The organism is Micromonospora sp. NPDC048947 (genome assembly GCF_040649495.1).
In the GTDB taxonomy this organism is placed as follows: domain Bacteria; phylum Actinomycetota; class Actinomycetes; order Mycobacteriales; family Micromonosporaceae; genus Micromonospora; species Micromonospora alfalfae.
In genome coordinates this window covers 285739-341252 of sequence record NZ_JBEZFO010000002.1, presented here as the reverse complement: position 1 = coordinate 341252, position 55514 = coordinate 285739, and the positions used below count along the sequence as shown (strand labels likewise).

Here is a 55514-nt window from a genome sequence, read left to right as displayed (position 1 = left end):
GCGCGGCCCCTGGCGGGCGGACGGCGGTGCTTGTCGGCTACGGCCCGCGTACCACCGCCGCGAAGCGTCGCCCCCGCAAGGGCGCGGTCCCGGCGCAGGCCGTGACGGCGCCCGCCGCCCCCGCTGGGGTCGATCAAGGAGTTGTGGTGGGTGACACAACAGCCGCGACCGCCACGATTCCGGCACCACAAGTGCATGATCGACGCGGTGAGGCGGTGGCGAGCCGCGGGGCGACCGGCGGGGTGCTGGCCAAGCCGCCGGTGCGCAAGCTCGCCAAGGACCTCGGGGTCGACCTCGCCACGTTGACCGGGTCGGGGCCGCTCGGCTCGATCACCCGGGAGGACGTGCAGCAGGCGGCGAGCGGCGCGAGCGTGGTGGTCGCCGAGCCGATCGCGGCCACGACCGCGCCCAGCTTCGGCGCGGACCGGGAGCAACGCATCCCGGTCAAGGGCGTCCGCAAGCTGACCGCCGAGAACATGTCCCGCTCGGCGTTCACCGCCCCGCACGTGACGGAGTTCCTGACCGTCGACGTCACCCGGGCGATGAAGGCCCTGGACCGGCTGCGCGGCCGACGGGAGTGGCGCGACGTACGGGTCTCGCCACTGCTGCTGGTGGCGAAGGCGGTGCTGCTGGCGGTGCAACGGCACCCGATGGTCAACTCGACCTGGGCGGGCGACGAGATCGTGGTGAAGGAGTACGTCAACCTCGGCATCGCGGCGGCCACCGAGCGCGGTCTGATCGTGCCCAACGTCAAGGACGCCGGCCGACTCTCGCTGCGGGAGTTGGCGGACGCGCTGACCGACCTGGTGCAGACGGCGAAGTCCGGCCGCACCTCGCCGGCTGCCATGTCCGGCGGCACCCTGACCATCACCAACGTCGGCGTGTTCGGGGTGGACACCGGCACACCGATCCTGCCGCCGGGAGAGTCCGCGATCCTGGCCTTCGGCGCGGTGCGGGAGATGCCCTGGGTGCACAAGGGCAAGGTCAAGGTTCGCCAGGTCACCACGCTGGGGCTGAGCTTCGACCACCGGATCATCGACGGTGAGCTGGGCTCGAGGTTCCTGCGGGACATCGGCGACTTCCTCACGGATCCGGAGGCGGCGCTGCTCGCCTGGACCTGATCGTTTCGAACGCCAGCCACGGCCGGTGTGCCACGGGTTAACGCCCGGCACACCGGCCGTGTCCGTTGGGCGACGAAACCGTCGGCCGGATGGCCTGTTGACCTTTGATTGTTAGGCAGGTGTCTCAGCTCACCTAATAATCGATGGAATTTCCCCGGCTTCTCCTGTTGAATAGATGCATCAGGGGCTGACAACCGAATAGCTAGGGGGACCCACCAATGAGCATGATCGAGCGAATCCGCAACCACCGCGACGCGACCCGCCGCGCCCGTGCCATCGAGCACGCGCTGCGCTCGGCGAACTCGCCGGCGGTTCGCGAGGAAATCCTCGTCATCGCCCAGCGTCACATGAGCTGACGCTCCACTACATTCCTCACCTCCTCCAGATCGATGGCCCACCCGGCCCACCGGGTGGGCCATCGGCGTTTCCCAACCACCACCACCGGGATTCCGCCCTGCCGCAGCGCCCGGTACGGTGGGCTTCGGTCGCCGCCCGCCGACCCGGCAGAGGCCGAGCCGACAGAACTGCTCGACATCAACCGGCAACGGTGAGTGACGGCCAGTGCTCCTTGGACGTGTCGTGCCACCACCCGATACCGTGCGGGGAGCCGGCACAGCGGTACGCCGGTGACGGCGGCAGCCGCGCCGAGGAGACCGATCGGCACCGGCGAGCCGACATGTGATGGAGGAGGCGCACCCATGACGTCCGAGGGCCCGCACCGACCCGGCCAAGAGCCGGACGAGGTGTCACCGGGCGCCGGCGGACCGGCGCCGTACGGCGACCGCCCGGCGCAGCCGGACAACGGCCAGAACGCCGCCGGCCCCGACCTGGGCTGGGCGCCCCCGCCCCCGACGCGGCCAAACCCGTCGGCGCCGGCATGGGCGACCCAGTCCGAGCAGCCCACAGCCCCCGCCTGGGGTGCCGCCGCTGCGCAGCCCAACGACCCGGCGCAGCCCGCCTGGGCCGCCGGTGGTGGCGCGAGCGAGCCGCCGCAGCAGCAGCCCGCCGGGTGGTCCGGCAACGACGGCGCGCAGGCTCCGGCACAGCCCGACCCCTGGGCCGCGCAGCAGCAGGGCTGGACCCCGAACGCCCCCGCCGAGCAGCCGGACTGGGCGCAGGCCCAGCCAGCCGCACGGGGCGCCGCGCAGGTTCCCCCGGCCACCGCCGCCTGGCCCGCCCAGGAGGACCCGGCCAACGGCTGGGGCGGCGCGGCGCAGGCCAACCCGCCCGCAGCTGACTGGCGGGCGACCGAATCTCCGCAAGCCGACGCGCCGCAGGCCGCCGGCTGGTCCGGCGGTGCCCAGCAGGACCAGGCCACCGGCAACGGCGGCTGGCCCGCCGGCGGCGCCGCCCGCGACGACCAGCCGGTGTGGACGCCGGCTGAGCAGTCGCCACCGACCTGGGGCCAGCCCGCCGAAGCGACCGAGCAGCCCGCCCCCGGCTGGGGTCAGGCCGCCCAGCCGAGCCCGGCCCGTGGTGCCGCCCAGGTCCCGGCCCCGACGACGAACTGGCCAGCGCAGGACGATCCGGCCAACTCCGGCGGGTGGGCCGCGCAGCAGCAGCAGGCGCAGCCCGCACAGTGGAACGACGGCGGCGACGCACGTCAGGACCAGCCCGTGCAGCCGGCCGCCTGGGGCGAGGCCGAGGGCCGTCCGCAGCAGCCCGACTGGGTGCTCTCCCAACCGGAGCAGCCGACCGAGCGGCCGGAGCAGGCAGGGTGGACCCCGGCGGAGCCGAGCAACCTCCCCGCCCGGGCCAGCGCCAGCGTGCCCACCAGCGGCGGCGCGCCCAACTGGGCCGCCGGGCCGGACAACGCCGCCCAGGGCAACTCCGGCGGCGTGCCGGAGGCCGAGCCGTGGGCCCCCGGTGAGGTGTGGGGTCGCGCGGAGGCCGAGGCTTCCGCCCAGTCCCGTGGAGGCTGGGAGGCGGACCGGGCCGACGAGGCACCGGCCTACCAGCCCGGGCCCGCGCCGGGCATCTCGCCGGCGAACGCGGTGCCGCTGCCTCCGCAGGAGCAGCGCGTCCCGGGCGCCAGCCTGGCTGCCGCCCCACCGTCCGACTACGCGCCCCAGGCCCAGTTCGCTCCGATCCCCGAGCAGCCCGCCTACGCCGAGCGGGAGACTCCGGACGCCCCCGCGCAGTACGGTGGCCGCCCCGACGACGTCTCCGCGAGCGGCGCTGTGGTGCCCGCCCCGCGTACCTCTCCGGAGTCCGGAGCGGGCCGCGCGGTCGTACCGGTGGCGGACGCCGAGTCGGCAGCTGGTGCAGCGGCCCGGGCCACGGCGAGCGCTTCGGTGCCGCTGGCCAGCCGGGTCATGCCCCCGACCGACCAGGCCATCCGACCGACCGGCACCGCCAACCCGCAACCCCGGGTGTACGGCCGTCCGGCACGACCGGAGCCGGAGGCCGAGCCGGAGCCGGAGGCGTTCCAGGGCGACTCGGGCACCGACCGCCAGGGTGCTCCGGAGTGGCAGAACGACGCGCCCCGGCAGGCCACGCCCGACTGGCAGCACGAGGGGCAGCGGCAGATCGCTCCCGACTGGCAGAACGACGCGCAGCGGCAGCAGTCCGCACCCGACTGGCAGAACGACGCGCAGCGGCAGGCTGGGCCCGGCTGGGGCGGCGAGTCCCCGGCCGATCCGCGCTTCGACGACCGGCAGCCCGCACCGAACGCGTTCAACGAGGCCCCGTCCGCGCCGCCGGCGTTCCCGCCAGGTGTGCCGTCGTTCGTCGACGCCCCGGGCAACAACAGGCCGATGAACGGCACCCGCCCGCACTCCGGTGCTGAGCCGCCGGCGGACCAGTTCGGCGGCCCCGGGGCGCCTGCCGCCGGCACCGCGAACGCAACGGCTACCTTCGGTGCGCCAAACTTCGGTGGCCCGGGCTCCGGCGCGCCGGGCTTCGGCGGGCCGGCGACCGAACCAGTGCCGGGCGGCGGCTTCCCGCCGTCGTTCCCGCCACCGACGCAGCCCGCGCCGTCCTGGGGCCAGGAGGCCGGCCAGAATGACCGGGGCCGATTCGACGCGTTCAAGCCGGACGCCGACGAACCGAAGGTGGAGCCACCGACGCCGAAGGTCCGCAACGGTCGGGTGCTGGCCGCGGTGCTGATCGCCGCGATGCTCATCCTGGCGGTGCCGCTCGGCCTGCTGCTGCTGCTCGGCAAGGTCGGCGGAGACGACACGCCGTCCTTCGACCCGGCGGTCGGCACCTGCGTGAAGCAGTCCGGGCAGGGCGGCGCCTCGGCAGCGGACTGCGGCGAGGCGGGCGCGTTCACGATCGTCTCGAAGGTGGACGCCAAGGAGAAGTGCACCGACACGACGCAGCCGCACGTGGTGCTGCCGGGTGAGGGCACCAACCGGGTGCTCTGCCTGAAGCCGGCCACGAAGTAGCTGCACCGACGGCGGGGTCACGGGCAACCGTGACCCCGCCGTCGTCGTACCAGCAGGTGGTACCGAATCTCGCCCCCTCCGGCCGGACGCGGGCCGATGGTCAGGCACGATGGGTGCATGAGCGCACGAGTACGGGCTCCCGAACTGCGCGGTCGGGGCTGGCTGAACACCGGTGGACGCGACCTCAAGCTCGCCGACCTTCGCGGCAAGATCATAATCGCGGATTTTTGGACGTTCTGCTGTATCAACTGCCTGCACGTGCTCGACGAGCTGCGCCCGCTGGAGGAGAAGTACGGCGACGTGCTCGTCGTGATCGGCGTGCACTCGCCGAAGTTCGAGCACGAGAAGGACGCCGACGCGCTCGCCGCCGCGGTGGAGCGGTACGGGGTGCACCACCCCGTCCTCGACGATCCTGAGCTGGACATGTGGCAGCAGTACGCGGCCCGGGCCTGGCCGACCCTGTCGGTGATCGACCCCGAGGGTTACGTGGTGGCCACCATGGCCGGCGAGGGGCATGCCGAGGGGCTGGCCCGACTGATCGACGAGTTGATCGCCACTCACGAGGCCAAGGGCACCCTGCACCGGGGGAACGGCCCGTACGTTCCCCCGCCGGCACCGGAGACCGCGCTGCGCTTCCCGGGTAAGGCGGTGCAGCTGCCCAACGGCAACCTGCTGGTCTCGGACTCGGCCCGGCACTCACTGGTCGAGATCGACCCGGACGGCGAGACGCCGGTGCGTCGGATCGGCTCGGGCGAGCGCGGACGGGCGGACGGGCCGGCCGCCGCGGCGACGTTCTCCGAGCCACAGGGGGTGTGTCTGCTGCCCACGCACGTCGCCGAGGTGGCCGGCTACGACCTGGTGGTGGCCGACACTGTCAACCACCTGCTGCGCGGCGTACGGCTGGAGTCCGGCGAGGTGGTCACGGTGGCCGGCAGTGGGCGGCAGTGGCGCGCCGAGGTCGACGACCACGCCCATGACGCGTTCGCCGTCGACCTGTCCTCCCCGTGGGACCTGGCCTGGTACGACGACAAGCTGATCATCGCGATGGCCGGGATCCACCAGCTCTGGTGGTTCGACCCGATCAAGCGGACCGCCGGCATGTACGCCGGCACCACGGTGGAGGCGTTGCGCGACGGCCCGCTGGCCGAGGCGTGGATGGCCCAGCCGTCGGGGCTCTCGACCTCCGCCGACGGCACCCGACTCTGGGTGGCCGACAGCGAGACCAGTTCCGTCCGGTTCGTCGAGAACGGTGTGCTGAGCACCGCCGTCGGGCAGGGCCTGTTCGACTTCGGGCACGTGGACGGTCCGGCGGAGTCTGCTCTGCTCCAGCATCCGCTGGGCGTGTGCGCGCTGCCGGACGGCTCGGTGCTGATCGCGGACACGTACAACGGCGCGGTGCGCCGCTTCGACCCGGCCAGCAACCAGGTCTCCACCGTCGCCGACGGGTTGGCGGAACCGAGCGACCTGGTGCTCACCCCGTCCGGTGAGGTGCTGGTGGTGGAGTCCGCCGCGCACCGGTTGACCCGGCTCGCCCCCGGTGCCCTGTCGGCGGCGGGTGCCAGCACTGTGGACGGGCCTCGGCACCGCACCGAGCGCAAGCCGACCGACGTCGCCGCGGGCGAGGTCACCCTGGACATCGTCTTCACCCCGGCGCCGGGGCAGAAGCTTGACGAGACGTACGGGCCGTCGACCCGGCTGGTGGTCTCCGCGTCCCCGCCGGAGCTGCTGGTGGACGGTGCCGGCACGGGCACCGAGCTGTCCCGCCGGCTGGTGCTCAACGGCGAGGTCACCGCGGGGGTGCTCCAGGTGACAGCGCAGGCGGCGACCTGTGACGCGGACGTCGAGCACGCAGCGTGCCACCTGACCCGGCAGGACTGGGGAGTACCGGTCCGGGTGGTCGACGGCGCGGTGACCCGGCTGCCGCTGGTGCTTCGCGGCCTGGACGCCTGACCCGATCGGAGGGGCCTGCTGGGCCCCTCCGATCAGGCGAAGGGGGCCAGTGTGATGTCGGCGTCGATCAGGGTGGCGCGGACGAGTTCGGCGGCGGAGACCGCGCCAGGGGTGTCGCCGTGCAGGCAGATCGAGTCGACCGAGCACGGGATGACGGTGCCGTCGACCGCCACCACGCTGCGTTCGGTGGCCATGCGCGCCGCCCGTTCGGCGATCTGCTCGGGGTCGGTGATCACCGCGCCGGGGGTGCCGCGCGGCACCAGCGCCCCGTTGGGCAGGTAGGCGCGGTCGGCGAACGCCTCGGCAACCACCGGCAGGCCCGCGCCCACTGCGAGTTGGGCGAGCGTCGAGCCGGGAAGGCAGAGTACGGGCAACTCGGCGTCGTAACCGCTGACGGCGGCGACCACGGCCGCCGCCTGGGACTCGTCGGTGCTGGCCGCGTGGTAGAGCGCGCCGTGCGGCTTGAGGTAGCGGACCCGGGTGCGGAACAACCGGCAGAACGCGTCCAGCGCCCCCAACTGGTAGGTCACCTCGTCGCGTAGCTCGGCGAAGTCGTACGCGATGTGCCGCCGGCCGAAGCCGGCCAGGTCCCGGTAGCCGACCTGCGCGCCCACCGCGACCCCCCGTCGCGCGGCGCCCTCGACGACCCGCCGCATGGTGGACGGGTCGCCGCCGTGGAAGCCGCAGGCGACGTTGGCGGAGGTGACGAGGCTCAGCAGCGCCTCGTCGTCGCCGAGTCGCCAGATGCCGAATCCCTCGCCCAGGTCAGCGTTGAGGTCCATGGAATCTGACGGTAGTACCTGGCCGGGCCTGCGCGAGCGGGGTCACGTCGGTGACCACCCCGATGACTGGGTATCCACCGGTGGTCGGATGGTCCGCGAGGAAGATCAGGGGTTGCCCGTCCGCCGGCACCTGCACCGCGCCGAGCACGATGCCCTCGCTGGGGAGTTCGCCGGCGACCGCGCGGGGCAGCGCCGCGCCGGCGAGCCGCGCGCCGACCCGGTTGCTCACCGGGCTGATGGTGTACGCGCTGCCGAAGAGCTTGTCGAACGCTGTCGGCGTGAACCAGTCCTCGCGAGGACCGGGGCCCAGCGTCAGGTGCAGCTCTTCAGGCGGCGTGGGGCACACGGTCAGGTCCACCGGTGCGGGGGTGCCGACCTGATCACCGACCGGCAGCAGGTCGCCGTCCCGCAACGGAGGTGGGCCGAGCCCGGAGAGGGTGTCGGTGGCCCGGCTACCGAGCACCGGTGACACCTCGATGCCGCCCGCCACCGCCAGCCAACTCCGTACGCCCCGCCGGGCAGGACCGATCCGCAGCACCGTTCCGGCCGGCACGCTGAGCGGGCGTCCGGTGTCACCGGGCCGGACACCCGCCTGGACGGGGACCTCGGCGCCGGTGACCGCCACCGTGGCGGCCCGGGTCAACCGTAGGGTGCAGCCGGTCAGGGTGATCTCCAGGCCGGCCGCGTGCTCCGGATTGCCGACCAGCCGGTTGGCCAACCGCAGGGCAGCCGGGTCGAGGGCGCCGGACCGGGGCACTCCCAGGTGCGCCCAGCCGGGCCGGCCCAGGTCCTGCACTGTGGTGAGCGCACCGGCGCGGAGCACCTCGATGGCGGCCGGGTGGGTCACGCCGCCACCATCCGCACAGTGGTGCCCGGGCCGAGTCGGGTCGGCGGGTCGGCTGCCACGTCGAACAGCACCAGGTCGGTCCGACCGACCAGCAGCCAGCCGCCGGGGGAAGCGCCCGGGTAGATGCCGGCGTACGGGCCGGCCAACGCGACCGAGCCGGCCGGAACCCGGGGACGGGGTGTGGCCAGCCGGGGCAGCGCCAACTCGGCGGGCAGCCCGGTCAGGTAGGGGAATCCGGGGGCAAATCCGCAGAAGGCGACCCGGAACCGGGTGCTGGTCAACCGGTGTCGCACTGCCGGCACGTCCACGCCCCAGTGTTCCGCCACCGCCGGCAGGTCCGGCCCGTCGAAGGTGACAGGCACCAACACGCCCGCCGCGTCGTCGGCTTCGTCTTCGGCTGTGGCGTTGTGGTCTTGATCTTGGGCGTCGGCGTCGGCGTGGGCGTCGGCCTGGTTGGAGCGGGTGGTCGCGGCGGTGACGGCTGCCGCCCATCGGGTCAGCTGCTCGGCCGTTGTGGTCGGGTCGGGCAGGCCGTCGAGCAGCACGGTCCGGGCCGCTGGCACGATCTCCACGGCGATCAGGTCGCCCCGCTCCCGACGCCGCCACAGCTCGGCCCGCCACGCTTCGACTAACGCGGCCTCCGGGACGTCGGCGACGGCCTCGGGGGTGTCGGCGGGGGCGGTGCAGTCGAGTAGCAGGGCGTGCGCCCCGACGGGCCGGATCCGCATCCGCTCATCCTCGCCGATGTCGTGCCGATCCGGTGTTCACGTTGACGGTGCCGGGTGTCACCAACGCCACTACTTACAAGTAACCTACGGTGCCGTAACCTGACTGGGTGACCACCTCCGCCCCGCTTCGCCTGAAGCCGGTCGACATCGGTAAGCCCCGGATGCGCGGCTGGCTGCACACGTACGCCTTCTTCGTCGCAGTGGTCTGCGGCATCGTGCTCTGCTCGATCGCCGCGACCCGGCCGGGGTGGGCACCGCTGGTGAGCTGCCTCATCTACAGCCTGACGGTCTGCGGGCTCTTCGGCACGAGCGCGCTGTACCACCGTCGTGTGTGGTCAGAGCGCGGCTACCAGGTGATGCGCCGGATGGACCACTGCATGATCTTCGTGTTCATCGCCGGCACGTACACACCGCTCTGCGCGATGCTGCTCGCGCCCCGGCCGGCCACCGTGATGCTGGCCCTGGTCTGGGGCGGCGCGCTGGCCGGCGTGGCGATCAAGGTGGTCTGGCCGCACGCGCCGCGCTGGGTGTCCGCGCCGCTCTACCTGGCGCTGGGCTGGGTGGCGGTGGCCATGCTGCCGGAGATCCTGCACGGGGGCGGCGTCGCCGCATTGGTGCTGCTGATCGTCGGTGGCGCGATTTACAGCGTCGGCGCGGTCTTCTACGCGTTGCGCCGACCCAATCCGTGGCCGACCGTCTTCGGCCACCACGAGTTCTTCCACGCCTGCACGCTGCTGGCGGCGCTCTGCCATCACATCGCGATCTACTTCGCGCTGTTCGCCTGACCCAGCGGTCCGGGGCGCACGGGCGCGGCCCACACCCGTCCATGCCGAGCTCCATGATCGTGCTCGATCCAGGATGTAGTGGCCTCGTTCGCCCCCGAGAGCCCTGTTTCCTTGATCGAGCACGATCATCGGGATCGGGCACCCACCTCAAGATCCGCGAGGGCGCGCGGCACCGAGGCCCGGCCCGGACGCAAGCCGGGGCCCCGCGACGCTGCGGGACCCCGGAGTGTGTGGGCGAGGATCAGACCGGCCGGCCCGGCCGACGCACCTCGCGGTACTCCTGCACGACCTGGTCGTTCTGGACCGGAACGACCCGGTCGGCCACCACGCGCTCCTCGCGCACCGGCGCGGCGACCACCGCGCGGCGGCGGTTGCTCCAGAAGTAGAGGGTGGCGAGCAGGCCGGCGACGCCGGCGAGCATCAGCACCCAGCCGACGACTGACAGGTCCAGCCAGCCAAGGTCGGCTTCCACTGCGAACGCGAAGATCGCGCCTAGCGCGATCAAGAAGATGCTGCCACCAATGCCCATGTCTCGCTCCTCGGCTCTAACCTGGCGTACGTCGCGCCGCGGCCGTCGGTAGGGGTGCGGCATCCATCGACTTACCCAGGCACGGAGATCGCCAATCGGGCAAGCTGGGGGCATGACGGACGCCGACCCCGACACACGGACTCTGGTGTTGCTGCGGCACGCGAAGGCCGAGCAGGGCAGCGACGCGGCGGACGACGCGGAACGGCCGCTGAGCGCACGCGGGAACGCCGACGCGGCTGCGGCTGGGGCGTGGTTGGCGCACCAGGGGCTGCTGCCCGACGTGGTGATCTGCTCGACGGCCCGACGCACCCGCCAGACCTGGCACGGGGTGGCGATGGGGATGACCGGTTCACCGCCGGAGGGTGGCCCGACCGGTCCTCGCCCGACCGTCCGTTATGAGCCGGGTGCGTACGACGCGCATCCCGAGGAGTTGTTGTCGCTGGTCCGCACTGTGGATCCGGCGGCCCGCACGGCGTTGCTCATTGCCCACAATCCGGGCATCTCCCTGCTCTCCGCGTTCCTCGATCCCGAGGGAGTGGGCGACGAGGGTTTGCGCACCGCCGAGCTGGCGGTGCACCGCTGCCCGCCTGGCTGGGTGGAGTTGAGCAGGGCGGGAGCACCGCTCGCGGCTCGACACACCGCACGCGACTGAGCCACCCGCCGATCGACGGGTGGCTCAGGGGTACGCGTTGCGCGGGGATCAGGACGGCGGCGCTGTTGGTGGCGGCGGATCCGGCGGCGGTGGCATCATCGCCGTCGGATGAGACAGCCGGTTCTCCTCCACGATGAGGGTTCGAGCCCGCTTGCGCCGGTCCTGCCAGAACCAGACAGTGGTCAGCAGTACGGCCAGCCCGGCCAGGATGAACACCCAGCCGACGGCGCGTACGTCGATCCACCAGACGTTGGCTCTCAGCGCGAAGGTCAGGATCGCGCCGATCGCGATGAGAAAAATACCGCTTCCTACACCCATGTGCGCTGCACTCCCCCGTGCGGTGGCTCTGGGCGTTCCCTTTCGAGGTCACGCGACGGTTACCCGCCACGCCAGCGGCATACCCGACCGGGCTCGGCCAATACGTGCCGCCGCCGGGCGGAGACGGCGACGGCCGGCGGGGCAGAAGCCCCACCGGCCGTCGCGCGGTGCCGGGTGGTGCGACCCGGAACCGTCAAACGTGCCGTGGCCTGCTCAGAAGGCCTCCTCCGGGAGGTCCATGATGTCGAGGTCGGTGCCCTCGATGATCCGCCGGTCGGCGCCGATGCGGGGCAGCACCTCACGGGCGAAGAAGCGGGCAGCGGCCACCTTGCCGGTGTAGAACGCCTTGTCGCTGGCGGACACCTCGCCGGCCAGGGCCTTCAGCGCCACCTCGGCCTGCTTCTGGAGCAGCCAGCCGACCACCAGGTCGCCGATCGCCAGCAGGAACCGCCGGCTGCTCAGCCCGACCTTGTAGAGGGCGCGGGTGTCGCCGCCCTGCGCCTCGCCCAGCCAGCCGGTCATCACACCGAGGATGTTCTGCACCTCGCCGAGCGCCTTGCCGAGCGCCTGCCGCTCCTCCTTGAGCTGGCCGTTGCCCGCCTCGGAGGAGATGAACTCCTGGATCTCGCCGGCGACCGCCATGAGTGCCTTGCCGTTGTCCCGCACGATCTTGCGGAAGATCAGGTCGAGGCTCTGGATGGCGGTGGTGCCCTCGTACAGGGTGTCGATCTTGGCGTCGCGGACGTACTGCTCCAGCGGGTAGTCCTGGAGGAACCCGGAGCCGCCGAAGGTCTGCAGGGCCTCGTGCCCGAGCATCTCGTACGCCCGCTCCGAACCGACGCCCTTCACCAGCGGCAGCAGCAGGTCGTTGACCCGCTTGGCCAGCTTGGTGGCCTTCTCGTCGCCGGCCGCCTCGGCGATGGCGACCTTGTCCTGCCAGGTGGCGGTGTAGAGAACAAGGGCACGAAGCCCCTCGGCGTACGACTTCTGCAGCAGCAGCGAGCGGCGTACGTCCGGGTGGTGGGTGATGGTGACCCGGGGGGCGGTCTTGTCCGCCTGCTGGATCAGGTCGGCGCCCTGCACCCGGTTCTTCGCGTACTCCAGGGCGTTGAGGTAGCCGGTGGAGAGGGTGGCGATGGCCTTGGTGCCGACCAGCATCCGGGCGTACTCGATGATCATGAACATCTGCCGGATGCCGTCGTGCTTGTCGCCCAGCAGCCAACCCTTGGCCGGTACGCCGTGCTCGCCGAAGGTCAGCTCGCAGGTGTTGGAGACCTTCAGGCCCATCTTGTGCTCGACGTTGGTGGTGTAGACGCCGTTGCGCTCAGCCAGCTCGCCGGTGGTCTCGTCGAAGTGGAACTTCGGCACCACGAAGAGCGACAGGCCCTTGGTGCCGGGGCCACCGACGCCCTCCACGCCCACCGGGCGGGCCAGCACGTAGTGCACGATGTTGTCGCTCAGGTCGTGCTCGCCCGAGGTGATGAAGCGCTTCACGCCCTCGATGTGCCACGAGCCGTCCGGCTGCTGGATGGCGCGGGCGCGGCCGGCGCCGACGTCCGAGCCGGCGTCCGGCTCGGTGAGCACCATGGTGGAGCCCCACTGCTTGTCGATGAAGAGCTTGGCCCACGCCTTCTGCCGCTCGGTGCCCTCGACGTGCAGCACGTGCGCGAAGGACGGGCCGGAGGCGTACATCCAGATGGGGGCGTTCGAGCCGAGCACCAGCTCGGCGAGGGCCCACCAGAGGGCGCGGGGGGCGTTGGTGCCGCCCAGCGCCGGCGGGAGGTCCAGGCGCCAGAACTCGGAGTCCATGAACGCCTGGTAGGACTTCTTGAACGACTCCGGCAGCGGCGCGGTGTGCGTGGCCGGGTCGAAGACCGGCGGGTTGCGGTCGCTGTCCGTGTAGCTGGCGGCCAGGTCCTCGCGAGCGAGGCGGTCAAGCTCGGAGAGGAAACTGCGGGCGGTGTCGGCGTCGAGTTCGGAGTACGGTTCCTGGCCGAACGCCTGGTCCGCCCCGAAGACCTCGAACAGGTTGAACTCGAGATCCCGGAGGTTGCTCTTGTAGTGGGTCATGCTCGCTGGCCCCGCTTCCGGACAGGTGTTACCGATCAGTAACCCCGACTGTATTACTCGCGGGTAGGCAGCGACAAGCGGATCACCCAAGTGACGGCGATTACACACCCGCGGGCGAGGTCGGCCGCTCAGCTCTCGGCGGCGCCGACCTCCCAGCTCGGGACGGCGACGGCAGCGCCGGTACGGGCACCCACATACTCCATCAGGACCAGCGCGATGTCGTCGTCGAGTCGACCGTGCACCCACTCGACCAGGGCGGTCTCCAGCGATGCCAGCCCGTCGGCGACAGTGCCATGGCCCAGCAGTCGCCAGGCCCGGTCGGCGGTCGGGAAGAACTCGCCGTCGCGCCGCGCCTCGCCGAGTCCATCGGTGAACAGCAGCAGCCGGTCCCCGGGCTCCAGGCGTTCGACCCGGGGGCGGACCACCGGCATGAACCCGAGCGGAGGCGCCGGGGCCGGCGGTTCCAGCGGGATCACCGCACCCCGGCGCAGCAGCAGCGGTGGCGGGTGCCCGCAGTTCACGATCGTGAGGGTGCCACCACGCTCCTCGACCAGTGCCGCCGTGACGAAGTCCTCGTCGCCGACGTTGCGGGCGACAGCGCGGTCCAGGTCGGCGACGACGGCCCGCAGGTCGGCCCGCTCGTACGCCACGTGCCGATAGGAACCGAGGACGATGCTGGCCAGCCGGACCGCGTCCAGACCCTTGCCCCGCACGTCACCGATGATCATGCGGACGCCGTAGGGCGTGTCGATCGCCTCGTACAGGTCGCCGCCGATCTCCGCCGTCGCTGTGGAGGAGATGTAGCGTCCCGCTACCGAGAGCGTGCCGACCTGCGGCCCGAGCGGGCGCAACACCGCCTGCTGGGCCACCGCGGCGAGCTTGGTCAGCTCGACGATCCGCTCGGCCTGCCGCTGGCGAACCCACGCCACCGCCACTGCCATGCCGGTGGCGAGCGCGACCGCGACAACGTTGACCGAGGTGACCAACGAGACCTTCGGCGCGACCAGCGCGAAGCCGGCGCCGATCACCGTCGCCGCGACGCCCACCCCCAGGACCACCAGCCAGGACGCCAGGGCGGCGGCGAGAACCGGCGCGGCCGCCAGGAGCGCGACGTAGTGCACCTTGCGGCCGTCCGCCGCCTCCACCGCCGACACGATCGCGAGCAGAGCGAGGGCCGCGCCGAGGCCGGCGCGGGATCCGGGGCTCAGCGGGCGACGGCCCGACTGGAGGAGTCGCGTGGATACGACTGACAGTTTGCCTGATCCACGTGAACCGGTGAATGAACCTGACCCGTCGTCCGAGGAGGTTCTGTCCGGCCGGCCCAGTCGGCCGGCCGAATCGGCGTCGCCGGTCCCGCTCAGCCGAGGACCTCGTAGCGGACGGTGAGCGCACCGACGTCGACCGAGGCGATGCTGGCGAAGGCGGCCCGGGAGAGGTCCAGGCAGCGGCCGTCGATGAACGGGCCGCGGTCGTTGATCCGTACCGTCACCGACTTGCCGTTGGCCGGGTTGGTCACCCGGACCTTGGTGTTGAACGGCAGCGTCTTGTGCGCGGCGGTCAGCGCGTTCGGGTTGAACGACTCGCCGTTGGCGGTGAGCTGCCCGTCGGAGTAGAACGAGGCGCCGCACGAACCGCTGTCCAGGACCTTCGCCGCGGCGGTGGTCTTCTTGACTGTCGGCTTCGGCTTCGGCTTCGGCGACGAGGTGCGCTCCCTGCCCCGGGAGGCGGCCTGCTGCGACCGGGTCGCCGACGGGCTGGCGGTGACGCTGGGCGAGGCGCTGGCGCTCGGGGTGACGGCCGGGGAGCTGGGGGTGAGGCTGCTCGCGGCGGTGGTCGGGGTGAGGTCGAGAGCAACCTGCCCCGACTGGTCGGAGCCGGAAACCAACTGCACGGCACCTACGGTGCCTCCGACGGCGAGGGCGACGCCGACCGCCGCGGTGGCCACGATGCCCGCCGGGGAGGAGAAGATGCGGGTACGAGAGTGCTTGCCTACCACCGGCCCGGTCCTTTCGTCGTCTGAACAAACCGGGTCGGACCGTAACGAGAGAAGTACTTCCGACGTCAACGTGATCATGATGGTATGCCCGCATTTGCACAGGTACGTGTAGCCGATCATCCGACCCCGGGTGGGCCGGGTGGCCCGGGTGCCACCGCGCCCGCCGCCCGTGCCGCAGGATGAGCGGATGCCCGCCGATCTGACCGAACGCCTGGCCGCCCTGTTCCAGTGGATCGACCCCGGCCCGGGCACCAGTCACCTGGTCAGCGACATCTCCGGTTGGTGGCGGGATCCGGCGGTGCTGGCCGAGCTGGGGCCGGCCCTGGTGGCCCCGTACCGGGCCGCCCGGCCGACCGTGGTGCTCGCGCCGGCCGTCACCGGGCTGCTCCTCGGGCCGTTGGCCGCCACCGCCCTCGGCGTCGGCTTCGTGGCCGCCCACAAGGCCGGTGACGGACGACTGCCGGCCGGGCCGCTCACCTGGGCGCAGAGCCCACCGGACTACCGGGGTCGACGGGTGGACCTCGCCGTGCGGGACCGACACCTCGGCCCCGGCGACCGGGTGCTGGTGGTGGATGACTGGGTGCGTACCGGCGCGCAGCTACGCGCCCTCTACGACATCTGCGCCGCGCGGGGCGCCGAGGTGCTGGGCACCGCAGTGGTGGCAGTGGACTGCCCGCCCGAGGTCGCTGCCGACCTACGGATCACCGGCCTGATCGACGCCGCGGATCTTCCCGCTTGACCTGAAGCGAGGTTCAGCACCGACGATCGGCTGATGAGTGACGGAGTTCTCGACGAGGCGTACGAGCGACTGCACCGCACCGGCCCCGAATATCAGGGCTGGCTGTCCAACCACGGGCCGATGGCCGTCGAGGCGTTGGTCCGACACGGGCACCCACACCGGGTGCACCGGTGGCTCGACGACTACCTCGGCCGCCTCGACGAACTGCCCCGAGGGCTGCACCCGATCGACGACTGGCGGTCGGCGCTGGGCGATCCGAAGCGCGCCGGCGACTGGCTGGCCTACTTCGACCGGCAACTGCGCGAACACCAGTGGCGTGCGGTGCTCGGCACCTGGTGGCCCCGGCTGCTGCCGGGCATCGCCGCCGGTGCCACGCACGGTGTGATCCGGGTCGGGCACGCCGTACGCGCGCTCGACCCGGACGACGAGAACCCACAGCGGCTCACCGAACTGGGCCAGGCCCTCGGCTACTGGGCGGCCCGCTGGCAGCCGATCCCCGGCACCGACCGGCTGCTCAGCGGCGATCCGGACCAGCCCGACACCGACGACATAGACGTGGCAGCCGCGCTGGCCGGGCTGCCCCGGATCGACGACCAGACCGGCGGCGTCCGGGATCGGCTGGACCAACTGCCGGGCGTACCCCGATGGGAGCCGGCACTCGCGACGCTGCGCCCCGCGCGGAGCCCGGCCGAGGCGGAGCGCGGGCTCACCACGCTGGTGCACCGGGCCGGCCTGAACTACCTGCGCTTCGGGCACACCGCGCCGGTCATGCTGGTGCACGCGGTCACCGCCCCGACCGCCGTCCTGCGTACCCTGCCGGCACTGGACCGTGGCCTGTGGGCGCCGAGCCTCACCGCGGCCTGGGCCGCGACGGCGGCCATGACCTCCGTGTACGCCCCAGCCCACGGCATCGCGCCACCGACAGTGACCCCCGCAACGCCGGCGGAGGTCTTCGCCCGCGCGGCCCGCCACGGCGACGAGCACGTGGTCAAGCTCGCCGACGCGATCCTCGACGCGTACGCGACCAGTGCTGACGAGCGGCTCCTCACCGCACCCGGCTACGCCGGCCAACTGATCTGAGCGGGGCGACGGGTATTGCGGCGGCGGGCCGGGCCGCCCTGGCCTAGCCTCGGCAGGATGTGGCCTCGGATCGGTGAACTGCGCGCCCTCGCCCTCGGCACCCCCGGCGAGTTACGGGCGACCCTCAACACCCTGGTGCTGGCCGGTGTGAAGACAGCGACGGCCGGCCGGCTCGCCGAGTACGCGGAAGAAGGCGAGGAGTTGGAGCACGTCGGCGAACGCCTGGCGCTTGTCGACGACGACAACGCACTGGCCGGCGTCGTGGAGATCACCGGAGTCGAGGTGGTCCGCTTCGCCGACGTGCCCTGGGACTTCGCCCACGCCGAGGGAGAGGGCGACCGCTCGATCGAGGAGTGGCGGGCCGGGCACTCGACCTACTGGGCGCGGCTCGGCACCCCTGTCGACGGCGACACCCCCATCGTCTGCCTGCGCTTCCGCCTGGTTTCCGGCGGCGAGGGCGGTGTGGCCAGCGGCGACCTCGGCACCTGACCGGCCGCCCCAGCCGGTTCGGTGGCGGTCTCAGCCGCGTAGTTGTGGCAGCAACCGCGTCGCCACATCCACCAGGATGGCCTCGTCACCGGCGTACCAACTGCTGGCGCGCGGCCAGTGCGTCACCACGTCGGTGAAGCCCAACTCGGCGGCCCGGCCGACCTGATCGGCGAAGAACTGTGCGCTGCTGAGCGAGAAGACCGGCCCCGCGTCCAGCGAGAGGTAGCGGTCCAGGCTGGCCGGGTCGCGGCCGGCCTCGTCCAGGGTCCGGTCCATTCGCGCTGACAGCGCCGACACACTGGCCCACCAACCCGCCAGGTCGTTGTCGTCACCGGTGCCGGTGGTCACCCACCCCTGCCCGAAGCGGGCCACCAACCGCATCGACCGTGGCCCGTTGGCGGCCACCACGAACGGCACCCGGGGCTGCTGCACACAGCCGGGGTTGTTGCGAGCATCCACAGCAGCGAACCAGTCGCCCCGCCAGGTGGTGCCGTCCTCCCGCAGGATCAGGTCCAACAACTCGGTGAACTCGGCGAACCGGTCGACCCGCTGACGCGGTGGCAGCGTCTCACCCCCCAGCACCGTCGAGTCGAAGCCGCTGCCACCCGCTCCCAGACCGAGCAGCAGCCGGCCGGCGGAGACGTCGTCCAGGGTGGTGATCTGCCTGGCGAACGCGGCCGGGTGTCGGAAGTTCGGCGACGCCACGAGAGTGCCCAGTCGAATCCGCGAGGTCACAGTGGCGGCCGCGGTCAGCGTGGCCATCGAGTCGAACCACGGGCCGTCGACCAGGTCACGCCAACCCAGGTGGTCGTACGTCCAGGCGTGGTCGAAGCCCCACTCGTCGACCTGCCGCCAGCGACGCTGCGACTCCGCCCACCGCTGGTCCGGCAGAATCACGATGCCAATCCGCATGATCACCACCCTAGCCGGGCCGGCCGCCCGCGCCCCGGCACCTCGTGGACCAGGCGATTCATCGATCAGGGCCGGCGTCTGACCGGTATCGGTCTGCGGATCGAGGCGGCCATCGCCGACCGGCCCTAGATCCCACAGATGCGGCCGGCCCGTACTCTCCGGGGATGCCCACCGAAGCAGTTGCTGCCCGCGTATCTCCGGATCGCCGGGCCCGCCGGGTCCGCATGATCCGTACGGTGGCGTTGCTGGTCGGGGTGGTCGTTCCGTCTTTCATCCTCCGCGAGCTGATCGAGGCTCGATTCGGCCGTGGGCCGGTGGCCGACCTCAGCGCGGTCGCGATGCCGATGGCGGCGACCGCGTGGCTCGCGCCCTACGCCTCCTATCGGCGACGCGATGCCCTGCTCTGGCTGGTCGGCCCGGGCCTCTACTTCTTCGCGGTGATCGCCTGGCGGGTGGCCCTCTCGCCCTACCGGGACTGGAGCCCCCGCCCGGAGGAGAAGCCCCGGATGCGCTGGTCACGCGACCCGGAACACGCCGGGACGTGGTACCTGACCGAGCCCGCAAGTGGCACGCGTCACACTTCTTCCCGGTAGGGACATCACGTTCGGCTCCGACCCCTCGGGGAGCGGCACCCAGGCGGGGTGTCGCCCGAGGAGAGGATCGGAGCGCGATGACGAAGGTGACCGCACAACTGTCGGTGTCGGTGGACGGCTTCTACGCCGGCCCACAGTTCGACGGGAACGGCAACTGGATGGACTCGGCGGAGAGCGCGAAGTTCTTCCGGGTCACCCGGTGGGCGACCGAAGCGGCATCCTGGCGCGAACGGCAGGGCTTTGCCGGCGGCGAGCAGGACACCAACTCCGAGGTGATCGCCGAGTCGTTCGGCGCGGCCGGCGCGTACGTGATGGGACGCCGGATGGCCGACGGGGGTGAGATCCCCTGGGGTGAGGAGCCGCCGTTTCGCGCGCCGGTCTTCGTCGTCACCCACCGTCCCCGCCAGCGGCTGCAGCGGGGAGGGGGCACCAGCTTCACCTACGTCACCGACGGCGTGGCCAGCGCCGTGGAGCAGGCGCGCGCCGCGGCCGGTGGCAAGGATGTCGCGGTGGCCGGGGGCGGCAGCCTGGTCCGGCAGGTGCTCAAGGCCGGCCTGCTCGACGAGTTGGAGCTGCACGTCGTACCGGTCGTGCTCGGCACCGGCCTGCGGCTCTTCGACGCGGACCTCGACCTGGGCGATCGGGAGGGACTCGAGCTGACGCCGACCCGCGTCCTCGCCACCCCACAGGTGACCCACATCCGGTACGCGGTGCGCGGTCGCGCCCCGCTCGTGCTCGACGACAGGGGCAGCGGAGGCGGCCCGACGGTGACCGCGAACTGAATCACTGCCCATCGAAGGAAGAGGGAGACACCATGGCGCAACTGTTGCGGGTGCAGTGCTTCAACGTTTCGCGCGACGGGTTCGGCACCGGGGAGGGGCAGAGCCTCGAACGGCCCTTCGGTCACGCGGACCCCACACCGCTGTTCTCCTGGCGTGCCGCCACCGCCAGCTTCGTGTATCGCACCGAGCCGGGGGGCACCCGTGGCCTGGACGACTACCTGACCCGCGACGCCGAGTGCAACATCGGCGCGGAGATCATGGGTCGCAACAAGTTCGGCCCCCAGCGTGGCCCCTGGGAGAACCATGACTGGCAGGGCTGGTGGGGGGACAACCCACCGTTCCACACGCCGGTCTTCGTGCTCACCCACCACCTGCGCCCGTCGTTCAGCCTGTCCGACACCACGTTCCACTTCCGCGATGTCAGTCCGGCCGAGGCACTGGCCGAGGCGAAACAGGCTGCCGACGGTCGGGACGTACGCCTCGGTGGTGGGGTCGCCACCATCCGCGAGTTCATCGAGGCCGATCTGGTCGACACGATGCACATCGCCGTGGCGCCCGTCGACCTCCACCGGGGAGAGCGGTTGTGGGACAGCCCCGACGAACTGCTCGACCGCTTCCACCTCGAATCGGTGCCCAGCCCCAGCGGAGTCACCCATCTCCTGTTCTGGAGGCGATGACAGCCCTGGCCGCGGCCCGTTCGTCTAGAGCCGGGCCAGCACCAGCAACCGGTTGCCGTCGGGGTCGGTGACCCGCGCGGACCGTTCACCCCAGGGCTGGTCGACCGGCTCCTCGGTGACTGTCGCTCCACCCGTGCGCAGCGCGCCCACGGCTGCGTCGCAGTCGTCGGCGTAGACGCACAACTCCCAGCGGTGCGAGTCGGTCGGCCCGCCAGCCTCCGGGTTGGCGGCCAGGCCGAGCTCGCTGCTGCCCAGCCGCAGCGCGACGAACTCCGGGGCACCCTCGTCCGGGAACCGGTAGGTCAGCTCGAAGCCGACCACGTCCCGGTAGAACGCGATCAGTCGTGGCAGGTCAGGTGTCGTCACGATCGGAAAGGCTTCGGTGAACACGGACCACCTCCAAGCCGGACCCTAGCCGCTGGCGAGGCCCGGCAGGAACCACCACACCTCGCCGTGCTGGAGGAGGCCGACCTGATCCAGATCGAACGGGGCCACCACGGCCGCAGGCCCAAGACCTGGATCAGGATCAATCACCGAGCAGGGGTACGCCGCACCGGCTGCCGAGATCAGCGCGCCACGGGAACTCGTCAGGGGTTCCGGGCCTCCATCTGCGTCCAGTGGCTGGATTGACGCAGGCCACGTCTGCTCACGGTGCCGGGCGGCGGAGGCCGGCGAGGACGAGGGTGATGACGCCGTCCGCGTCCGTTCGGTAGGTCGGGTGGTCGTAGGCCGCGCAGATGCCGTGGAGGGTCATCATGACGGCACCGGCGCCCACGTCGTCGCGGATGGCTCCGGCGTTGACGGCGGCGGCCAGGAGGTCGTCGATGACCTGGCCCAGGGCCTGGGCACCCTCCGCCAGTGCGCCCGACTGGGTGGCCATGAGCGTGGCGAGTGTGCGGGCGAGGCCCTCGTGGCGGTGCAGGTGGTCCACGAAGCCACGCAGGAAGGACTCCAGCGCCTCGTCGGCGGGGAGGGTGGCGTGCAGCTCGCGGGCCCTGTCGCACATCGCTGTGAGTTCTTCGCGGTAGACCGCCTCGGCCAGGGCCTCCCGCGTGGGGAAGTGGCGGTAGAGCGTGCCGGTGCCCACGCCGGCGAGTTTGGCGAAGTCGTCGAAGCGCAGGTCGAAGCGGCCGTCGGCGAAGAGCTCGCGGGCCTTGGCGATCAGGGCGTCGCGGTTGCGGCGGGCGTCGGCGCGCAGTGGCTTGGCATCGGTCACGTGGGGCTCCATGTTGACAAGTGGAGACTATCTCCATATTTTAAACTGGAGACGATCTCCAATTATAGGGTACGAGGTGCCGCGTGAAGATCTTGATGTTCGGCCGGGGCGTCATCGGCGCGATGTACGGATGGGCCCTGGAACGGGCCGGACACCACGTCGAGTTCTACGTCCGGCCGGGGCGGGCCGCTGCGTACGGCAATGCGATTGATCTTGACCTGCTCGACACCCGACGGCGACCGTGGGGGAAGCGGGTCGCCGAGAGGTGGCCGGTGCGCTATCGCGAGTCACTGGAGCCGGACCACGACTTCGATCTGATCGTGCTGAGCGTGCAGCACTACAGCTTCGCGGAGGCCACCGCCTTCCTGGGATCGCGCGCGGGCAGAGCCACCGTGCTCGTCTTCAACAACCTCTGGGTCGAGCCGCTGACCGCGACCGAACACCTCCCCGCCGACCAGGTGGCCTGGGGCTTCCCCGGAGCCGGCGGTGGTTTCGGCGACGACGGTGTGCTGCGTGGGGCTCTGCTGCCCGTGGTCTTCTTCGGCACTCTCGATCGGCCGCCGACCGAGCGCGAGCGGGCCGTGCGCCAGGTGTTTCGTGAGGCGGGGTTCAGGCTCCAGGAGAACGCCGACTTCCGTGGCTGGCTGTCGATCCACTTCGTTCAGAACGCGGGCCTGCACACGCAGAGCCTGAAGTCGGGCTCGTTGTCCAAGCTGACGTCCGGCAACGTACGTGAAGCGATCCTTGCCACCCGCGAACTCCTGCGGCTCGTCGAGGCTCGCGGCGTTGATCTGCGGCGGCACCGCGGCGAGCTGCTTCCTTTCACTGCGCCCGTCTGGCTGGCAGCACCGGCAATGGCCTGGCTGTTCAGGCACTTCCCGCCGATGCGCCTGGTCATGGAGGCCCACGCCAACCCCGAGGAGCTGCGCGCGGTCTGCCGCGACACCCTGGCGGAGGCACGCAGGCTGGGCGTGGAGGTGCCCCGACTGGAGGCGGCCGAGCCCTACTTCGCCGCCGGGAAAACGATCCAGCCATCAGTACGCAGGTGCTGAAACGCCACAGGCGTGCGCGTTCACAGCCGCCCCAAAATGAGATGCGAACGGGCTCACGCACCTGTTGGATCTCGACATGAACCATGAGCTTGTTCGTCCCCGGAAGGCACGCCCGGGGGACCACCTCGCGGTCCTCTCACCGTCCTTCGCCGCGGCCGGTGCCTATCCCGGAATCCACGAGCAGGCCATGCGACGGCTTGCTGACCTGACCGGCCTCGTTCCGGTCGAATATCCCACCACCCGCCAGGTGGGCGCGAGCGCGGCGGCACGGGCGGCGGACATCAACGCCGCCTTCGCGGATCCCCAGGTACGCGGCATTCTCGCCGTCATCGGCGGCGAGGACCAGATCACCGTCATCCCCCACCTGGACGGCGACCTGGCCCGAGCCGACCCGAAACCGTTCCTCGGCACCAGCGACAACACCAACCTGCACCACTGGCTCTGGGGCCTCGGCATCGCCAGCTTCTACGGCGGGTCCTCCCAGGTTCACCTCGGCCCCGGTCCTGCCGTCGACGACATCCACGTCCGGTCGCTGCGAGCGGCGTTGCTCACCGGGGAACGGCTGGAAATCACCGACCCGGGTGAGTCCGAGGACATCGGCATCGACTGGGCAGATCCGCAGGCGTTGAAGTCGCACGGAGAGCGCGAACCGACGGAGCCGTGGAGCTGGTACGGGCCGTCCCGCGCAGTCACCGGCCCCACCTGGGGTGGCTGTCTGGAAGTCATCCAGTGGATCCTGACGGCGGGACGCTTCCCGTTTCCCCCGGAGGTCCTGCACGGCGGGGTGCTGATCATCGAGACGTCGGAGGAACTCCTCCCCGCCCGCGAGGTTGGCTGGATCGTCCGCTCACTTGGTGAACGCGGTCTCCTCAGCGCCGTCGACGCGGTCCTGGTCGCCCGTCCGCCCGTCTCCGACCACACCCGTCGACCCCCGGCGGCCGACCGGGCACGGCTTCGCGAGCAGCAGCGCGACACTGTCGTCGACGTGGTGACCCGCTACAACCCCGAGGCGGTCGTCTGCGTCGGCGTCCCGTTCGGCCACACCAAACCACAGTGGATCCTTCCCCACGGCGGCCCAATCACCGTCGATGGTGTGGAACGTCGAATCTTCGCCGACTACCGATAGGAAGCCGCAGGGTATGGAGCCGACACAAACTGCCCTCATCGTGCCGATACCCGAGGCCGAGGCGGCGGTGGGCCGGTTCCGGGCATCGCTCGACCGGGCCGCCGGGTGGGGCGTGCCGGCGCACGTGACGGTCCTCTACCCGTTCCTGCCGCCGCAGCAGATCGATGAGCAGGTCATGGCGGTGCTGCGCGAGACCATTGCCGGAATACCGCGGTTCGACGTCGCACTGACGAACGTCGGCTGGTTTGGAGACACTGTCGTCTGGCTCGCTCCGCAGCCAGATCGTCCGTTCCGGGAGCTCACGACGGCGGTGTGGCAGCAGTTTCCGGAGGCGCCCCCGTATGCCGGAGCGCACAGCGACGTGGTGCCGCACCTGACCGTCGGTCACGACGCCGCCAAGCCCACGCTGAGCCACGCCGCGGAAACCATCGCCGCGCACCTGCCGATCAACGCAACCATCGACAGGGTCCGGCTCATCGCCGGAACACCGGACATCAGTCCTTGGCGCACCGTCTGCGAGTTTCCGCTGGGCACCACACAGCCTGGGTCGGCTGGTACGGGACTCGCGGCGGCCACAGCGTGAAGCTGAGGCACGGCCAGTGCTCCTGCGGCTGAGCCGCCGGGTCCTCGTGCCCAGGAACGTCGAAGGCCCTGACCGGGACTCATGTCCTGACCAGGGCCTTCGCTGTGGAGCGGGTGACGGGAATCGAACCCGCACTGTCAGCTTGGGAACCGTACAAGGGCTACTGGTAACCATCCTGCCTGACAGCTCAGCAAGCGATCGAGTGGCCTGGAGTGACCTCGGGTAGCCCGCCGTAATGGCCCGCTAATGGCCCGGATCTTGGGTAAACCCGCTCGCTTGCCACCGAGCCCTGGGGGACACTGCCACTGGTACTGTCCCCGCCGTTTACGCAGCTCAACCCCCCACGGGGGACAGCAGGACACGGGGGACAGCAACAGACACCGACAACGATCCGACCTACGGCCGCTTGATCTTCAGAGCGTCAATCAAGCGACTAAGAGCGGCGTCGAACTTCGTCGAACTTCGAGAGGTTTTGCGAAAATCTGCGACCACTCGGGTTCTTACGCGCTCCGCTAGTGACGGCGACGTGGGCGACCAATCGGTGAAAACGTAGTCATCCAACGTGATCGGGAGCAAGTACGTGGCCCCGCCATCCCGGGCCTCCCGGTCGAACGTCTCCTGAATCTCGTGAAGAACTCCCGCTCGATTCAACGAGTTGCGAGAGCAGACGAGTATGACACGGTCGTGATTCTGTATGCCCTTGTAAACCTCATCGCCTATCCTCTCCCCCACGGTCGCAGTCTCGGGAAAGAAGAAGGTGATAACTGAATGACTCCTTAGTGCGTCATACAGCTTCCTAGCGAATTTTTCATCAGGGCCGCCGTAGCTTATAAAGGTACTTTGCATCATGCTCCTAATTAACGGTTCACCTAGCGCGCGAGCGCAATCAATCATATATTCGGCAAACAAATCAGGCACACCGCAGTCGAGCATAAATCGCTTCAGGCGTGGGTGGGAGTACGACAACATTACAGTTCGCGCATCAATGGTTGATGGGCTCAAATGCTTGACTTTACGCGCGTCACAAAGAGGTCTAACGTCGAGTTCGCAAAGATCGGCGCTGGAAAGCTCCACGCCATCAAGATACGCGCCCGCCAACCTAGCCCGCCCTAGGGTGACGTTGTTGAATAGCGCGCCCGAAAGGACCGCCTTGTCGAATTTTGCTCTCTCGAAGTGAGTCCCCGTAAAATCCGAGCCACTAAGATCCGCGCCGCTGAAATTTGTATCAATCGAGTCAGAGGCAATAAGTCGACAACGCTTCATCTTTGCACCCGTAAGATTTGCCCCTTTGAGCTGAACGTGCATCAGGTCCGCTCCGTCCATGATAGCGTTCTTCATGGACGCCCTCAGAAGAGAAGCGCCGGGTATTTGGATCCCCCGCAGGTCTGCACCATCCAACTTCGCACGCTTAAAGGTGCGCTCACCAGCGTCATATAAAGCGCAAAGCTCCCTGACGCTTGTAACTGGTGGTTGTTCTTGATCTTCCGTGCTCCAGCGCCGGTACGGAACATTCCCAGACATCTCTGCTCACTCAGCTCTTGTCATCTGATTGATGTGTGCAAGCGCGCGACAACACTTCCGCAGTTTCCCGCATCGTAGTGACCACAACATCGGCAGAGGCGAGAGCTTCGGTCTTCCATGGTCAGTTCGCGTAGCCGACCGTCGGGGACAACTGCCACCTATACCGTCCCCCTCGTTTCCGCAGCTCAATCCCCCTGGGGGGACAGCGGGGACACGGGGGACAGCGGGGACACCAGGTCAGGGCTGCGCATCCGCCCTTTCCGCGAGCGACTTCAGCTCTGGTGATGCCGCACGTCCGGCGACCAGGATCAGTTCGCGGATCGCGTTCCGGGCAGCAACATGAGTGTGGATGAGTTCCGGTGCCAACTTCTCGGCTTCGAGCAAGTGCGCCAACGCCTCGCCGCCCTGCCGGCGCTGCGCATAAGCACGGCCGAGATCCATCGCTAGTCGCGCACGGCGTTCCGTCGACAACCGTTCGGCGTTGATCCGTTCTCCGATGTCGATGGCCTCTCCTGCATCGCCAAGTTCGACCGCGATTGAGACAGCCTGGATGTCGACATTGGTTCGCCCGAATTCGAGGTTCAAGTCATTCCGGTCGACACCAAGCTTTTCAGCTACCTGCCGGGCATGCTCGATCTCCCGCCGGGCCTCTGCCCGGTTTCCTGCCCGTGCGTGAACCAGTGCCAGCGCTAGGTGTAGCGAGCCTAGAACGGACAACGCCTCCGGATGTGCGGTAGTTCCGCTTAGGTGCCGACGTAGAGCAACTACTGCCGTTGCCGCCGCATGTTCGGCCTGATCCAAGTGCTTGAGCCGCACGAACGCCTGCGCGAGCCGGTAAACACCCGCGAAGACGTGCAATACCTCGCCCGACCGTTCGGCCGCATTGATCGACCGGTCTGCCGCTAGCCAGGCTGCATCGGGTTCGTCCTGTCGCACGAACGCGGCAGAGAGCGCCTGGTACGTACGGCTGAGTAGGAGCCATAGCGTCGGCTGATCCGTAGACGGAGCGGTGCGTGCTGCGCGTTCCAATCGGGGAATGAGCGGGCCGATCGCCGAACTTAGCTCTGCGAATCGGCTTCCATGAGTTAGCTCCCAAACCGCGTCCACTGCGGCCCGCAATTCGTCGACATCGACGGCTGCGTCGACGGCGTTCGCCATGAGGAGAACGTCCGGCACCGGGTACCCGGATATGGTCAGACGTGCTTGATCCAAGTCGTTCGGCGCGTCGGCGGGTTCGGCCGGAACCGATACGGGCGTTGGCGTATCCGGTCGCAGCGTCTGGAGCGGCACACCTAGTCCGTCGGCAAGTAGCCGGAGGACGTCTAGCCGATTGACCGGCTGAATGCCCCGTTCCACCTGCGAAAGCCAACTCGCGGTGCGACCGAGCGTCGCCGCCAACTCCTCCTGTTTCATGCCGCGTTGCCTGCGCAATTCGGCCACTCTCAACCCGAACGCTCGGCTATCCCCTTCACTCATGCGCGCATCAGCCCCTTCCCGGATTCGGCTTGCATGAACGTCACATCCACGCCGCTCAGGTACTGCTCGCGTTCGGCAAGGAAACGCTTGATGTGTGGTTGCTCCTCGTGAAAGTCGAAGGCCGCGCGATCGGCGTAAAGCTCGTAGAACACGCGAACGAGCGGCTCGGTCGGGACGGTGTGGATCACGTACGCCAGCGTGTCCGGCTCCAGCCGTTCGATCTCCGGCCCTGCCTGGGCCACGAGCCTGTCGAACTCTGCGGCGGCGGTCTCGTCGCGCAGCTCGAAACGTACAACTAGGCCAAATCCCCTGCTCACAGCGCCTCCCATGTAGTTGCACTCCAGCTTGACAGACCCGCAGAGACACTGCCAATCGCAGTTTCTCTTGACTCGCAGTTTTACTGCGGGTTATGGTCGCACTGCTACTGCGAGTAGTGGCAACGCCGCAGCTCAGTAGCGCTGTTCGTCACGCCTGCAACCTGTTGGAGGTTCCGTTGAGACCGCATCGAACCGAGCCGACGCCGAAGGCTCTGGCCGCGATTGAGACCGAGTGGCCGCTGATCGAGGCCGAGCTGTCCGTTCTGGACGCCGAGATCACCCTGATGTACGCCGCCGACCACGGTGGCCCGTCGCCGCTGGATTGGCGGCGGCTGCGCCGGGCCGAGGCCCGCGTGACCCGCGTCGCTGCCGAGCTGGCCGCGCGTCCCGCCTCCCGGAAGGCGGTCGCGTGATGGCCCAGGACCTCAAGCGCCTCAAGCGCATCGGGTGGGGTGTTCGTTCGGTGTTCGCTCTCGGCATCGCGGCGTCGCTGGCGGGCAACGTGCTTCACGCCAGCGACAACGTGATCAGTCAGGCAATCTCCGCGTGGTCGCCCGTGGCGCTACTGCTGGCGGTCGAGCTGATCTCTCGGGTCCCGGCGCGGCGCGGTGCGCTGTCGGCCGTCCGGCTGGGAGCTACGGCCGTCATCGCGGGCATCGCGGCTTGGGTGTCGTACTGGCACATGGTGGGCGTGGCCACCCGGTACGGCGAGGCCGACTCCTCGGCCTACCTGCTGCCTTTCAGCGTGGACGGCCTGATCGTGGTCGCGTCGATCAGTCTGGTTGAGATCGGCGGCCGGATCCGCACCCTCACCGAGGCCGCATCGGTCAGCGAGTCCGCCCCGGTTCCCGCCGACCTGGTCGAGTCGAAATCGGCCTACACCAACGAGGACATCTGGGGACCGGAGACGCCTGCCGCGCCGGTGCCCACGGTCGAAGTCGCTCCGGCTCCGGCGGTCAAGAAGACACCGGTCAAGCGGGTCACACCGCGCCCGGTGTCGGCCGAGAAGGTCGCCAAGGCCGCCGCCAAGATGCCCGACGCGCCGGTCTCGCAGATCGCCGCCAAGGCCGGTGTCTCGGTCTCGACCGCGCGACGTCACCTCGCCGCTCTGCGCGTCACTGATGCGTCACCATCTGCCCCGCTTCCTGCCGAAACGTCCGCCCTCATCGCCGCCTAGCTTCGCCCGGTGACGCGGCCACCCGCCGCCAAGCAAGCGCCGCGTCACCGGCCCTCCCATCAGTCACCAGACCTCAGGAGAGACCCCCATCATGACTGCGCAAAACCCCAACCCCGAGAACTTCAACTGGACCGCCGCCGAGGCCGACGTCGCCGAGGTGGTCAACCTGGACGCCGAGCGCACCCGCCGGGCCGCCGCCGAGTCGGGCACGCACTTCGAGGTGAACCTGGACGAGATCCCGCAGCGCGGTGGGATGCCCGTCGAACTGCCGCCGGTCGACGCGTCCGGCAAGCGGCCGATCGTGCCGGCCAACTGGTCGACGTGGCCGAACATCCGACACAGCCTCGCGCAGGCCGCCGCCCTGACCGGCTACCGCGCCGGGTTCCACGCCGTCCGCGCACCCTGGTACGCCACCCTCGCCACGTTCTGGGCCGGGGTAGGCACGTTCCGGCTGATCGGCCGGCAGCTCAAGTGGTGGTGGGTGTCGGAGCAGTACGGGCTGCGGCAGGCCGCCGCCGACGCCAACGACCCGGCCATGTGGCTCAAGCTGCACCGCGAGGTCAAGGCCACCCGCATGTGGCGCGGCATCGTGCTCGCCGCCGAGGCCGTCGCGGTGTGCGTCGGCGGCCCGGTGCTCTACGCCGTCGCCCCGGTGTGGGCGCTGGTGCTTACCGCCTGCCTGCTGGTCGCGTTCCTGGCACACATCGGCCGTCCCGAAGACCGGCGCATCATCACCCCGGCCACCGTCTCGGGCCGCTTCCGCCGGGTGAACCCGGACATCATCCTGCGGGCCTACTACGCCGCCGGCCTCGGACACCCGGACAAGGCGCACCAGCAGATCGGGTTCGGCTCGACCATGGCCCGTGACGCCTCGGGCACCGGTTCCCAGGTGTCGATCGACCTGCCGTACGGCAAGACGTTCGACGACGCGGTCAAGGCACGCGGCGCGATCGCCTCGGGTCTGGACGTCGCGGTGTCGCAGGTGTTCATCACCCGCGATCCCAGCTCGCACCGACGGCACACGCTGTGGGTCGCCGACCGCGACCCGCTCGCCCAGGGTGCGGGCCGGACGCCGCTGCTGCGCTGCAAGCCCACCGACATCTGGCAGCCTGCCCCGTTCGGGCTGGACGAGCGCGGCAACAAGGTGAACGTCGACCTGATGTGGAACAGCATCCTGATCGGCGCGCAGCCTCGGCAGGGCAAGACGTTCGCCGCTCGCTCGTTGGCCCTGTACGCCGCGCTGGACCCGTACGTGAAGCTCACTGTGCTGGACGGCGGCGGCAAGCCGGACTGGCGCAAGTTCGCGCTGGTCGCCGACCGGTACGCGTTCGGTCTGGCGATGACCCGGGACGGCGACCCCGCCGAGATCGCGCTCGAAGCGCTGCGCGAGATCAAGGCCGACGTCCAGGACCGGTACGAGCGGCTGTCCAAGCTGCCGGTCGACATCTGCCCCGAGGGCAAGCTGACCCGCGAGATCGCCCGTGACCCGAAGTACCGGATGCCGGTGCGGCTGGTGGTCCTGGACGAGTTCCAGGAGTACTTCGACCTCGGCGACATCAGCAAGGAGATCGCGTCGCTGCTGGTCTACCTGGTCAAGGTCGCCCCGGCGGCCGGTGTCGGGTTCGTCGACGCCACCCAGCGGCCCAGCGGGGTCGGCGGCGGGCAGGTCGCCACGCAGTTCATCAGCTTCCGGGACAACCACCAGGTGCGGTTCTCCCTGCGTACCGGCTCGTGGAACGTCTCCGACCTGGTCCTCGGCGCGGGGGCGAACTCCGAGGGCTACGACTCGTCGACGCTGCTGCCGTCCTACAAGGGCGTCGGCATCCTGCGCGGCGCGTCGGACGCCACCCCGACGGTTCGTACGTACCTCGCCGACGCGGACGACGCGGAGAAGATCCTGATCGCCGCCCGGAAGCTGCGCGAGGCGGCCGGCACGCTGTCCGGCATGGCGGCCGGGGAGGACGTCGCCCGCGAGATCCGCGACGTGCTCGCCGACGTTCGCAGCGTGATCGAGCGCGGCGAGACCGGCGCGCAGTGGGAGGAGATCGCGGGCCGCCTCGCCGCCCGGCTCCCCGAGGCGTACGCGGACGTGACCGCCGAATCGATCTCGGCTCAGGTCCGCTCATTCGGTGTACGCAGCGTAGACGTCAAGCGCTCCGGCAAGGCCCTCAAGGGAGCCAAGGCCGACGACATCGACGCCGCGATCACCCGCCGCAAGGCCGCGTAGCCGGTCGCGGCCCGCCCGCGACCGGTCGCGTCACCGCGACTCAACCCGCGACCGGCCTGGTCAGCGCAGACATTGACCGGTCGCGGGTTGCGTCGCCAGCCCTTCACGCCCAAAAACGCCCTCTGGAGGCTCACTGTGTCTGCCCTCGCCGCGACCGCGACCCCCGGAACCACCATGATCGGCGTACTGATCCTCGCCGCCGTGATCGCCACGCTCTGTTACGCCCTCGGGTGCTGGCTCTGGCCGTTCGGAGCCTGCGGCAAGTGCTCCGGCACCGGCACGCGTCGCTCCCCGTTCGGCCGCGCGTTCGGCCTCTGCCGCCGCTGCCACGGCGACGGACGCCGCCTGCGCGTCGGCCGCCGGATCATCAACAGCCTGCGCGAGTTGCACGGCAAGGGCACGCGCTGATGGCCGCCCGGACCGAGGCCCGGTTCAGCCGGACCGAGACGCCGCACACCAACTGGTGCACCCGCGATCACCGCTGCGGGGTGACCCTGCACCAGGCCCCGGACATCATCGCCGACGGGCCGCTCGGCGGCCGGGCCGTCATCACCCGCGTCCGCGCTGCCGACGTCGACTACGCCGAGATCCGCATCCGCGTTCCGCTCAGCCGGACCGAGGACACCGCCCGGCGGCAGCTCGGCCTCGTGCTGCACCTGTGCCGCGAGTTGCTGGCCGCTGTCGCCGCGATCCGGCCCGCCGCCCTGCGCGGCCGGGCCACCGACCGGCCAGCGCTCGACCGGAGGGCCGGCTGATGTCGCGGATCCGGGCCGCCTACTGGGATCCCGACGCCGAGCGGCACGACGTCCCGACGTTCTGGTGGCAGGGTGCGCCGGACGGTTACGCCACCCGCAGGCAGCTCCGGGCGCGCGGCCTGCGACCGGGCGGTCAGCCAATCGCCGCGCAGATCCTCTGGCGGGGCGTCGGCGGCACCCGGACCGCATACCTGTACCGGCTCGACCTCGCCCGGCCCAAGCGCACCGCGACGCCGGCCCAACGGCGCGCGATCTCGGCCGCGCTGCGCGCCCGCCGCATCTGCCCGACCTGCGGCGAGCTGCGCGACTACTACATCGCGCGCTCACTCGGCGAGTGCCTGGACTGCCACGACGGGCGGCCGGGCCTATGACCGGCGGGCACTGGATCGGCGCGAGCAAGGCCCTCGATCGCCTCGTGCCGGCCGATCTGCCCTACCCGCACATCTGCGACCGCACCGTCGCCGCCGAAGACACCGTGTCCGGTCAGCCGTTGCAGGTCGCCCGCTGGGAGAAGGCCCGCTACTGCGCCGCCTGCGCCGACGAGAACTACCAGCGCGAACACCCGTCCGCACCCGACATCAGGAGGCCGAAACCGATGCCCGACAACGAATCCCTACGCGACGTGGCTCTCGCCGCCGCCGCGCGTGGCTGGCACGTCTTCCCCCTGCGTCCCAACGACAAGCGGCCCGCGTTTCCCGACCACCCCGCAGACGCCTGCACCGGCCGGGACCCGCGCTGCCGCAACGGGCACACCGGCTGGGAGGCCCGCGCCACCATCGACCCCGACAGGATCCGGCGCGGTTGGGCCAGCACGCCGTACGGAGTCGGCATCGCCTGCGGCCCATCCGGTTTGCTCGTCGTCGACCTGGACGTGCGCAAGCCCGACCAGGTCGCGCCCACCAGGTTCGCGGGCTACCTGGACGGGTGGCCGGTACTCGCCGACCTGTGCGCCGACGCCGGACGGCCGGTCCCCACCGACACGTACACCGTGACCACCGGCGGAGGTGGTGCGCACCTCTACTTCCGGCACCCGGCCACCGGTCCGGCCCTGCGCAACACGGCCGGCGAACGCGGCAACGGCCTCGGATGGCTGGTCGACACTCGCGCCCATGGCGGCTACGTCGTCGCGGCCGGAAGCACCGTTGCCGGACGCCCATACACGGTCACCCGCGATCTGCCGGTCGCCGACCTGCCCGACTGGCTCGCCGAACGCCTCGCCCCCGCGCCGCTGCCGCCGCAACGCCCGGTCGCTGTCGACCTGCCGTCCGGCCGGGCCGGCGCCTACCTAGATGCCGCTATCGGCCGCCAGCTCGACCACCTGCGGCACGCGGCCGAGGGCGAGCGCAACCACACGCTCTACGTGTCCGCGGTTGCCCTCGGCCAGCTTGCCGCCGGGGGAGCGCTGTCCGTCGACCAGGCCGCCGCGCTGCTGGAGCAGACCGCACTGTCGATCGGCCTCAGCCGGTTCGAGACGCTACGCACGATCCGCTCTGGCCTCGCCGCCGGTGCCCGTCGCCCCCGGACGGTGGCCGCATGAGTGCCATGCCCGCAGACCGCCCGCACCTGCACGTAGCCGGACCGGACGACGCCGCCGAGGTCCTGTCGCCCGAGGCGAAGCGGCCCGCCCGCATCCGCACGTCGTGGACTGCCGCCGACATCATGGCGATGGAGTTCGCCCCGCCGAAGTGGGCCGTGCCCGGTGTGCTGTCCGAGGGCGTGAACCTGCTCTGCGGCCCGCCCAAGGTCGGCAAGTCGTGGATGTCGCTCGGCCTCGGCCTCGACGTCGCCCTCGGCGGCAAGGCGTTCGGCGCGATCCCGGTCGAGCCCGGCCCCGTGCTGTACCTCGCCTTGGAAGACACCGCCCGCCGCCTGCAAAACCGGCTCGGGAAGGTTCTCGGCCAGCGCAAGGCCCCAGCCGGTCTCACCCTGGCCACCGAGTGCCCGCCGCTGCCGCAAGGCGGCGACCAGGCCATCGCCGCGTGGCTCGACCGCAACCCGAACGCCCGAATGGTCATCATCGACGTGTTCGCCAAGCTGCGCGGCCACTCCGCACCCGGCGCTTCCGCCTACGACGCCGACTACGCCGCCGTCGGCCGGGCGAAGAAGGTCGCCGACGACTACGGCGTCGCGTTCGTCCTGGTCCACCACGTACGCAAGGCCGGATCCGACGACTTCCTCACCGAGGTCTCGGGGACCAACGGACTCGCCGGTGCCGCCGACGCCACCCTCGTACTCAAGCGGGCGCGCAACCAGGGTGACGGCGTGCTGCACGTGACCGGCCGCGACGTCGACGAGAACGAGTACGCGCTCACATTCGACCCCGCCGCCGGTGCCTGGCAAATGCTCGACGGCCCCGCCGAGGATCACCAGGTCGGCGAGACCCGCGCGACGATCCTGCGCTTCCTGCGGACCGCCCCCGGCAGCCCGCCCAAGGTCATCGCCGAGGGGGTCGGACTCGCCTACGAAAACGTCAAGCGCACCTGTCAGCGGATGCTCGCCGACGGGCAACTCGCCGCCGACACCGGCGGCCGGTACCGAGTCCCTGGTGTCCCCGCTGTCCCCGAAGTCCCCCAACCCACCCTGAGCAGGGAAAACGAGGGGGACACCCCGGGGACAGCCGGACTCTGGCCGTGACCCTGCCGAACATGCTGAAACAGGTGGTTATGAGGCTGTTTCAGCACAGTCCCATACGAAGACACCGGAACGCCCGAGATCTTGGCGCAGCGTGGCTCTCAGCCGGCCGCCGTACGGCTCTCTGTCGACGCGGCCCGCCACCCCTCGCCGAACCGCTCTCGCCGCTGGAGAAGCCGCTACTGACCCCCTCAACGCCTTACCGCACCGCCCCTGATAGCCGCACCGCCCGGAAAGGACACCCGATGGCTAAGCGGACCACCCAGAACGCGCCGGTCCTGGAACTGCCCGCCGAGTTGCTGACCATCGAAGAAGCCGCAAGCCGCATCGGCATGAGCGTTCGCTACGTACGCCGCGCCGTTGCCGAGCGACAGATCGCGTTCCACCGCCTCGGCCGGTCGATCCGGATCGACCCCGCCGACCTGGCCGCATTCGTCCACGCCGGACGAGTCGAGCCCATGACCGCAGAGACCGTCTGGCGCGGATTGAGGAGTGTCGCCTAATCATGGCCAACCAAGAGGGACACCGCCGATTCGGCAACATCCGTAAACGTGAGTCCGGCCGCTACCAGGCTCGCTACCCCGGCCCGGACGGACGAATGCGTTCCGCCCCGCAGACGTTCGCCCGAAAGCCCGAGGCCGAAAAGTACCTGTCGCTGATCGAGGCCCAGATGATGCGGGGCGAGTGGATCGACCCTGAACGCGGCAAGATCCGGCTACGCGACTACGCCGAGCGATGGATCACCGAACGGCCGAACCTACGGCCCCGGACAGTGCACCTGTACCGCTGGACCCTCGGCAGGCACATCACGCCGCACCTCGGCGACATGCCGCTCAACCGAATCGACACGCCCATGGTCCGCGAGTGGCGGGCGCGACTGCTGACCGAGGGCGTATCGGTAACCATGGCCGCCAAGGCGTACCGGCTGCTACGCGCGGTCCTGATGACCGCAGTCAAGGAGGACGAACTGATCAGGATCAACCCGTGTCGCGTCGTCGGTGCCGACCAGGAGAAGCCCGCAGAGCGACCGGTCCTCACCGTTCCGCAGATCTTCGCGCTCGCCGAGCGGATACCGGAGCGCTTCCAAGCGCTGATCCTGGTCACCACGTTCGGGTGCCTGCGGTGGGGCGAGGCGGTCGCCCTGCAACGATGCGACATCGACCTAGCGGCCGGCACAGTGCGAGTGCGACAGGCGTTCGTCGAACACCGGGGAACCGGCCTGATCCTCGGCCCGCCGAAGTCGCGGGCGGGCGTGCGGACCGTCGCCCTGCCCAAGGCGGCCCTTCCTGTGCTGAAACAGCACATGAGCAGCCATGTCGGCGAGGCACCCGAGGCGTTTCTGTTTACCGGCGAGAGCGGCCGGAACCTCTGGCGCGGCAACTTCAACAAGCTGGTCAAGTGGCCCGAGGCGGTCGCCGCCGTAGGTGTTCCCGGACTGCACTTCCACGACCTGCGGCACACCGGCAACACCCTCGCGTCGCGGGCACCAGGGGCGAGCCTGCGCGACATCATGGCGCGGATGGGGCACGACAGCCCTCGTGCCGCGCTGATCTACCAACACGCCAACCGGGAGGCCGACCAGGGCATCGCCGACGCGATCGACAAGGCGGTCAAGGCGGCCCGGCGCAAGCCGAGCAAGCGCAAGGTCAAGCGGGTTGCCGACGGCGACGGACCGGCCGCCGAGGCGAGCTAATGGCCCACTAATGGCCCATCCCTGTTTCAGCATGACCTAGAACCACGGAAGCCCTGGCGGGACATGTGTCCTGACCAGGGCTTCCGTACGTGGAGCGGGTGACGGGAATCGAACCCGCACTGTCAGCTTGGGAAGCTGATGTTCTGCCATTGAACTACACCCGCAAGCGGCACCACTGTACCCGAGTCGTCGAGCCTCTGCACCCAGGCACCCCCGCCGGTCGCGGCTGTCCGCGTACCCCTCGTCCGGGTTGATCCACTCGGCTTTCTGGAAGTCGGGGCATCCGCGGCGCTGGGACGCCGCGATTTCCATGAAGTCGAGTTGATCACTGCGGGCGGCCGGGTTGGTGCGTACGACCGGTGCCGGCTCCGTTACGACGGAGCCGGCACCGATGATCTTCCGGCCGTGGTCACGCGGCAGTGCACTGGACGTCACGGCTGAGGCGGGTCGGACGCGCCTGCGGGACGGCGACGGGCGCCGCCACCGCCGACGGGGCGTTTGGGTCGAGCCAGACCCGAACGGCCGGCCGACCCGGCGCGAGGCCCGGGATGCCCGCGATGTGCTGCTCGCGGCGGGTGAGCATGGCCACGTCGACCGTGAACTCGAAGAGCCGCCAGTCGACCTGCGGCTCGGCCCGGGCGGTCTGCGCCAGCTGCGCCACCCGGACCGGATCGGTCACCGGACGGGCGCTTCCCGCCACGTACGCCTCGTCGTCGCTCTCCTCCGCGGGGAACGAGTGCAGCGCGTAACGGCCATCACGTTCGAGGTCACGGCGCTTGGGCGAGTCGATGATGAAGCAGAACAGCCCCTCGGCGGTGATGACCGGGGAGACCGGATGGACGCGGGGCCCGCCGTCGGCACGGACCGTGGCCAGATAGCCGAAGCCCGGCCCGTATTGCTGGAGGAGAACGCGGATCCCGTCGGCGAGTCGGGGCTCGTCGGCGGCGAATTCGGACCAGGAAGCCATGTGGGCATTCTATCGAACAAATGTACGAGCAGCGACCTCGACGCGCTGGTCACCGCCACCGAATCCGGCCACCTTTGGCAACGCGGCTATGGTGGTCCGATGCTGCTCTCCGACCGCGACCTGGTCTCCGAGATCAAGGCCGGCACGCTGGGCTTGGAGCCGTTCGAGCCCACCCTGGTCCAACCCTCCAGCATCGACGTCCGACTCGACCGGCTGTTCCGGGTCTTCAACAACCACCTCTACACCCACATCGATCCGGCAATGCAGCAGGACGACCTGACCTCGGCGGTCGAGGTTCCCGACGGCGAGCCGTTCGTGCTGCACCCGGGGGAGTTCGTGCTCGCCTCGACGCTGGAGGTCATCTCGCTGGGTGACCAGCTCGCCGGCCGGCTGGAGGGCAAGAGCTCCCTGGGCCGGCTCGGGCTGCTCACGCACTCCACAGCCGGTTTCATCGACCCAGGCTTCTCCGGTCACGTGACGCTGGAACTCTCCAACGTGGCGAACCTGCCGATCACCCTGTGGCCGGGCATGAAGATCGGGCAGCTCTGCATCTTCCGACTCTCCTCGCCGGCCGAGCACCCGTACGGCTCGGTGGTCTACGGCTCGCGCTACCAGGGCCAGCGGGGGCCGACACCCAGCCGCGCCTGGCAGCACTGGCGCACCTGGCCAACCCGCTAGAACCACGACGACGAGGGCCCGCCGCGACAGTTCGCGACGGGCCCTTCGGTGGTCCGGGGTCAGCCGGGACGGCCGTAGCTGTGGATTGGACCGTCGTCGACCTTCTTCATCTTGATCGGTTGGCCGGCTTGCGAGGCGTGCACCACCCAGCCGCCGCCGACGTACATGCCGACGTGGTGGATGTCGCTGTAGTAGAAGACCAGGTCGCCGGGGCGCAGGTCGCCCTTGCTGACGTTCTTGGTGACCCGGCTCTGGGCGGCGGCGTTGTGCGGCAGCGACACGCCGGCCTTCGCCCAGGCGGCCAGCATCAGCCCGGAGCAGTCGTACGAGTTCGGGCCCTCGGCACCCCAGACGTAGGGCTTGCCGATCTGCGCGCAGGCGAACTTGACAGCGGTGCCCGCGGCGCCGCCTGGGTAGCTACCCGGGCAGGGCGCCGGACGCAGCGGACCGCCGCCACCGTTGCCGTACACCTTGAGGCGCAGCTTCTGCAGGCGGTCGATCTCTTCGTTGATCTGCTTCTTCTTCGCCGCCAGCTGAGCCTCGGTGCGGGTCAGCTGGGCCACCATCTCGTCCAGCGGCGCCTTCTGCGCGGCCAACTGGTCGCGCAGGTCGGCCACCTGGCGTACGTCCTTCTGCTGGTTGTGCGCGAAGCGGTCGAGCATTTCGAGCTGGCCGACCACCTCGCTGGGCGACCGGCTGCCCAGCACCGCGTTGACGGTCGAGACGTTCTCACCCTTGTAGGCGCGTACGGCAAGGGCACTGACCTTGTCCATCGCGGCGTCGACCTGGCGCTCAAGCGGAGTGATCCGGGCGGCCAGGGCGTCCGCCTGCTTGCGCTTCGCGGCGAGGTCGGTGCGGGTGGCGTTGTGCCGTTCAATGATCGGTTCGAGCTTGTTCCAGTCGGCGTCGATCTGGCGCTCGATCTCGGCGACGGACGGGTCGGCGTGGGCCGCCGTGGCACTGCCGGTCAGGACGACGGCGATGCCCGCCAGCGCGGCGAGAGCGGTGGTGAAGCGGGACCAGCGTGGGCGCGGCACTATCGGCGTCGGGCCGGCTGATGCCGACCGCTCGGACGACGGCCGCGGGGCATGGAGTGCCACCGGGGTCTCGTACTCCTTCTTCCTGACCGCCTACCGGGTTAGCTGACGGGTTCGGGCGGGAAGTCGGCGCCCTACCGCAGTGGCTGCGGATTCACCCCGAGGGACCTGGGTCCCCGGTTCGCTCGGAAACGACTCGGCGGTGTCGGTCCGTTACCGCCCGGGCTGGGCGGAGCTGCTGTCGGCCCGACGAATGACCAGAGTAGAGACGCCTGTTACCAATCCGCAACCCGTGCGGCAGTGACACTCCGTACCGATTGGACGAGGTCACCGACCGTGTGTGAAGAATTCTTTCCCTCTGCTTCGATGGATGGAAAGGTATTGACGTGACCTCCCGGACGGCGCGATGGTGACCTGACCTCACTCCGCGAGAATCTAGGGGGTTCGATGCACCATCCAACCCTGTCGACAGGCTGGCGCGCACTGCTCGCCGCCACCGTGGTAGCCGCCGCGACCACGGTGCCACTCTCCGTCGGCCCGGCCGCAGCCGCGCCCACCACCGACCGCCAGCAGCAGTACGCCGCAGCGGCCAGCGAGTACGGCGTGCCGGCCGTCGTGCTGCTCGGCGTCTCATACCTGGAGTCCCGTTGGGACACCAACGCCGGCACACCGAGCACCAGTGGCGGCTACGGCCCGATGCACCTGACCGACGCGCGGCACGTGGCCGCCCTCCCCGGGCGCGGCCACCACGACGCCGGCGCCGAGGACCCGCGCGGCGACGACTCCCGTCCCGCACTGGTGCCCGCGCCCCGACCGGTCGAGGCACCCGCGCCGTCCACCGCCGCGTTGCAGACCGTCGACGCCGCCGCCACGCTGACCGGCGCCACCCCCGAGGCGCTGCGCACCGACGCGGGTCTCAACATCCGGGGCGGGGCCGCGCTGCTGAGCGCGTACCAGAGGGATCTGGGCGCACCGGTCGGCGCGGACACCGACCCGGCGGCCTGGTACGGCGCGGTGGCCCGCTACTCCGGCGCGGACAGCGCCGACGCCGCCGCGGCCTTCGCCGACGAGGTCTTCACCACCATCGGCGCGGGCCAGTCCCGGGTGACCGACGACGGCCAGCGGGTCAGCCTGCCGGCCCGCGCGGTGCGGCCCGAGCGTTCCTGGTTGGACCGGCTGGGCCTGCGCCGCCTGGCCCGCCCGGACGGGGTGGAGTGCCCGCGCAGCATCTCGTGCGAGTGGATCCCGGCGCCCTACGAGGCGTTCGGCGACGGGGACTACGGCAACCACGACCTCTCCGACCGGCCCGCACGGCAGAAAATCGAGTACATAGTCATCCACGACACCGAGGCGAGTTGGGCCACCACCCTGCAACTCGTCCAGGATCCGACCTACGTGAGCTGGCACTACTCGCTGCGCTCGGTCGACGGGCACATCGCCCAACACGTGAAGACCAAGGATGTCGGTTGGCACGCCGGCAACTGGTACGTCAATGCGAAGTCGATCGGGTTGGAACACGAGGGCTTCGCCGCGCAGGGCACCTGGTACACCGAGGCGATGTACCGGACATCGGCGAAGCTGGTCCGGCACCTGGCGTTGCGGTACGGCATTCCGCTGGACCGCCAGCACATCATCGGCCACGACAACGTGCCCGGCACCATTCCCTCGACAGTGCGGGGGATGCACTGGGATCCGGGCCCGTACTGGGACTGGACGCACTACTTCGACCTGCTGCACGCGCCTCGACTGGACACCGGCACCCCGGCCACCGGGCTGGTCCGGATCGACCCGGACTACGCCACCAACCAGCCGGCGTTCACCGACTGCGTCACAGCGGGCGTGCCCTGCGCGCCACGCGGCTCCTCCGCTGTGGTGCTGCGCAGCGCACCGTCGGCGGACGCGCCGCTGGTGAACGACATCGCGCTCCGTCCCGACGGCACCCCGAACACGATGTCCGTGTCCGACCACGGGGCCCGGGCGTCCGCCGGGCAGACGTACGCGTTGGCCGGGCGGCAGGGTGACTGGACGGCGATCTGGTACCTCGGGCAGCGGGCCTGGTTCCACAACCCGGCGTCCGCGCCGACCGCCAGTTGGACAGTCGGCGTGGTGGCCACGCCGAAGCCCGGCCGAACCACCATTCCGGTCTACGGACGGGCGTACCCGGAGCAGGCGGCGTACCCGGAAGGGGTGCCCTACCAGGCGATCTCGCCGCTCCAGTACACCCTGGCCGCCGGGCAGCGGTACGCCGTCGGCGCGGTGCTGGCCGGCGAGTACTACCGGGCCAGCACGTTCGACGGCTCCTCACCCGGCGACTGGACGGTGATCCGCGGCAAGAACCGGTACGCGCAGATCCAGTTCGGCCACCGGATCATGTACGTCGACCTCGCCGACGTGCAGCTGTTGCCGTCCCCGGTGGGCGCGCCCCGCTGAGAACCACGACGGCCCCCGGTCGGTGACCGGGGGCCGTCGTGTCGCGCGAGGTGGATCAGCCGGGTCTGCGGAACCCGGCGATGGGCATTGTGGTGATGCTGGACACCTGCACCGGCTTACCGGCACGTGGCGCGTGCACCATCTGGTTGTTACCCAGATACAGCCCGACATGACTCAGGCCGGAGAAGAAGAAGACCAGGTCGCCGGGGCGGGCATCGCCCCGCGAGATGGCCTTGCCCTCGTTCCACTGGTCACCGGTGTGGTGGGTGAGGTAGATCCCGGCCGCCTTGTAGGCGTACTGGGTCAGCCCCGAGCAGTCGAACGAGTTCGGGCCGGTGGCACCCCAGACGTACGGCTTGCCGACCTTGCCGCAGGCGGTCTTGATCGCGGTGCGGGCCGCCGCGCTGACCACCCCGTTGATGGTCGGGCAGGCCGCGGTCACCACAGTGGTCTTGGGCATCGACGCCTCGAGCTGCTTGATCTCGCCGTCGATCTGCTTCTTCTTCGCCGCCAGCTCGTTCTGCTGCTTGGTCTGAGTGACGATCAGCGCGTCCAGCTTCTGCTTCTCGCCGTCGTACTTGGCCCGCACGGCCAGCACACCCTCGACCTCCTTGCGCTCCTGCGAAGCGAGCCGGTCGAGGATGGTGAGCTGCTCGGTGAGCGTGTCCGGCTTGGCGCTGACCAGCAGCGCGCCGATGTCGTGCGACGGGCCCGAGATGTAGTAACGGGAGGCGAGGTCGCCCACCCGGTTGAGCGCCAGCTCGCTCTGCAACGCCAGCGGCTCGATCTTCTTCTGCAGGTTCGCCGACTTCTGCCGGTTGACCTTCAGCTGCGCCCGGACCTTGTTGTACTGCTCGATGGTGGGCTCCAACTGCTCCCACTTCTTGTCGATCTGAGCCTCGATCTCGTCGACCGTGGGCGCGGCATGTGCCGGCGCGGTCAGCAGACCGGCGCCGACGGCCGCCGCGGCGACCAGGATCAGCACCCGGTGCGCGACGCGACGCAGGCCACCAGAGCGAGCAGACGCATTCAGGTCGTGACGATGAGGGGGCATGGTTGCCACCGGCACCGACTCCTTTGCAACCGACCGCCGGGCGCCTCGCGTGAGGGAAGGGCCGAGGCAGACGACCCACAGCGGTCGGTGCCCCACATTAGGGAAGCTCGGGGCGGTAATCAAGGCGAGCGCCGCAACCATCACTGTCGTGCAACCGCTTGCACACCAAGGGTATTGGTCCATCACCCAACGATTGCGGTCAATACATCGTCGAGAGTGACCACGCCGAGTGGCCGCCGCCCATCGCTGACCAGCACCATGTGCCGCCGTTCGCGACGCATGGCCAGCAGCAGATCGGCCAGCGTACGGTCCGGCGGCACCACCGCCAGCGGCCGGTAGACGTCGGCCGACACCGGGGACCGGCGGCCCTGCCCGGCATACCCGAGCACGTCCTTGACGTGCACAAAACCGAGCACCCGACGGGTCGACCGCTGCACCACCGGGAACCGGGACCGGCCGGTCCGGGTCGCCAGCACCTCCAGTGACGCCGGCGAGACGTCCTCGGCCACCGTCACCACCGTCGACCACGGTTGCAGCGCGTCCGCCGCCGTCCGGGCATGCAGGGCCAGCGCTCCGGTGATCCGCGCGTGCTGCTCCGCGTCGAGCAGCCCTTCGGTCCGCGCCTGGGACACCAACCCGGCCAACTCCTCGGCGGTGAACACCGTCTTCACCGCCTCCGACGCCTCAATCCGCCAGAAGGCGAGCACCCGCCGGGCCGCCCATTTCATCGCGAGCAACAACGGTTTGGTGGCCACACAGAATGCCAGCATCGCCGGGCCGAGCCAGAGCGCGGAGACCTCCGGACCGGCAAGCGTGATGTTCTTCGGCACCATTTCACCGACGACCGTGTGCAAAAAAACCACCACGCCCAGTGCCAGCACGAAGGCCACCGGGTGCACCGCCCGCTCCGGCAGGCCGGCCGCGTGGAACGGCGGCTCCAGCAGGTGAGCCAGCGCCGGTTCGGCGATCGCGCCGAGACCCAACGAGCAGACCGTGATGCCGAGCTGCGCGCCAGCGATCATCAGGGGGATCTGGTTCATCGCCGACAACGCCCAGCGGGCGCGTTTCGACCCGGCGGCCAGCGGCTCGATCACCGTCCGACGGGACGCGATGAGCGCGAACTCGCTGCCCACGAAGAACCCGTTGCCGAGCAGCAACAGCACCGTCACCAGCAGCTCAGTCATCGTCGTCCGGATCCGCCGGGCGCAACACCCGGACCTGCTCGATCCGGTGCCGCTCCACCTCGACCACCGTGAACTCCCAGCCGTCCGTCTCGACCGTCTCACCGGCCAGCGGGATGTGCCCGAGCTGAGCCATCAGGAACCCGGCCAACGTCTCGTACGGCCCCTCGGGCAGCCGGAAACCGGTCTGCTCGGCCACCTCGTCGGAACGGAGCACACCGTCGACGAGCACCGTCCGTTCACCGCCCGGCACTGTCAGCTCGGCCGACCCGTTGTCGTCCACGCTCGCCGGGTCGAACTCGTCGGCGATCTCTCCGACCAACTCCTCGACGAGGTCCTCGACGGTCACCACGCCGTCCGTGCCGCCGTACTCGTCGACCACGATGGCCAGGTCGGCCCCGGCCGCCTTCAGGGCGGCCAGGACACCGTCCAGGTTCAGGCTCTCCGGCACGTACACCGGCTCGCGGGCCACCGAGCCGACCCGGGTCGACGCGCGGTCGGCCAGCGGCACGCCCAACGCGTCGGGCACGCCGGCCACACCGGTCACCAGGTCCAGGGTCTCCTCGTACACGGGGAACCGGGTCCGCCCGGTCCGCCGCGACTCCTCCAGCAGTTCCGCCACAGTGGCCGTGGAGCGCAGCGCGACCACGTCCACCCGGGGGGTCATCGCCTCCGCGGCCCGCTTGTCACCGAAGCGGATGGTGCGACGCAGCAGCATCGCGGTGTCCGTGGGCAGCGCGCCGGCCCGCGCCGAGATGCCCGCCAGCAGGCCCAACTCCTCCGGTGAACGGGCGCTTGCCAGCTCCTCCTGCGGCTCCACGCCGAGCGCGCGGACCAGTCGGTTCGCCGAGCCGTTCAACCCCCGGATCACCCAACCGAACGTCCGGGAGAAGGTGTGCATCGGGCCGGCCGTGGCCAGCGCCGCCGGCATGGGCCGGGCCAGCGCCGCGTTCTTCGGCACCAACTCGCCGAAGAGCATGGAGATCAGCGTGGCCAGGGCCAACGCGATGAACGGGGTGAGCCGCTCGGTGCTGTGACCGGCGACCGGACGCAGCAACGGAGTGAAGATCCGGGCCAGGGCCGGCTCGGCCAGGTAGCCGGTCAGCAGCGCGGTGATGGTGATGCCGAGCTGCGCCCCGGAGAGCTGGAAGGAGAGTTCGCGCAACGCTGTGCGTACCGTCAGGGCGGCCTGGTCGCCCGCGGCGGCCCGCCTGTCGATCTCCGCCCGGTCGACTGTGACCAGGGCGAACTCGGCCGCGACGAAGAACGCGTTGCCCGCGGTCAGGGCTACGAAGCCGACCAGGGGCAACAGCGTCATCAAGAGCAGGCCGTCGATGTCGCCTCACCTCGGCGAGATTCTTGCACGACGGCGGCGGCCCTCAGGGGCCGCCGCCGTCGATGAACAAATCCCGGGGGTACGCGTCTCAGCCGCCGATCGGCGCGGTCTCCTTGCCGCCCTGCGGCTGCTCGGGCTTGACCGAGCGGAGCAGGACGGTTGCCACGTCGATCACCTCGACCTGTTCGCCGGCGCCCTTGCCGTTGACCCCGTCGCTGAGCATCGTCGAGCAGAAGGGGCAACCGACGGCGACCGTCTTCGCCCCGGTGGCCATGGCCTCCTCGACCCGGTCCACGTTGATCCGCTTGCCGATCTTCTCCTCCATCCACATCCGGGCGCCACCGGCGCCGCAGCAGAAGGAGCGCTCGCTGTTACGCGGCATCTCGGTCAGGTCGCCCGCGATGGCGTCGCCGAGGACCTCTCGGGGGGCCGCGAAGACGCGGTTGTGCCGACCCAGGTAGCAGGGGTCGTGGTAGGTGACGCCGCCGTCGACGGGCTGCACCGGGGTGAGCTTGCCGGTGGCGACCAGGTGAGCGAGCAGTTGGGTGTGGTGGACAACCTCGAACTCCCCGCCGAGCTGTCCGTACTCGTTGCCCAGTGTGTTGAAGCAGTGCGGGCAGGTCGCGACGATCTTGCGCTTCGCCTTCTCGCGGCCCTCGAACGCCTCGTTCAGCGTCTCCACGTTCTGCTGGGCGAGCATCTGGAAGACGAACTCGTTGCCGATCCGTCGCGCCGGGTCGCCGGAGCAGGTCTCGCCCTCGCCCAGGATCGCGAACTTCACGCCCGCCTCGTTGAGCAGCGTGGCCACCGCGCGGGTGGTCTTCTTGGCCCGGTCCTCGAACGCGCCGGCGCAGCCGACCCAGAACAGGTACTCGAAGTCGTCCACCTCGCCGACCCGGGGCACCTCGAAGTCCAGGCCCTTGGTCCAGTCCTCGCGGGTGTTCTGCGGGGCACCCCACGGGTTGCCCTTGTTCTCCAGGTTGCGCAGCATCACCCCGGCCTCGGAGGGGAAGCTCGACTCGATGAGCACCTGGTAGCGGCGCATGTCGACAATGTGGTCGACGTGTTCGATGTCGACGGGGCACTGCTCGACGCAGGCACCGCAGGTGGTGCAGGACCAGAGCACGTCCGGGTCGATGACACCGCCCTCCTCGGCGGTGCCGATCAGCGGCTTGTCGGCCTCGGCGAGGGCCAGCACGTCCAGGTGGGCGAGTTGGGCCTGGGTGGCCTTCTCCTCGCCGGTCAGGTCCTTGCCGCCGCCGGCCAGCAGGTAGGGCGCCTTGGCGTACGCGTGGTCGCGCAGACTCAGGATCAGCAGCTTGGGCGACAGGGGCTTGCCGGTGTTCCAGGCCGGGCACTGCGACTGGCAGCGACCGCACTCGGTGCAGGTGCTGAAGTCCAGGAGGCCCTTCCAGCTGAACTGCTCGACGTGGGCGACGCCGAACTGGTCCTTCTCCGGGTCGGCCTCCTCGAAGTCGAGCGGCTTGCCCTGGCTCGTCATCGGGCGCAGCGCGCCGAGACCGGAGCCGGCCGGCCTGGCCGGCTCCCGCTTGAAGAAGATGTTGGGGAACGCCAGGAAGCGGTGCCAGGCGACGCCCATCGTGACGTTCAGGGAGATGACGATCAGCCAGGTCATCGAAATAATGATCTTGATGGCCGCGGCGACGCTGACGCCGTCCGCCCAGTCGGGTAGCACCGCACCGACCGCGTGACTGACCGGGGTGGCCCAGAACGGGAACTCGAAGTGGTCGGTGGCGACCTTGAAGCCCCGGATCACGAAGCCGAAGATCAGGACCAGCAGCACGATCCACTCGACGAAGTAGCCCTGCCACATTGTCGAGCCGGTGAACCGGGACCGCCCACCCGGGCGGGTCGGCCGGTTGCGCAGCCGGATCGCCATCAGCACCAGGATGCCGACCAGACCCAGCACTCCGATGATCTCGGTGACCAGACCGAAGATCGTCCAGTGCCCGATGATCGGCAGACCGCCGTCGGTGGTGACCACCTCGAAGTACGCCTCGAGCACCAGCAGCGACAGCACGACAAAACCGACCATCACGAACCAGTGCGCGGCGCCCACCACGCCCCACTTGAGCATCCGGGTATGGCCGGCCGTCTCCACCAGCATCGTCCTGGCGCGGGCGACAGTGTCGGAGAACCGCTCCGGCGCGGGTTGCCCGAGCCGGATGACTGCCACCATCTTCAGGACCGCACGCACCGCAAGCCACACCGCCACGGCGGTGATGGCGGCTGCGAGGATCGTGGTGACGATCTGGACGCTGCCCATCGAGTTGGCCTCCCCGGTCTGCTGCCTGATGACCTCGCTCTGCTCGGTCATGCAGTGCAGCCTACGCGAAGGTTACCCAGCGGTAACGTGAGTCATCTCGCAGTAGGCCGCGCTGCCTGCGCACACCATAGGGGGCCCCACCCGATCCTGCTGGGCAGGGGCTCGACGGGGTGACGTGGGACCGCCGACGCGGCGGTCCGTTCGGATCAGCGCCAGCGAGAGAGCAACGCCAGCGAAGCGACCATCGCACCGAAGCCGACGGCGAGGTTCCAGTAACCCCACGCCATGACCGGGTACTCCTGCTCGGACAGGTAGTAGAGCACCAGCCAGCCGATCCCGACGACGATCAAGGCGACCGCGGTGATCGGCAACCACACCGGGCTAGGCTTGCGCGACGACGCCGTCGTCGTCGGACGAACGTCCGTCGGCGGGGTGTACACCTTCTTCTTACGGACCTGAGACTTGGGCACGGCGCTCTCCAGAGGGGTGACGACCTCGTCCGGCCTGACAACCGGGCGCGGGGGCGACGGTCCATGGCCAATAATGTTCGAGAGCTAGCGTAGTCCCGATTGGCCGCCTGGACCACGAATGGGGTCAGGCCGGTGCACGGAGTGACCGAAAGAGGCGGGACTGTTCGCATCACCGGCCCAGCCGGCACGGACCGATCCCCGACACGCGGAAGGAACGCTCGGTGGAGTACACATCCGGCGCAACCTCCTGGCAGAAGGTCCTCCGACGGGCCGCCGCCGGGCTGCTGCCCCGGCGACCGCGCCAACGCCGTCCGGGCTGGTCGATCGGGGTGCCACTGATCGCCGCGGCGGCCGGGTTGCTCTTCACCACCACCGCGACCACCGCAGGCGGCACCGCTCTCCGGGAGGACCGGCGACCCCAGCTCAACCAGCTCATCGAGGACCGCCGCGAACAGGTCGCCGCCAGCGAGCGCCGCGCCGCCACACTGCGTGGCGAGGTCGAACAACGGACCAACACGCTGGCCGGCTCGGACGCGCCGATCAAGGCTCAGCAGAATCGCGCCCAGGGCAGCCTCCAGAACGCCGGGTTCACCGCCCTCAGCGGGCCCGGGGTCACCGTCGAGCTGAACGACGCGCCCCAGCTCGACCAGACGCAGTCGGACGCCAGCAACGACGACCTGGTGGTGCATCAGGGGGACGTGCAGGCGGTGGTCAACGCGCTCTGGGCCGGCGGAGCGGAGGCCATGTCAATCATGAATGTCCGCGTGCTCACCACCAGCGCGGTACGCTGCGTCGGTAACACCCTGCTACTGCACGGCCGGGTGTACTCCCCACCGTTCAAGATCGTAGCGATCGGCGATCCCGCTGCCCTCCAGCAGGCCCTCGCCAGCTCCCAGGGAGTCCGGTTGTTCAAGGACGCGGTCGACGACTACCAGCTTGGCTACAACGAGACAGCCTCCACGGTGCGAGTTCCCGCATTTGAGGACTCCACCACCCTGCGCTCGGCTACGGTGCCCAAGTGAGCGGGCCGGACGAGCAACGCGACGGGCGACACCGGGACCAGACCGACGAGCCGACCGCCTTTCTGCCCAAGTTCGACAGGCCCGAGCCGGCACCGGGCCGACCGACCCCGGCCAGCAACTGGCCCGAGCCGGTGCTGCAACCGCCACGAGCCGAGCAGCAACCGCCAACCCAGCAGCCGCCGCGAGCCCAGCAGCAGCCGCCGAGCGCGACCCGACCCGAGCCGAACGGGACCCCGGGCCGCCCAGGTGCCGAAGCGCCGCCGCCCTGGCCGGGCAGCGCAGCCGCCCGGCCGGGCTCACACGGCGGTCCTGCGGTTCCCCCCGCGACCACCCCCGACCGACCACCCGCCGGCAACCAGGGCCCGGTTCGACCCGCTGCCCCCGGCAACGCCCCGACCCGACCCCCCGCACCCAGCGCCTCGTCCACCCGACCGACCGCGCCGGGTGCCGCACCGACCCGACCGCCGACCACCGGCAACCCGCCAGGTGCCGCACCGACCCGCCCGGCCACGCCCGGCGGGATGCCGATGCCGCCCCGGCCGGCGGCCTCCGGCACACCGAGCCGGCCTGTCTCCTCCGGGCCCTCGACGCCGCCGCTGGCCGACTCGCCGACCGCGTACATTCCGCAGGTCACCGCTCGGCCCGGCCGACCCACCGGCTCCCCGGCCGCACCGGTCTCCCCGGCCGCCCCCGACCGCGTCGCAGCGGCCGGACCGGAAGGCTTCCCGCCGACCGGGCCGAATCGGGTCCCGCCGACCGGGCCGAGCCGGGTCCCGCCGAGCGCTGGCGGGGATCGCGGCGACGATCCGGCCGCCACCGCGTTGATTCCGGCCGTGCCCGCCACTCCTGCCAGCAGGCCGCCGACCATGGACTCGACCGCGTTGATGGGTGCCGTCCCCCGCACCGCCGTCCCGGATGAACCGGCCGGCGCCAACTCCGCCGAACCTCCCCAACCCCGACGCGGCGAGCGGGTGGTGCAACTCCGGCCGCACCAGACCGGCGAGGGCTACAAGAGCGTCTACTCCGAGCTGACCCGTCCATCGTTCGGCTCGCGACTGCGCACCGGGGTCCGCGTCACCGGCGAAATCCTGATCACCTTCGGCCTGGTGGTCCTGCTCTTCGCCGGCTACGAGGTCTGGGGCAAGTCGGCGATCGTCGACGCCCACCAGAACGACCTCAACAACGAGTTGGCACAGGCCTGGGCTCCCACCGACGACCCGACTGTCGCCCCGTCGGTGGGCCCGAGCGTCAAACCCTCCCCACCGGTACGCGGAAAGCCTCTCGCGGGCCTCTACATCCCCAAGCTCGACAAGAACTGGGTAGTCGTCGAGGGCGTCACCCAGCAGGACATCCGCTTCGCCCCCGGCCACTACCCGACCAGTGCGCTCCCCGGCCAGGTGGGCAACTTCTCCGTCGCCGGCCACCGCAACCGGGCCACCTTCTGGCGGCTCGACGAGCTGAATGAGGGCGACCCGATCGTGGTCGAGAGCAAGACCGACTGGTACGTCTACCGGGTGTCGCAGTCCCGGATCGTCCGGCCGACCCAGGTCGAGGTGGTGGCGCCGGTGCCCGGCGAGCCGAACAAGAAGGCAACCAAGCGGATGCTCACCCTCACCACGTGCAACCCGAAGTTCGACAACTACCAGCGCCTGATCATCCACGCCGAACTGGACCGCACCCAACCCAAGTCCGCGGGCCGCCCGGCGGAGCTGGGAGGCTGATCCGGTGTACGCGTTCATCTGGCGCAAGCTGCCGTTCGGCGTGGTCGGAAAGCTGACCGGCTCGGTGCTCCTGGTGGCCGCCACGGTGGCCCTGCTGTGGTACGTCGCCTTCCCCTGGGCCGAGCCTCTGCTGCCCTTCGACGACGTGCAGGTCGAGTCCGGCGTACCCGCCGAGACGGGTGGCGGCGGCGACCCGGTGACCGGGGAGACCCCGGCCGGCGACGATCACGAACTGCCGTACGACACCGACCAGAACAACCCCGCGCCCCCCTCCCCGAGCAGGTGACCATGCGCGTCCTGGTGATCGACAACTACGACTCCTTCGTCTTCAACCTGGTGCAGTATCTGGGCCAGCTCGGCGTGGACTGCGAGGTCCGTCGCAACGACGAGATCGACGTCGCCGAGGTGGGCACTGTTGGCGCGGACGGCATCCTGCTGTCGCCCGGTCCGGGCAGCCCGGATCGGGCCGGCATCTGCCTGGACGTCATCCGGGAGTACGCGGGCCAGCTGCCGATCTTCGGCGTCTGCCTCGGTCACCAGGCGATCGGCGAGGCCTTCGGGGCGACAGTGACGCGCGCCCCCGAGCTGCTGCACGGCAAGACCTCCGAGGTACGACACCACTCGGTCGGCGTACTCGCCGGTCTGCCCGACCCGTTCACCGCCACCCGGTACCACTCGCTCGCCGTGCTGCCCGAGACGCTCCCCGACGAGCTGGAGGTCACCGGCTGGACCGGCTCCGGGGTGGTGATGGCGATGCGGCACCGGACGCTGCCCATCGAGGGTGTCCAGTTCCACCCGGAGTCGGTGCTCACCGAGGGCGGTCACCTGATGCTGGCCAACTGGCTGGCCAGTTGCGGTCACCCCGAGGCGTTGGAGCGGGCACCCGCGCTGGCCGCCGAGGTGGACGCCCGTCGTCGGGCGGCCTTCGCCACCACCTGAGGGGGCCGGACCGTCAAGGCTCAGGCACCCTGACGTCGGGAGCCGGTGCCGGTCGGGTCAGCCACGCAGCGCGTCCTGGACAGCGGAATTCGCAGGCGAACGCACCGCTGGCGGTCGGTCGCGCACCGCATCCCACGCCGCTTTGCCACTGGCGAAGTAGTCCCGAGCCGACTTCTCGGCGAGCAGGGCAGCGCCGCAACCATCGCAGTGGGCGGTCACCCCGTCGACGTCGAGGCCGAGTTGCCGGCACAGCGTCACCGCCCGGGACAGGTGGTACGACTGGGTGACGATCAGGGCCCGCTCGACGCCGTACACCTCGCGTGCTCTCGCGCAGCTGTCGTAGGTGTCCAGGCCGAACGGGTCGGCCACCACCCGACGCCTGTCGACGCCGCGCTCGGCGAGGTAGTTCGCCATCACCGCCGGTTCGTCGCCTGACGCCCCGCCGCCGTCGCCCGACACGAGGACGACAGTGGCCCGCCCGCTGGTCACCAGCTCGGCGGCGGTGTCCAGGCGGCCGGCGAGACGATCCCCCGGCCGCTGCCGATCGGGTGCCACTTCGGTGCCGAGGACGATCACCACGTCGGCGGCCGGCGCGTCGGCGACGGCGTGCACGTGGCCGCGTGCGGCGAGCGTCGTCCACAGCCACGGGGAACTGGCGATCACCAGCACGATGAGGCCCGCGACGGCCAGCCGGCGAAGGCGTCGGGGCCACCGCCGTACGGCGCCGTCCGGGGACGCCGCCGCCTCGGTCATGCCGATGCCCTAGTCCTGGGGCCGGCCTGGCGAGGGCGGGAACGGCAGACCGATGCCGCCCGCTCCGCCGGGAGTGGTCGGCGTGCCCGTCGGAGTCCCCGTCGGAGTCCCCGTCGGAGTCCCCGTCGGGTCGGTCTCCGGTTCCGGTTGGCTCACCTTGATGGTCACTCTCGTGCCGGTGGGCTTCTTCTCCTTGCCGTTCGGGCTCTGGTCGGTGACCTTCCCCGCCTGGTCGGCGGGAACCTCCGGCCCGTTCTGCACGACGACAGTGAAGCCGTCGTTCCGGAGGACGCGGGTGGCCTCCTCCTGGCTCAACCCGACGACGTCCGGCACCTCGCGGACGTTGCCCTTCGAGACAGTGAGCGTGACCTTCGTGCCCTCGGGAACGCTCTCGCCCTCGGGCGGGTCGACGCTGAGAACCTCGTCCTCGCTCGCCTCGTCGTTCACCGTCTTGACCTCGTACTTGAGCTTCGCCTCGGTGAGCCGGGCGATGGCGCTCTCCCGCTTGCTGCCCTTGAGCCCGGCGGGAACGCGCACCTCGGGCTTCCCACCACAGATCTGAATGGTGACAGTGCCGTTCTGCTTCACCTGGGTGGTCGGCAGCGGGTTCTGCTGAACGACAGTGCCCTCGGTGCAGTCACTTGCCAGCACCGGGTCACCCACCTGTGCGGACAGACCGGCTTTCTGGATCTCGGCGATCGCCACGTCCCGGGTCTTGCCGGTGAGGGTGGGCACCGACTTCAGGTCGTTGTCCTTCTGCTGGCTCCAGAGCAGTGCGGCGACCAGGGCGATCACCGCCAGTACGCCGACCGCGCTGAACATCGCTATCAGCCAGGAGGACGCCTTGCGCTGGCGGGGGTCGCCCACCCGGGCCGGGATCTGCCCGGTCTGCGGCCCACGGCCGGAAGGCGGATAGCCGCCCCCACCGCCGGCCGGGGCCATCGCCACCGTCTCCGCCTCACGCAGCACAGGGGTGGCCAGCACGGGCCGGCCGGCGGCGGCGCGGAGCAGGTCGGCCCGCATCTCGCCAGCGCTCTGATAGCGGTTGAGCGGGTTCTTCGACAGTGCCTTGAGCACTATCGCGTCGACGGCCGGGGTGACGTCCGGGTTGATGTCGCTCGGCGTCGGCGGCGTTTCCCGTACGTGCTGGTACGCGACGCTGACCGGGCTGTCCCCGACGAACGGCGGGTGCCCGCAGACCAGCTCGAAGAGCACGCAGCCGGCCGCGTACACGTCGGAGCGGGCGTCGACGGCCTCGCCGCGTGCCTGCTCCGGTGAAAGATACTGGGCCGTGCCGATGACCGCGCTGGTCTGGGTCATCGTGGTCGCGCCGCTGGCCAGCGCCCGAGCGATGCCGAAGTCCATCACCTTGACCTGGCCGGTCTGGGTGAGCATCACGTTGCCGGGCTTGATGTCCCGGTGGATGATCCCGTGCCGGTGGCTGAACTCCAGTGCGGCGCACATGTCGGCGCAGATCTCCAGCGCACGGCGCGGTTGCAGGCGCCCCTCGGCGCCGAGGACCTCCTTCAAGGTCCGCCCGTTGACGAACTCCATGACGATGAACGGCAGCGTCTCACCGGTCGGCGCGGTCTCCTCGCCGGTGTCGTAGACCGCCACGATGGCTGGGTGGTTGAGCGAGGCGGCGTTCTGCGCCTCCCGGCGGAACCGCATCTGGAACGTCGCGTCCCGGGCGAGGTCGGTGCGGAGCATCTTGATCGCGACGTCCCGACCGAGCCGGAGATCGCGACCACGGTGCACCTCGGCCATGCCGCCATAGCCGAGCAGCTCGCCGACCTGGTACCTGCCACCGAGCAGGCGGGCCTGCGCTGTCATCGCGTCTGTCGTCCTTCGCTCGTCGTCGCCCCGCCGTCGCCCGGCTGGAGTCGTACCTCCCGACGGTACGACGTCCGGGTCGGATCGTCGCGCCCGTCGAGTCGTAGCGCGCCGGACGTCACGGTGCGCGGCGCCAGCCCGGCGGATACACCGGCCTGCGACTGCTTCCGCAGGTTGTAGGAAATCACGCCAGAGCAGAGCAGGACCAGCACGGCCAGCAGGATGGCGAGGAGCACCCTTCCAGGCCGGGACCGCTGGGGCTGCGGTGACGGTGTCGCCGGGCCGGCCTGCCGGACGTACGCCGGCGGGTGTTCCTGCCGGGGTGGCCCGGACGGCACCGCTGCCGCACCGCGCGGGTAGCCGTTCGGTGCGCCCTGCGGTCGGGCCGGCTGAACGGCCGGCGCGACGGCGGTGGGGCGTGGCTGTTGGGCGGGTGCGATCGCTGTCGGCCTCGCTCCGGCCACCGGTGGGCGGGCAGTCGGCGGACGCATCTGGTGTGCCTGCGGCACCTGGGCCCGACCGGGCGCGGCGGGTGAGGCGGGCGCCGCGGAGACCGGCCCGGAGTTGCTGGCGGCCCGGGCCTGCTGGGAGAGCGCGGCCTTGAGCTGACGGGCGACCCCGGCGAGTGCGGCGGCGCTCGGCCAGCGGGCGGCCGGATCCTTCGCCAACGCCCGTTCGACAAGGGCGCGCACCTGCGGGGGGATGTCGGCGGGCAGTGGCCGTGGCGTCTCCCGGACGTGCCGCATCGCGATGTCGAGGGGGTTGTCGCCCTCGAACGGCCGCCGACCGGCCAGGCACTGGTAGGCGACCACGCCGAGGGCGTACACGTCGGACGCCGGGGTGGCCACGCCGCCGGTGGCCTGCTCCGGCGAGATGTACGAGGCGGTGCCGAGCACCGAACCGGCGGCGGTGAGCTGGCCGACCATGTCGGAGCGGGCGATGCCGAAGTCGGTCAGCACCAGCGTGCCGTTCGGCCGGACCAGCAGGTTGCCCGGCTTCACGTCGCGGTGCACGATGCCCTTCTCGTGGGCGGCGTGCAGCGCGTCGGCGGCCTGCGCGACGAGAGCCATCGTCCGCGCCGGGGTGAGCCGGCCGACCCGGCTCAAGGTGGACGACAGGGCGTCACCCTCGACGTACTCCATGACCAGGAAGGCGATCTGCTGGTCGTTGCCGAAGTCGTAGACGTCCACCACGCCGGGGTGGTTGATGGTGGCCATGGTGCGGGCCTCGCCGCGGAACCGCTCGCCGAAGTCGGGATCGTCGAGCAGGGCGGGGAGCAGGCTCTTGACCGCTACCGTCCGGCCGAGCACCTGGTCGGTGCCGCGCCAGACGTCGCCCATGCCGCCGCTGGCGATCCGCTCGTCGAGACGGTAGCGGTTGCCGAGCTGCACACCGGGGCTGAGCATGTCAGCGACCCCCTGGGTCGGCGATGGCGGCCCGCATGATCTGCCCCGCGATGCGGGCGGCCTCGCCGCTGCCACCGGGGCCAGCCTGCTCCAGCATCACGCAGACCGCGGAGACCGGGTTGCCGTTCTTGTCCAGGGCGAAGCCGATGAACCAGCCGTGGTCGGGCCGGTCCGGGGCGGACTGGGC

At 70.5% G+C, this 55514-nt stretch carries 56 protein-coding genes, 1 tRNA gene and 1 riboswitch (2 of these 58 only partly in view); of the genes, 31 read left to right on the top strand and 26 right to left on the bottom strand.

The annotated features are described in order from the left end of the window. The 4 genes from AB0B98_RS04965 to AB0B98_RS04950 form a co-directional block, all read left to right on the top strand. Nucleotides 1–1121, top strand: the 3' portion of a protein-coding gene (locus AB0B98_RS04965; RefSeq protein WP_357360984.1) for a dihydrolipoamide acetyltransferase family protein. It extends 388 nt beyond the left edge of the window; only the last 1121 of its 1509 coding nucleotides appear in the window; its start codon lies beyond the left edge, outside the window; it ends in the stop codon at nt 1119–1121. Between the two features lie 218 nt (nt 1122–1339). Beyond that, complete coding sequence (locus AB0B98_RS04960; protein ID WP_165435866.1) at nt 1340–1477, top strand: hypothetical protein; 138 nt, start codon at nt 1340–1342, stop codon at nt 1475–1477. A 342-nt stretch (nt 1478–1819) separates the two neighbouring features. Further along, nucleotides 1820–4510, top strand: a complete 2691-nt coding sequence (locus AB0B98_RS04955; protein ID WP_357360981.1) for a hypothetical protein — start codon at nt 1820–1822, stop codon at nt 4508–4510. Between the two features lie 117 nt (nt 4511–4627). After that, entirely contained in the window at nt 4628–6460 is a 1833-nt protein-coding gene (locus AB0B98_RS04950) for an NHL domain-containing thioredoxin family protein (RefSeq protein ID WP_238669740.1), read from the top strand. Between the two features lie 32 nt (nt 6461–6492). On the opposite strand, the gene AB0B98_RS04945 is transcribed toward AB0B98_RS04950, so the two are convergent. The 3 genes from AB0B98_RS04945 to AB0B98_RS04935 are packed head-to-tail and all read right to left on the bottom strand — an operon-like array spanning nt 6493 to nt 8817. After that, entirely contained in the window at nt 6493–7242 is a 750-nt protein-coding gene (locus AB0B98_RS04945) for a 5-oxoprolinase subunit PxpA (protein ID WP_357360979.1), read from the bottom strand. Next, a complete protein-coding gene (locus AB0B98_RS04940) occupies nt 7226–8089 on the bottom strand; it encodes a biotin-dependent carboxyltransferase family protein (protein ID WP_357360977.1) in 864 nt (287 codons plus the stop codon). Before AB0B98_RS04940 ends, AB0B98_RS04945 begins: the two co-directional genes overlap by 17 nt. Further along, a complete protein-coding gene (locus tag AB0B98_RS04935; protein WP_357360975.1) occupies nt 8086–8817 on the bottom strand; it encodes an allophanate hydrolase subunit 1 in 732 nt (243 codons plus the stop codon). The genes AB0B98_RS04940 and AB0B98_RS04935 overlap by 4 nt, the downstream gene beginning before the upstream one ends. A gap of 107 nt (nt 8818–8924) precedes the next feature. Between AB0B98_RS04935 and AB0B98_RS04930 the strand changes: the two genes are divergently transcribed. Further along, nucleotides 8925–9602, top strand: a complete 678-nt coding sequence (locus AB0B98_RS04930) for a hemolysin III family protein (protein WP_238669736.1) — start codon at nt 8925–8927, stop codon at nt 9600–9602. 241 nt (nt 9603–9843) lie between these two features. On the opposite strand, the gene AB0B98_RS04925 is transcribed toward AB0B98_RS04930, so the two are convergent. Beyond that, complete coding sequence (locus AB0B98_RS04925; protein WP_238669735.1) at nt 9844–10131, bottom strand: DUF6458 family protein; 288 nt, start codon at nt 10129–10131, stop codon at nt 9844–9846. A 112-nt stretch (nt 10132–10243) separates the two neighbouring features. Here AB0B98_RS04925 and AB0B98_RS04920 point away from each other — a divergent pair, with 112 nt between their 5' ends. Further along, nucleotides 10244–10783, top strand: a complete 540-nt coding sequence (locus tag AB0B98_RS04920) for a histidine phosphatase family protein (RefSeq protein WP_238669734.1) — start codon at nt 10244–10246, stop codon at nt 10781–10783. 48 nt (nt 10784–10831) lie between these two features. Here AB0B98_RS04920 and AB0B98_RS04915 read toward each other — a convergent pair whose 3' ends face one another. The 4 genes from AB0B98_RS04915 to AB0B98_RS04900 form a co-directional block, all read right to left on the bottom strand. Next, a complete protein-coding gene (locus AB0B98_RS04915) occupies nt 10832–11101 on the bottom strand; it encodes a DUF6458 family protein (protein WP_030487564.1) in 270 nt (89 codons plus the stop codon). A 213-nt stretch (nt 11102–11314) separates the two neighbouring features. Then, nucleotides 11315–13171 carry an acyl-CoA dehydrogenase gene (locus AB0B98_RS04910; RefSeq protein ID WP_357360971.1) on the bottom strand — a complete coding sequence of 619 codons (1857 nt, stop codon included), beginning with the start codon at nt 13169–13171 and terminating at the stop codon, nt 11315–11317. 128 nt (nt 13172–13299) lie between these two features. Further along, nucleotides 13300–14424, bottom strand: coding sequence for a PP2C family protein-serine/threonine phosphatase (locus AB0B98_RS04905; RefSeq protein WP_238669762.1), 1125 nt, complete (start codon nt 14422–14424; stop codon nt 13300–13302). Nucleotides 14425–14528: 104 nt separating this feature from the next. After that, the gene (locus AB0B98_RS04900) at nt 14529–15167 is read right to left on the bottom strand and encodes a septal ring lytic transglycosylase RlpA family protein (RefSeq protein WP_238669732.1); all 639 of its coding nucleotides are present in this window, start codon (nt 15165–15167) and stop codon (nt 14529–14531) included. Nucleotides 15168–15354: 187 nt separating this feature from the next. Between AB0B98_RS04900 and AB0B98_RS04895 the strand changes: the two genes are divergently transcribed. Genes AB0B98_RS04895 through AB0B98_RS04885 form a run of 3 tightly spaced genes read left to right on the top strand, consistent with a single transcriptional unit; the run spans nt 15355 to nt 17475 of the window. After that, nucleotides 15355–15906, top strand: a complete 552-nt coding sequence (locus AB0B98_RS04895; protein ID WP_357360969.1) for a phosphoribosyltransferase family protein — start codon at nt 15355–15357, stop codon at nt 15904–15906. Nucleotides 15907–15939: 33 nt separating this feature from the next. Next, entirely contained in the window at nt 15940–16986 is a 1047-nt protein-coding gene (locus AB0B98_RS04890) for a questin oxidase family protein (protein ID WP_238669730.1), read from the top strand. A gap of 57 nt (nt 16987–17043) precedes the next feature. After that, entirely contained in the window at nt 17044–17475 is a 432-nt protein-coding gene (locus AB0B98_RS04885) for an ASCH domain-containing protein (protein ID WP_238669729.1), read from the top strand. 30 nt (nt 17476–17505) lie between these two features. On the opposite strand, the gene AB0B98_RS04880 is transcribed toward AB0B98_RS04885, so the two are convergent. Then, on the bottom strand, nt 17506–18393 hold the full coding sequence (locus AB0B98_RS04880; RefSeq protein ID WP_357360966.1) for an LLM class flavin-dependent oxidoreductase: 888 nt from the start codon (nt 18391–18393) through the stop codon (nt 17506–17508). 158 nt (nt 18394–18551) lie between these two features. Here AB0B98_RS04880 and AB0B98_RS04875 point away from each other — a divergent pair, with 158 nt between their 5' ends. The 3 genes from AB0B98_RS04875 (at nt 18552) to AB0B98_RS04865 (ending at nt 20439) form a co-directional block, all read left to right on the top strand. Beyond that, the gene (locus tag AB0B98_RS04875; protein ID WP_357360964.1) at nt 18552–18980 is read left to right on the top strand and encodes a hypothetical protein; all 429 of its coding nucleotides are present in this window, start codon (nt 18552–18554) and stop codon (nt 18978–18980) included. Between the two features lie 77 nt (nt 18981–19057). Continuing rightward, on the top strand, nt 19058–19762 hold the full coding sequence (locus AB0B98_RS04870; RefSeq protein WP_357360962.1) for a dihydrofolate reductase family protein: 705 nt from the start codon (nt 19058–19060) through the stop codon (nt 19760–19762). 32 nt (nt 19763–19794) lie between these two features. After that, nucleotides 19795–20439, top strand: coding sequence for a dihydrofolate reductase family protein (locus tag AB0B98_RS04865; RefSeq protein ID WP_357360960.1), 645 nt, complete (start codon nt 19795–19797; stop codon nt 20437–20439). Between the two features lie 24 nt (nt 20440–20463). Here the strand turns inward: AB0B98_RS04865 and AB0B98_RS04860 are convergent, their stop codons facing one another. Beyond that, entirely contained in the window at nt 20464–20805 is a 342-nt protein-coding gene (locus AB0B98_RS04860) for a VOC family protein (RefSeq protein ID WP_357267893.1), read from the bottom strand. Nucleotides 20806–21085: 280 nt separating this feature from the next. Then, entirely contained in the window at nt 21086–21655 is a 570-nt protein-coding gene (locus AB0B98_RS04855) for a TetR/AcrR family transcriptional regulator (RefSeq protein ID WP_357360958.1), read from the bottom strand. A 95-nt stretch (nt 21656–21750) separates the two neighbouring features. Here AB0B98_RS04855 and AB0B98_RS04850 point away from each other — a divergent pair, with 95 nt between their 5' ends. The 3 genes from AB0B98_RS04850 (at nt 21751) to AB0B98_RS04840 (ending at nt 24416) form a co-directional block, all read left to right on the top strand. After that, the gene (locus AB0B98_RS04850; protein WP_357360956.1) at nt 21751–22707 is read left to right on the top strand and encodes a 2-dehydropantoate 2-reductase N-terminal domain-containing protein; all 957 of its coding nucleotides are present in this window, start codon (nt 21751–21753) and stop codon (nt 22705–22707) included. Between the two features lie 187 nt (nt 22708–22894). Continuing rightward, nucleotides 22895–23833 carry an LD-carboxypeptidase gene (locus AB0B98_RS04845; RefSeq protein WP_357361132.1) on the top strand — a complete coding sequence of 313 codons (939 nt, stop codon included), beginning with the start codon at nt 22895–22897 and terminating at the stop codon, nt 23831–23833. Further along, entirely contained in the window at nt 23796–24416 is a 621-nt protein-coding gene (locus tag AB0B98_RS04840) for a 2'-5' RNA ligase family protein (protein ID WP_357360953.1), read from the top strand. The genes AB0B98_RS04845 and AB0B98_RS04840 overlap by 38 nt, the downstream gene beginning before the upstream one ends. A 396-nt stretch (nt 24417–24812) precedes the next feature. Here AB0B98_RS04840 and AB0B98_RS04835 read toward each other — a convergent pair whose 3' ends face one another. From AB0B98_RS04835 to AB0B98_RS04825, 3 genes are all read right to left on the bottom strand, one after another. Continuing rightward, nucleotides 24813–25937 (bottom strand): toll/interleukin-1 receptor domain-containing protein, encoded by a 1125-nt coding sequence (locus AB0B98_RS04835; protein ID WP_357360951.1) that lies wholly within the window; start codon nt 25935–25937, stop codon nt 24813–24815. 237 nt (nt 25938–26174) lie between these two features. Continuing rightward, nucleotides 26175–27413, bottom strand: a complete 1239-nt coding sequence (locus AB0B98_RS04830) for a helix-turn-helix transcriptional regulator (RefSeq protein ID WP_357360949.1) — start codon at nt 27411–27413, stop codon at nt 26175–26177. Beyond that, nucleotides 27410–27730 carry an antibiotic biosynthesis monooxygenase gene (locus AB0B98_RS04825; RefSeq protein WP_357360947.1) on the bottom strand — a complete coding sequence of 107 codons (321 nt, stop codon included), beginning with the start codon at nt 27728–27730 and terminating at the stop codon, nt 27410–27412. Before AB0B98_RS04825 ends, AB0B98_RS04830 begins: the two co-directional genes overlap by 4 nt. A gap of 176 nt (nt 27731–27906) precedes the next feature. Between AB0B98_RS04825 and AB0B98_RS04820 the strand changes: the two genes are divergently transcribed. From AB0B98_RS04820 to AB0B98_RS04775, 10 genes are all read left to right on the top strand, one after another. After that, nucleotides 27907–28143 (top strand): DUF6284 family protein, encoded by a 237-nt coding sequence (locus tag AB0B98_RS04820; protein ID WP_356975622.1) that lies wholly within the window; start codon nt 27907–27909, stop codon nt 28141–28143. Next, complete coding sequence (locus AB0B98_RS04815; RefSeq protein ID WP_357361130.1) at nt 28143–28907, top strand: DUF2637 domain-containing protein; 765 nt, start codon at nt 28143–28145, stop codon at nt 28905–28907. The genes AB0B98_RS04820 and AB0B98_RS04815 overlap by 1 nt, the downstream gene beginning before the upstream one ends. Nucleotides 28908–28998: 91 nt before the next feature. Next, entirely contained in the window at nt 28999–31134 is a 2136-nt protein-coding gene (locus tag AB0B98_RS04810; RefSeq protein ID WP_357360945.1) for a cell division protein FtsK, read from the top strand. Between the two features lie 135 nt (nt 31135–31269). After that, nucleotides 31270–31542 (top strand): hypothetical protein, encoded by a 273-nt coding sequence (locus tag AB0B98_RS04805; RefSeq protein ID WP_357360943.1) that lies wholly within the window; start codon nt 31270–31272, stop codon nt 31540–31542. Next, nucleotides 31542–31889, top strand: coding sequence for a hypothetical protein (locus AB0B98_RS04800; protein ID WP_357360941.1), 348 nt, complete (start codon nt 31542–31544; stop codon nt 31887–31889). The genes AB0B98_RS04805 and AB0B98_RS04800 overlap by 1 nt, the downstream gene beginning before the upstream one ends. After that, on the top strand, nt 31889–32260 hold the full coding sequence (locus tag AB0B98_RS04795; protein WP_357360938.1) for an RRQRL motif-containing zinc-binding protein: 372 nt from the start codon (nt 31889–31891) through the stop codon (nt 32258–32260). Before AB0B98_RS04800 ends, AB0B98_RS04795 begins: the two co-directional genes overlap by 1 nt. Beyond that, the gene (locus tag AB0B98_RS04790; protein WP_357360936.1) at nt 32257–33426 is read left to right on the top strand and encodes a bifunctional DNA primase/polymerase; all 1170 of its coding nucleotides are present in this window, start codon (nt 32257–32259) and stop codon (nt 33424–33426) included. The genes AB0B98_RS04795 and AB0B98_RS04790 overlap by 4 nt, the downstream gene beginning before the upstream one ends. Continuing rightward, a complete protein-coding gene (locus tag AB0B98_RS04785) occupies nt 33423–34523 on the top strand; it encodes an AAA family ATPase (RefSeq protein WP_357360934.1) in 1101 nt (366 codons plus the stop codon). Before AB0B98_RS04790 ends, AB0B98_RS04785 begins: the two co-directional genes overlap by 4 nt. Before the next feature lie 242 nt (nt 34524–34765). After that, nucleotides 34766–35023, top strand: a complete 258-nt coding sequence (locus tag AB0B98_RS04780) for an excisionase family DNA-binding protein (RefSeq protein WP_357360932.1) — start codon at nt 34766–34768, stop codon at nt 35021–35023. 2 nt (nt 35024–35025) lie between these two features. Continuing rightward, nucleotides 35026–36213, top strand: coding sequence for a tyrosine-type recombinase/integrase (locus AB0B98_RS04775; protein WP_357360930.1), 1188 nt, complete (start codon nt 35026–35028; stop codon nt 36211–36213). A gap of 90 nt (nt 36214–36303) precedes the next feature. Here AB0B98_RS04775 and AB0B98_RS04770 read toward each other — a convergent pair. Both AB0B98_RS04770 and AB0B98_RS04765 read right to left on the bottom strand, forming a co-directional pair. Beyond that, nucleotides 36304–36377 (bottom strand) — tRNA-Gly (locus tag AB0B98_RS04770). Nucleotides 36378–36622: 245 nt separating this feature from the next. Continuing rightward, nucleotides 36623–37180 carry a pyridoxamine 5'-phosphate oxidase family protein gene (locus AB0B98_RS04765; RefSeq protein ID WP_308193503.1) on the bottom strand — a complete coding sequence of 186 codons (558 nt, stop codon included), beginning with the start codon at nt 37178–37180 and terminating at the stop codon, nt 36623–36625. A gap of 99 nt (nt 37181–37279) precedes the next feature. Between AB0B98_RS04765 and dcd the strand changes: the two genes are divergently transcribed. Continuing rightward, on the top strand, nt 37280–37858 hold the full coding sequence (gene dcd, locus AB0B98_RS04760; RefSeq protein WP_030332009.1) for a dCTP deaminase: 579 nt from the start codon (nt 37280–37282) through the stop codon (nt 37856–37858). 59 nt (nt 37859–37917) lie between these two features. Here dcd and AB0B98_RS04755 read toward each other — a convergent pair whose 3' ends face one another. Then, nucleotides 37918–38958, bottom strand: a complete 1041-nt coding sequence (locus AB0B98_RS04755) for an NlpC/P60 family protein (protein ID WP_357360928.1) — start codon at nt 38956–38958, stop codon at nt 37918–37920. Between the two features lie 13 nt (nt 38959–38971). Beyond that, nucleotides 38972–39107: riboswitch (cyclic di-AMP (ydaO/yuaA leader) on the bottom strand. A gap of 235 nt (nt 39108–39342) precedes the next feature. Between AB0B98_RS04755 and AB0B98_RS04750 the strand changes: the two genes are divergently transcribed. Further along, nucleotides 39343–41325 carry a peptidoglycan recognition family protein gene (locus AB0B98_RS04750; protein ID WP_357360926.1) on the top strand — a complete coding sequence of 661 codons (1983 nt, stop codon included), beginning with the start codon at nt 39343–39345 and terminating at the stop codon, nt 41323–41325. A gap of 55 nt (nt 41326–41380) precedes the next feature. Here AB0B98_RS04750 and AB0B98_RS04745 read toward each other — a convergent pair whose 3' ends face one another. The 5 genes from AB0B98_RS04745 to AB0B98_RS04725 form a co-directional block, all read right to left on the bottom strand. Beyond that, nucleotides 41381–42394: an NlpC/P60 family protein gene (locus AB0B98_RS04745; RefSeq protein WP_357360924.1), complete on the bottom strand. Its 1014-nt coding sequence runs from the start codon at nt 42392–42394 to the stop codon at nt 41381–41383. Between the two features lie 167 nt (nt 42395–42561). Further along, entirely contained in the window at nt 42562–43563 is a 1002-nt protein-coding gene (locus tag AB0B98_RS04740) for a hemolysin family protein (RefSeq protein ID WP_357360922.1), read from the bottom strand. Next, nucleotides 43556–44878 (bottom strand): hemolysin family protein, encoded by a 1323-nt coding sequence (locus AB0B98_RS04735; RefSeq protein WP_357360920.1) that lies wholly within the window; start codon nt 44876–44878, stop codon nt 43556–43558. The genes AB0B98_RS04740 and AB0B98_RS04735 overlap by 8 nt, the downstream gene beginning before the upstream one ends. 106 nt (nt 44879–44984) lie before the next feature. Beyond that, entirely contained in the window at nt 44985–47183 is a 2199-nt protein-coding gene (locus AB0B98_RS04730) for a (Fe-S)-binding protein (RefSeq protein WP_357361128.1), read from the bottom strand. A 206-nt stretch (nt 47184–47389) separates the two neighbouring features. Beyond that, the gene (locus AB0B98_RS04725; protein WP_238669715.1) at nt 47390–47653 is read right to left on the bottom strand and encodes a cell division protein CrgA; all 264 of its coding nucleotides are present in this window, start codon (nt 47651–47653) and stop codon (nt 47390–47392) included. Nucleotides 47654–47874: 221 nt separating this feature from the next. Here AB0B98_RS04725 and AB0B98_RS04720 point away from each other — a divergent pair, with 221 nt between their 5' ends. The 4 genes from AB0B98_RS04720 to AB0B98_RS04705 are packed head-to-tail and all read left to right on the top strand — an operon-like array spanning nt 47875 to nt 51335. Continuing rightward, nucleotides 47875–48675: a DUF881 domain-containing protein gene (locus AB0B98_RS04720; protein ID WP_357360918.1), complete on the top strand. Its 801-nt coding sequence runs from the start codon at nt 47875–47877 to the stop codon at nt 48673–48675. After that, a complete protein-coding gene (locus AB0B98_RS04715; protein ID WP_357360916.1) occupies nt 48672–50396 on the top strand; it encodes a class E sortase in 1725 nt (574 codons plus the stop codon). Before AB0B98_RS04720 ends, AB0B98_RS04715 begins: the two co-directional genes overlap by 4 nt. Before the next feature lie 4 nt (nt 50397–50400). After that, nucleotides 50401–50682 carry a hypothetical protein gene (locus AB0B98_RS04710; protein ID WP_238669712.1) on the top strand — a complete coding sequence of 94 codons (282 nt, stop codon included), beginning with the start codon at nt 50401–50403 and terminating at the stop codon, nt 50680–50682. 2 nt (nt 50683–50684) lie between these two features. Next, entirely contained in the window at nt 50685–51335 is a 651-nt protein-coding gene (locus AB0B98_RS04705; RefSeq protein ID WP_355417509.1) for an aminodeoxychorismate/anthranilate synthase component II, read from the top strand. A gap of 57 nt (nt 51336–51392) precedes the next feature. Here the strand turns inward: AB0B98_RS04705 and AB0B98_RS04700 are convergent, their stop codons facing one another. The 4 genes in view from AB0B98_RS04700 to AB0B98_RS04685 are tightly spaced (at most 9 nt apart) and all read right to left on the bottom strand, a layout consistent with a single transcriptional unit that may run on beyond the window. Then, nucleotides 51393–52088 (bottom strand): YdcF family protein, encoded by a 696-nt coding sequence (locus AB0B98_RS04700; RefSeq protein WP_357360914.1) that lies wholly within the window; start codon nt 52086–52088, stop codon nt 51393–51395. Between the two features lie 9 nt (nt 52089–52097). After that, nucleotides 52098–53921, bottom strand: coding sequence for a Stk1 family PASTA domain-containing Ser/Thr kinase (gene pknB, locus AB0B98_RS04695; protein WP_357360912.1), 1824 nt, complete (start codon nt 53919–53921; stop codon nt 52098–52100). Next, complete coding sequence (locus AB0B98_RS04690; protein ID WP_357360910.1) at nt 53918–55327, bottom strand: protein kinase; 1410 nt, start codon at nt 55325–55327, stop codon at nt 53918–53920. The genes pknB and AB0B98_RS04690 overlap by 4 nt, the downstream gene beginning before the upstream one ends. A 1-nt stretch (nt 55328) precedes the next feature. Beyond that, nucleotides 55329–55514 carry the final stretch of a penicillin-binding protein 2 gene (locus AB0B98_RS04685; RefSeq protein ID WP_357360908.1) on the bottom strand. 1320 nt of this gene lie beyond the right edge of the window, so the window shows 186 of its 1506 coding nt (coding positions 1321–1506); the start codon falls outside the window, past its right edge — the gene reads right to left on this strand; the stop codon is at nt 55329–55331.

What these genes read in the sequence shown, in the direction of transcription:
- AB0B98_RS04920 (WP_238669734.1), top strand. Translation starts at nt 10,244, where the DNA reads ATGACGGACGCCGACCCCGACACACGGACTCTGGTGTTGCTGCGGCAC.
- AB0B98_RS04780 (WP_357360932.1), top strand. Translation starts at nt 34,766, where the DNA reads ATGGCTAAGCGGACCACCCAGAACGCGCCGGTCCTGGAACTGCCCGCC.
- AB0B98_RS04700 (WP_357360914.1), bottom strand. Translation starts at nt 52,088, where the DNA reads ATGACCGAGGCGGCGGCGTCCCCGGACGGCGCCGTACGGCGGTGGCCC.
- AB0B98_RS04865 (WP_357360960.1), top strand. Translation starts at nt 19,795, where the DNA reads ATGGCGCAACTGTTGCGGGTGCAGTGCTTCAACGTTTCGCGCGACGGG.
- AB0B98_RS04945 (WP_357360979.1), bottom strand. Translation starts at nt 7,242, where the DNA reads ATGGACCTCAACGCTGACCTGGGCGAGGGATTCGGCATCTGGCGACTC.
- pknB (WP_357360912.1), bottom strand. Translation starts at nt 53,921, where the DNA reads ATGACAGCGCAGGCCCGCCTGCTCGGTGGCAGGTACCAGGTCGGCGAG.
- AB0B98_RS04885 (WP_238669729.1), top strand. Translation starts at nt 17,044, where the DNA reads ATGTGGCCTCGGATCGGTGAACTGCGCGCCCTCGCCCTCGGCACCCCC.
- AB0B98_RS04785 (WP_357360934.1), top strand. Translation starts at nt 33,423, where the DNA reads ATGAGTGCCATGCCCGCAGACCGCCCGCACCTGCACGTAGCCGGACCG.
- AB0B98_RS04705 (WP_355417509.1), top strand. Translation starts at nt 50,685, where the DNA reads ATGCGCGTCCTGGTGATCGACAACTACGACTCCTTCGTCTTCAACCTG.
- AB0B98_RS04915 (WP_030487564.1), bottom strand. Translation starts at nt 11,101, where the DNA reads ATGGGTGTAGGAAGCGGTATTTTTCTCATCGCGATCGGCGCGATCCTG.
- AB0B98_RS04830 (WP_357360949.1), bottom strand. Translation starts at nt 27,413, where the DNA reads ATGAGTGAAGGGGATAGCCGAGCGTTCGGGTTGAGAGTGGCCGAATTG.
- AB0B98_RS04810 (WP_357360945.1), top strand. Translation starts at nt 28,999, where the DNA reads ATGACTGCGCAAAACCCCAACCCCGAGAACTTCAACTGGACCGCCGCC.
- AB0B98_RS04870 (WP_357360962.1), top strand. Translation starts at nt 19,058, where the DNA reads ATGACGAAGGTGACCGCACAACTGTCGGTGTCGGTGGACGGCTTCTAC.
- AB0B98_RS04730 (WP_357361128.1), bottom strand. Translation starts at nt 47,183, where the DNA reads ATGGGCAGCGTCCAGATCGTCACCACGATCCTCGCAGCCGCCATCACC.
- AB0B98_RS04740 (WP_357360922.1), bottom strand. Translation starts at nt 43,563, where the DNA reads ATGACTGAGCTGCTGGTGACGGTGCTGTTGCTGCTCGGCAACGGGTTC.
- dcd (WP_030332009.1), top strand. Translation starts at nt 37,280, where the DNA reads ATGCTGCTCTCCGACCGCGACCTGGTCTCCGAGATCAAGGCCGGCACG.
- AB0B98_RS04750 (WP_357360926.1), top strand. Translation starts at nt 39,343, where the DNA reads ATGCACCATCCAACCCTGTCGACAGGCTGGCGCGCACTGCTCGCCGCC.
- AB0B98_RS04955 (WP_357360981.1), top strand. Translation starts at nt 1,820, where the DNA reads ATGACGTCCGAGGGCCCGCACCGACCCGGCCAAGAGCCGGACGAGGTG.
- AB0B98_RS04800 (WP_357360941.1), top strand. Translation starts at nt 31,542, where the DNA reads ATGGCCGCCCGGACCGAGGCCCGGTTCAGCCGGACCGAGACGCCGCAC.
- AB0B98_RS04790 (WP_357360936.1), top strand. Translation starts at nt 32,257, where the DNA reads ATGACCGGCGGGCACTGGATCGGCGCGAGCAAGGCCCTCGATCGCCTC.
- AB0B98_RS04875 (WP_357360964.1), top strand. Translation starts at nt 18,552, where the DNA reads ATGCCCACCGAAGCAGTTGCTGCCCGCGTATCTCCGGATCGCCGGGCC.
- AB0B98_RS04775 (WP_357360930.1), top strand. Translation starts at nt 35,026, where the DNA reads ATGGCCAACCAAGAGGGACACCGCCGATTCGGCAACATCCGTAAACGT.
- AB0B98_RS04690 (WP_357360910.1), bottom strand. Translation starts at nt 55,327, where the DNA reads ATGCTCAGCCCCGGTGTGCAGCTCGGCAACCGCTACCGTCTCGACGAG.
- AB0B98_RS04925 (WP_238669735.1), bottom strand. Translation starts at nt 10,131, where the DNA reads ATGGGCATTGGTGGCAGCATCTTCTTGATCGCGCTAGGCGCGATCTTC.
- AB0B98_RS04910 (WP_357360971.1), bottom strand. Translation starts at nt 13,171, where the DNA reads ATGACCCACTACAAGAGCAACCTCCGGGATCTCGAGTTCAACCTGTTC.
- AB0B98_RS04950 (WP_238669740.1), top strand. Translation starts at nt 4,628, where the DNA reads ATGAGCGCACGAGTACGGGCTCCCGAACTGCGCGGTCGGGGCTGGCTG.
- AB0B98_RS04795 (WP_357360938.1), top strand. Translation starts at nt 31,889, where the DNA reads ATGTCGCGGATCCGGGCCGCCTACTGGGATCCCGACGCCGAGCGGCAC.
- AB0B98_RS04935 (WP_357360975.1), bottom strand. Translation starts at nt 8,817, where the DNA reads ATGCGGATCCGGCCCGTCGGGGCGCACGCCCTGCTACTCGACTGCACC.
- AB0B98_RS04815 (WP_357361130.1), top strand. Translation starts at nt 28,143, where the DNA reads ATGGCCCAGGACCTCAAGCGCCTCAAGCGCATCGGGTGGGGTGTTCGT.
- AB0B98_RS04850 (WP_357360956.1), top strand. Translation starts at nt 21,751, where the DNA reads ATGTTCGGCCGGGGCGTCATCGGCGCGATGTACGGATGGGCCCTGGAA.
- AB0B98_RS04735 (WP_357360920.1), bottom strand. Translation starts at nt 44,878, where the DNA reads ATGACGCTGTTGCCCCTGGTCGGCTTCGTAGCCCTGACCGCGGGCAAC.
- AB0B98_RS04840 (WP_357360953.1), top strand. Translation starts at nt 23,796, where the DNA reads ATGGTGTGGAACGTCGAATCTTCGCCGACTACCGATAGGAAGCCGCAG.
- AB0B98_RS04845 (WP_357361132.1), top strand. Translation starts at nt 22,895, where the DNA reads ATGCGACGGCTTGCTGACCTGACCGGCCTCGTTCCGGTCGAATATCCC.
- AB0B98_RS04835 (WP_357360951.1), bottom strand. Translation starts at nt 25,937, where the DNA reads ATGTCTGGGAATGTTCCGTACCGGCGCTGGAGCACGGAAGATCAAGAA.
- AB0B98_RS04890 (WP_238669730.1), top strand. Translation starts at nt 15,940, where the DNA reads ATGAGTGACGGAGTTCTCGACGAGGCGTACGAGCGACTGCACCGCACC.
- AB0B98_RS04960 (WP_165435866.1), top strand. Translation starts at nt 1,340, where the DNA reads ATGAGCATGATCGAGCGAATCCGCAACCACCGCGACGCGACCCGCCGC.
- AB0B98_RS04765 (WP_308193503.1), bottom strand. Translation starts at nt 37,180, where the DNA reads ATGGCTTCCTGGTCCGAATTCGCCGCCGACGAGCCCCGACTCGCCGAC.
- AB0B98_RS04895 (WP_357360969.1), top strand. Translation starts at nt 15,355, where the DNA reads ATGCCCGCCGATCTGACCGAACGCCTGGCCGCCCTGTTCCAGTGGATC.